The organism is bacterium, from assembly GCA_022616075.1.
Lineage (GTDB): Bacteria > Acidobacteriota > HRBIN11 > JAKEFK01 > JAKEFK01 > JAKEFK01.
On the sequence record JAKEFK010000259.1, the window covers coordinates 1 to 41263 of the forward strand.

34 protein-coding genes and 2 riboswitches are annotated in these 41263 nt (G+C 50.2%); of the genes, 16 read left to right on the forward strand and 18 right to left on the reverse strand.

Annotated elements, in window-relative coordinates; translation table 11 throughout:
• The first annotated feature begins 539 nt into the window (after positions 1-539).
• Complete coding sequence (locus L0156_21390) at positions 540-842, forward strand: hypothetical protein (GenBank protein MCI0605547.1); 303 nt, start codon at positions 540-542, stop codon at positions 840-842.
• A 353-nt stretch (positions 843-1195) separates the two neighbouring features.
• Here the strand turns inward: L0156_21390 and L0156_21395 are convergent, their stop codons facing one another.
• From L0156_21395 to L0156_21455, 13 genes are all read right to left on the reverse strand, one after another.
• A complete protein-coding gene (locus L0156_21395; GenBank protein MCI0605548.1) occupies positions 1196-4093 on the reverse strand; it encodes a hypothetical protein in 2898 nt (965 codons plus the stop codon).
• A gap of 80 nt (positions 4094-4173) precedes the next feature.
• On the reverse strand, positions 4174-5199 hold the full coding sequence (locus L0156_21400) for a replication-relaxation family protein (GenBank protein MCI0605549.1): 1026 nt from the start codon (positions 5197-5199) through the stop codon (positions 4174-4176).
• Positions 5192-5932, reverse strand: a complete 741-nt coding sequence (locus L0156_21405) for a hypothetical protein (GenBank protein MCI0605550.1) — start codon at positions 5930-5932, stop codon at positions 5192-5194. The genes L0156_21400 and L0156_21405 overlap by 8 nt, the downstream gene beginning before the upstream one ends.
• Positions 5929-7986, reverse strand: coding sequence for a DEAD/DEAH box helicase (locus L0156_21410; GenBank protein ID MCI0605551.1), 2058 nt, complete (start codon positions 7984-7986; stop codon positions 5929-5931). The genes L0156_21405 and L0156_21410 overlap by 4 nt, the downstream gene beginning before the upstream one ends.
• On the reverse strand, positions 7977-9383 hold the full coding sequence (locus L0156_21415; protein ID MCI0605552.1) for a CHC2 zinc finger domain-containing protein: 1407 nt from the start codon (positions 9381-9383) through the stop codon (positions 7977-7979). Before L0156_21415 ends, L0156_21410 begins: the two co-directional genes overlap by 10 nt.
• A gap of 112 nt (positions 9384-9495) precedes the next feature.
• A complete protein-coding gene (locus L0156_21420) occupies positions 9496-9699 on the reverse strand; it encodes a hypothetical protein (GenBank protein MCI0605553.1) in 204 nt (67 codons plus the stop codon).
• Positions 9700-9783: 84 nt separating this feature from the next.
• Entirely contained in the window at positions 9784-11700 is a 1917-nt protein-coding gene (locus tag L0156_21425) for a TraM recognition domain-containing protein (protein ID MCI0605554.1), read from the reverse strand.
• Positions 11701-11704: 4 nt separating this feature from the next.
• On the reverse strand, positions 11705-13069 hold the full coding sequence (locus L0156_21430) for a ParB N-terminal domain-containing protein (protein ID MCI0605555.1): 1365 nt from the start codon (positions 13067-13069) through the stop codon (positions 11705-11707).
• Positions 13066-13833 carry a M23 family metallopeptidase gene (locus L0156_21435; GenBank protein ID MCI0605556.1) on the reverse strand — a complete coding sequence of 256 codons (768 nt, stop codon included), beginning with the start codon at positions 13831-13833 and terminating at the stop codon, positions 13066-13068. The genes L0156_21430 and L0156_21435 overlap by 4 nt, the downstream gene beginning before the upstream one ends.
• A 2-nt stretch (positions 13834-13835) precedes the next feature.
• Positions 13836-14924: a DUF1573 domain-containing protein gene (locus L0156_21440; GenBank protein MCI0605557.1), complete on the reverse strand. Its 1089-nt coding sequence runs from the start codon at positions 14922-14924 to the stop codon at positions 13836-13838.
• Positions 14921-16060, reverse strand: a complete 1140-nt coding sequence (locus tag L0156_21445; protein MCI0605558.1) for a hypothetical protein — start codon at positions 16058-16060, stop codon at positions 14921-14923. The genes L0156_21440 and L0156_21445 overlap by 4 nt, the downstream gene beginning before the upstream one ends.
• Positions 16057-16764, reverse strand: a complete 708-nt coding sequence (locus tag L0156_21450; GenBank protein ID MCI0605559.1) for a hypothetical protein — start codon at positions 16762-16764, stop codon at positions 16057-16059. Before L0156_21450 ends, L0156_21445 begins: the two co-directional genes overlap by 4 nt.
• Positions 16761-17438, reverse strand: a complete 678-nt coding sequence (locus L0156_21455) for a hypothetical protein (protein MCI0605560.1) — start codon at positions 17436-17438, stop codon at positions 16761-16763. Before L0156_21455 ends, L0156_21450 begins: the two co-directional genes overlap by 4 nt.
• Before the next feature lie 709 nt (positions 17439-18147).
• Positions 18148-18284, forward strand: a riboswitch (cobalamin riboswitch).
• Positions 18285-18357: 73 nt separating this feature from the next.
• A riboswitch (cobalamin riboswitch) is annotated at positions 18358-18483 on the forward strand.
• A gap of 47 nt (positions 18484-18530) precedes the next feature.
• Here L0156_21455 and L0156_21460 point away from each other — a divergent pair.
• The 14 genes from L0156_21460 to cobD are packed head-to-tail and all read left to right on the forward strand — an operon-like array spanning position 18531 to position 32653.
• A complete protein-coding gene (locus L0156_21460; GenBank protein MCI0605561.1) occupies positions 18531-20387 on the forward strand; it encodes a TonB-dependent receptor in 1857 nt (618 codons plus the stop codon).
• A 12-nt stretch (positions 20388-20399) separates the two neighbouring features.
• Positions 20400-20969, forward strand: coding sequence for a cob(I)yrinic acid a,c-diamide adenosyltransferase (locus tag L0156_21465; GenBank protein ID MCI0605562.1), 570 nt, complete (start codon positions 20400-20402; stop codon positions 20967-20969).
• A gap of 3 nt (positions 20970-20972) precedes the next feature.
• A complete protein-coding gene (locus tag L0156_21470) occupies positions 20973-21833 on the forward strand; it encodes a cobalamin-binding protein (protein ID MCI0605563.1) in 861 nt (286 codons plus the stop codon).
• Positions 21830-22861, forward strand: coding sequence for an iron ABC transporter permease (locus tag L0156_21475; GenBank protein MCI0605564.1), 1032 nt, complete (start codon positions 21830-21832; stop codon positions 22859-22861). The genes L0156_21470 and L0156_21475 overlap by 4 nt, the downstream gene beginning before the upstream one ends.
• Positions 22862-22873: 12 nt before the next feature.
• On the forward strand, positions 22874-23656 hold the full coding sequence (locus tag L0156_21480; GenBank protein MCI0605565.1) for an ABC transporter ATP-binding protein: 783 nt from the start codon (positions 22874-22876) through the stop codon (positions 23654-23656).
• 26 nt (positions 23657-23682) lie between these two features.
• Positions 23683-24630 carry a cobalamin-binding protein gene (locus L0156_21485; GenBank protein MCI0605566.1) on the forward strand — a complete coding sequence of 316 codons (948 nt, stop codon included), beginning with the start codon at positions 23683-23685 and terminating at the stop codon, positions 24628-24630.
• Positions 24627-26009 (forward strand): cobyrinate a,c-diamide synthase, encoded by a 1383-nt coding sequence (locus tag L0156_21490; protein MCI0605567.1) that lies wholly within the window; start codon positions 24627-24629, stop codon positions 26007-26009. Before L0156_21485 ends, L0156_21490 begins: the two co-directional genes overlap by 4 nt.
• Entirely contained in the window at positions 25999-27480 is a 1482-nt protein-coding gene (locus L0156_21495; GenBank protein ID MCI0605568.1) for a cobyric acid synthase, read from the forward strand. Before L0156_21490 ends, L0156_21495 begins: the two co-directional genes overlap by 11 nt.
• Entirely contained in the window at positions 27477-28334 is an 858-nt protein-coding gene (locus L0156_21500) for a sugar phosphate isomerase/epimerase (GenBank protein MCI0605569.1), read from the forward strand. The genes L0156_21495 and L0156_21500 overlap by 4 nt, the downstream gene beginning before the upstream one ends.
• Positions 28307-28819 (forward strand): bifunctional adenosylcobinamide kinase/adenosylcobinamide-phosphate guanylyltransferase, encoded by a 513-nt coding sequence (gene cobU, locus L0156_21505; protein ID MCI0605570.1) that lies wholly within the window; start codon positions 28307-28309, stop codon positions 28817-28819. The genes L0156_21500 and cobU overlap by 28 nt, the downstream gene beginning before the upstream one ends.
• Before the next feature lie 7 nt (positions 28820-28826).
• The gene (gene cobT, locus L0156_21510; GenBank protein ID MCI0605571.1) at positions 28827-29867 is read left to right on the forward strand and encodes a nicotinate-nucleotide--dimethylbenzimidazole phosphoribosyltransferase; all 1041 of its coding nucleotides are present in this window, start codon (positions 28827-28829) and stop codon (positions 29865-29867) included.
• A complete protein-coding gene (gene cobS / locus L0156_21515; protein ID MCI0605572.1) occupies positions 29864-30601 on the forward strand; it encodes an adenosylcobinamide-GDP ribazoletransferase in 738 nt (245 codons plus the stop codon). Before cobT ends, cobS begins: the two co-directional genes overlap by 4 nt.
• Positions 30598-31554, forward strand: a complete 957-nt coding sequence (gene cbiB / locus L0156_21520) for an adenosylcobinamide-phosphate synthase CbiB (GenBank protein MCI0605573.1) — start codon at positions 30598-30600, stop codon at positions 31552-31554. Before cobS ends, cbiB begins: the two co-directional genes overlap by 4 nt.
• Before the next feature lies 1 nt (position 31555).
• Positions 31556-32653: a threonine-phosphate decarboxylase CobD gene (gene cobD, locus L0156_21525; protein ID MCI0605574.1), complete on the forward strand. Its 1098-nt coding sequence runs from the start codon at positions 31556-31558 to the stop codon at positions 32651-32653.
• Between the two features lie 7 nt (positions 32654-32660).
• On the opposite strand, the gene L0156_21530 is transcribed toward cobD, so the two are convergent.
• Positions 32661-33251, reverse strand: a complete 591-nt coding sequence (locus L0156_21530; protein MCI0605575.1) for a TonB-dependent receptor — start codon at positions 33249-33251, stop codon at positions 32661-32663.
• Between the two features lie 545 nt (positions 33252-33796).
• On the opposite strand from L0156_21530, the gene L0156_21535 reads away from it, so the two are divergent.
• On the forward strand, positions 33797-33961 hold the full coding sequence (locus tag L0156_21535; GenBank protein MCI0605576.1) for a hypothetical protein: 165 nt from the start codon (positions 33797-33799) through the stop codon (positions 33959-33961).
• Between the two features lie 52 nt (positions 33962-34013).
• Here the strand turns inward: L0156_21535 and L0156_21540 are convergent, their stop codons facing one another.
• From L0156_21540 to L0156_21555, 4 genes are all read right to left on the reverse strand, one after another.
• The gene (locus L0156_21540; GenBank protein MCI0605577.1) at positions 34014-34418 is read right to left on the reverse strand and encodes a hypothetical protein; all 405 of its coding nucleotides are present in this window, start codon (positions 34416-34418) and stop codon (positions 34014-34016) included.
• Between the two features lie 51 nt (positions 34419-34469).
• Positions 34470-35081: a hypothetical protein gene (locus tag L0156_21545; protein MCI0605578.1), complete on the reverse strand. Its 612-nt coding sequence runs from the start codon at positions 35079-35081 to the stop codon at positions 34470-34472.
• Between the two features lie 594 nt (positions 35082-35675).
• Positions 35676-36677 (reverse strand): type IV secretion system protein, encoded by a 1002-nt coding sequence (locus L0156_21550; GenBank protein ID MCI0605579.1) that lies wholly within the window; start codon positions 36675-36677, stop codon positions 35676-35678.
• On the reverse strand, positions 36670-41151 hold the full coding sequence (locus tag L0156_21555) for a hypothetical protein (protein MCI0605580.1): 4482 nt from the start codon (positions 41149-41151) through the stop codon (positions 36670-36672). Before L0156_21555 ends, L0156_21550 begins: the two co-directional genes overlap by 8 nt.
• Between the last annotated feature and the right edge of the window lie 112 nt (positions 41152-41263).

Sequence of the window (41263 nt, forward strand, 5' to 3'; positions counted from 1 at the left end):
CCTCCTCTCTGCACCCGGTCCAGGGCACAGAGTTTGTTTATTGTTGATCAGAGGAACAATACACCGTCTTTCTTTTTACAGGAAATCTGGGACGTGACCCATCCGACCATCTGAGCGCACTTGTGAAAACATTAGATCCGGAAGCCTACAATCGGCTTTATTCAAAGGGTTGCACAATTACGACCTTACTTTTTCTGGCTGATTGTTTGGTGCTTCTTTGGTTCATATAGAAAACTTCGTCACAGAGTTTATGCGACATTTGCTCCGCCGAGAATTTCGTCTGGATCGTAGAAGTCCTGTGTCACTTTCTTTATGAGTACTGAAATGGATTGTCGCGTTTCCGTTCCGCATTCTTCCGATCGATCTCCAGACAAGACAAACAGAAAGTCGACGCTTCAATGTTTTATATCCTGGCAATCGTTCTTCACTAAAGGTATTCCCCAATGGCCGCTGCAAACGGTCTACGGAGGCAGTTGGGAAGTTGCTTGAGGCTGGCGCACATGTAGACCAAGGAACCAGTCGGGAAAAACTGCGTTGATGTGGATGTCGGGATTGGAAATGCGAATGGAGTGAGGCAGCTGATCTCATCGGGAGCAAATATCAATACGCGAAACAAGGCGGACTGGACTGCATTGATGTATACCGCCCTGTTCAAAAACGAAGAAACAGCCGCGACTGTGGTTGAATTGGGCGCGGATTTGAACGTCCGGAACAGTGATGGAAAGACGCTTTGGAATTTGCAGAAGGGGAAGGTCGCATCGATATTGCTCGGATTATTCGCTCGGGAAGGCCATCAGGTTAGTTGGTCACCAAAAGTACAGAAAGGTAGAAAACTTTCTTGACCCTACAGTCCAGGAGCAAAAATCCTCCTTGCCTTTAAGAATGAATTACAAATGGATCGCATCATTCAAGTTGAAATTCTGTTGGACTTGATCAGTGTACTTCTTGCGAAAAACGTTGCTCTTTCTCATGAAGGTGCCGTCAGGGAATACGTCTTTGCGACACGAGATCTATTACGGAGCGTATGACTATGAAGACATTTTGGAGAAATTGAAACAGATCAGCAAGAACTTGTGTATTGATTCCTGAGAGCCCGCTTCAAGAGACCCGAACATGAGACGCTTCGGCTCTCAGAGGAGATCGGAATATTAAAAGGGTAGAAGGAAGCGCGCGGAGGCGCTTCCTTCCATTCGGCCTACTTCTTCTTTCGACAGAAAGTAGATAGAGCAGGCCAGAGATTGTTGGCACGGATTGCGTTCACCTTCCTTTCGTAATACTCCAACTGGTTTCCGAGGAGTTTCTGGAAGAGCTCTTTTGTTGACCCTTGCTTTTCTCCATCCTTTGTTTTCCAGCGGCATACGGGCGGAAGGCTCAGTGGCTTGCCTTTGCTCCATGCATTCAGAGCAGTGACCGCTTTCCAAGGTGCATCGGCACACTTGAAAGTGGTTCCAATCTCTTGATGAACGGCGAGCCGCAGCTTGTGGTACTTCTCGTGAAACCGCGAAAGATACTTCGCTGCAGTTGTCCTCACCATGAAGCTTGGCCGGTGCCGCGCGATCCAGTGCGCAATCCGATCGTAGGTGGCAATCTGGGCAGCAGTAACTTCAGTGAGCCGCTGCTTGATGCTTGATCCTACTTTCTGGATTTGCTCCGGAGAGGGCGTTTCGTTGTTGGATCTGACAGTGCAGTTTGCAGCTTTACGCTCTTCCTCCAAGTCAGCCAGAAAGAGGCGTTCCGCATTAACCCAGAACTGCAGCTGTGCGGCAATGCTTTTGATTTTCTTGTGAGCCTCAAAAAGCGCGTCAACGCTCTGTCGAATTTTGGCAAAGCGCAAAGCACGCTTTTTTGACCTCGGGCTTCTCTGCGAAATCCATGCATCGATAGGCAGCATCCGCGAAACACGGGATTCCATCTCAGGTAACGTGTGTTTGCATTTTGATTCCACTTCTGCAAGTTGTTTCCTGAGTACGGAGATCCTCTGAGTTGTCTTCGTCAGAAACTCACGTTCATCCACAACAGAATGCTGCAGTACGGGAGTCAGCGGATTCGTCAGAAGATGGACCATTTGATGCAGCTTACCGTGATGCTCCTTTCTTGAGTTGATGTCACAAGCGTCAAGAGGTTTCAGCACGGTTCGCAGGCATTGGTCCATGAGCTCCTGTCCATTTGGATCGTTCGGAATAACCGGCTTGGTTCTTGTAAATTTCTTTGCAAGATCATGGAGCCGATCATTGTTGAACGCGAAACGGTTGAAAGACGCCCACTGTTTTACAGACTGGATGGCATCGAGATCAAGAAGATAACCGATCAAAGCTGGCTTCCCATCTTTGGCCGCATCAAGAATCTTTTTGCGGCCTTCATCGGTACCATCAGCAAAGCGAGCAAGGTTCAATGTATTCTTTGACAGTTCCTGTTCCCTTTGAATCTCCGGAACATATCTCCTAAACTGTCGCGACACATTGAACCAGAATGTAATTCTTGCATCCAACGGACCTTTGCTTTTGTCAAAGGTTTCGTTGAAAGCTTGCTCCAGTCTGGCCAAACGTTTGATCGTCTTCTGCCACGCCTGATTTTCGCCGCCAGGATCCATCTCATTGATCAACTCTCTCATGTTATTGAGCCAGTTGTAGAAGCTGCGGTATGGTGTGTTGCGTACACGTGCGGCAAGCATTTGCACCATGCGCATTGTCTTCAGCTTCTTCTGAGCCGGATCTATCAGCGGTTCATTCAGTTTTTCAGCGTTTTCAGTGTAGACTCTCTCCAGTTTTGCCAGCCGGGCAAGAGTTTTGTGAATCAGCTTCTTGGCCTCCGCTGCCTTCTGGTTGTCAGTAGCACCGAGGCTTTCGAGCTTTTTCACAGCAAGTTCGCGTGCACACCGCATCCATGCTTCGAAGCTTCCGAAGCGGCTCTTGGTGAGCGCTTCTTTTAGTTTCTTCAGCATTCGTAGCGTTGCCAGTTCCTCAAGCCAGTGGGAAAAGTGGAAGGTTGGATCAAGATCAGCTCCGCATTGAAGGCACAATCCCTCCTCTCCTGGAACTTCCTGAAGACTTACTTCGCAAGAAACGCAGATACCGTCATGGCTATCCGGAATGAAGTGAAACCGGCTCCGCTGCCGGTTCTTTTTCAGCTTCAGGCGCCTCGTCTTCTTCGCGGCTTTCTTGAAGTGACGCACAGCATCCTGAAGGTTCGGATGAGCTTCGACAAACTGCTTCCGGAATTCAGGATCCAAAATCTGTTTGAAGATCTCCGGTTCCTGAGTAGGTTGGAGCTTTTCGAACTCCTCCTTAATCTGTTGCAGCATCGTATCCACGTTAGCGCCGCTTGTCTTCCATAGTTCCGATTGATTGAGATCGGCCATCAAGAACTTCGGAGCCTCTCTGCCGTTTTCAGAACACTTCTTTGCAGTGATCATTGAAATCCTCATCTCATCTGCTGCTTCAAGCTCCGATAGTGTGCTGTTCAAATCGGCATACTTCGTCACACCTGCGGTGCTGCTTCTTCTTGAGCTACCGATCGGATTTCCCAGATCAACATGCCGGCAGATCCAGCCATCGTTAACAGGCTTGCTGTCCCAGGACTGCACGAAGTCCCGTTCGGGTTGCGGAAGCTTTGAAAGGATTTCTCCTTTCTGCGCTTCCAGCGGCGCATTGCGGTAATCCTGAATTCTTGCCATCGGCTGGCGCGAAACAACACCTTCGCGGTGGCCTTCCTCCGTGTCTGTATAGACCTTGTGAAAGACCCGCTTTGTTGTCGTTCCATATAGCCGGCGCAATTCCTCATGCTGCATCAGCCGCTCGTGAGAGCGAAAAGACTGTTGCCTGCAATAGGCGGCAATTCCATCGATATCCGCTACTCTGAGCCGGATACCGTAGAAGAGCCGGCAGATTTCCGGATTGATCCGCACTGCTTGATCCGTCATGACCTCCACTTCGTCAGAGAGCCCATAGGCGGCTCCGTATTCGAGCGCCTTTTCCAACGCATCCTGCCGGGTAATTCCAGCAGAAAAGTAGTAGGGTGCACTCTGACTCGGGCGAAACAACGCAGCCTCGAATCGTGACTGGACTGGGTAAATTCGAACAAGTATACTTGTCATTGTCTAAACCTCCTTAAGGTTCACCCCAGGCTCCCGAAAGGAAGCACTGGGTTGAACCCAAGGAGGATAAACAACAACTTTCAACTTGTACGTTCCTCAGCCCACACGTTTCCCGGCAGAATCCCCGTTTCCATTTTCCACATGAGGCTGAAAGGCCTACTGCTTGTTCCTGGTGCTTCCGCACCGTACGTGATCCAGACATCATCGGTAAGCGCATTCGTTTGCGCTGACCAATCCTGGTTCAGATCGTACACGGAGAAAAATACCCAGTCAGCAATGCCTTCAATCTCAGCGAGCCGTCTTACCCGCCTGAAATCGTCTTCGGTACTGCCTACAAACAACACTGCCTCATTGGGTGATCCATGCAGAATCTTTTTATAGTCAAAGAACTTTGCTCGAAGCTCCGACAGGCTTTCTGTTCCCCGGTCTGCTTCGACATAAAAAGTCCATTTCACTCCGCCCAGGTTAAATTTGAAAATCGCATCCGGGATTGGCCGCTCATTCCTTAGTGTTCTCACTTCCCGGTGAACCAGATCCTGTTCTAACTGCAATTCAAGATCGCTGTCCAGATATTTCAGTCCGAGCCGGAACCATGTATACACATCGTTTAAGAAAACAGTATGAGGTAAGGTATTTCGCGCTTTGCTGGTAGCGTGATTTTCCCGTTCAGTGATCTCTTCATCGATCAGTTTTTTCATGTTTTTGATTTCCTGGTCTGAGAGGAATATGCCATCGGCTTCCAGCTTCGCGATTTGATAATTGAGTTCGTACTCCGAATTGATGATGTAAGCCATTCCCTGATTGATTTTCTTCGGTCGATGAGTCAAATATGCATTGATTATTCCCATGCGCTTGCAAAGAATGTCCAGCCTTCTTCTTGCCGGTTTTCTGCTTCCTTTTATGTTGCGGCGCTGAGGGCAGTAGTACCGGTGTCCGGGATGCACACAAGGAAACCACAGACGCTCTATTTGCTCCCGTGTTACGATGCCAAGCCGCTGTGTGTGACGGACAATAGCCTGATCCCGCGGTGTCGCCCATGAATATCCGGGAGGTCCTGGAAAGCTTTCTATTGCGTCCGTATAGAGAAGCCTTTTAGATTTATTCAAGGAATGACTCCTCATTGACTCCCGGTTTTACAGCCGGTTGTGGCTCAGGCCGGAACGATTTGGAAGTCGCAGGAGCAGGAACATTTGTTTTTTCCGAAGGCTGAGAGATTATGGCGCTATTGGTCTCGTGGCGCACAGTCTGCTGAACGGTGATCTCCTGCTTGCTTATTTTTGCGTGAGCCTTCTGCTCGGGCAAAGAAGGCCTCGCTTGCGCCTTTGACTCAACTGACTTTTGAGGCTCTTGGTTTTGCGACTGCTTTGCCGGCTGCTGGCTCTTCTGATTCGTTGAGTTCTTTTGTTTATCGTTGTTGGGTTGTCCGGGTTGTGGCTTGGCAGCGGCAATCTGAATCGATTGTGCAATCCTTCCGAGCTTATCGTGAACATCTCTTATGTTCAGGCTTTCTACTTCGGTCTTAATCTGCCCGGCGACTTCTTGCAGCCCGGTAATGGCCTCAACAATATCAGAAGATACCTGGTCAGAGACATCCTGGAGGGCTTCTCCAAACCTGGTTAGTGAAAGATGTGCCCGCTCCCTGATCAGCTTCAAGGCCGTCACCGTGTAAAACAGGACAATCCCTGAAACCAAAAGATGGATGGCTGTCACTGAAGCACCTAACTTTTGAAGCACAAGAAAAGAATGGCTCTTGTCGTAGGCGCCAATCGTGTAGCCGCAGATCACGGCAATTGCCGCCCAGTAGAACTTTGTGTTTCCAGACTGCGTTTTGTAACTCATGCCGCACCAGCTTTGTTCTTGTCCGCAATTTCGCGGAGCACGTTGATTGCCTTTTCACCGATCCATCCATTTCGGCCTCCTGACCCTTTTATCTTCTCGATGGACTGCCTGATGCCTCGCAGAAAAGGTGTGAACTTTTCTTCTCTGATAGGAAGTATCAGTTGTTCTGCGCGGATCGCATTCACGATGCGTCTTAACCGATAGTAGAGGACTTTTCTTATATCGCCTGATTCATGTTGTCCTTTCAGCTCACGAATGAGTTGCTGGACCTCCGGACTGAGAAACGCTTCTCCAAAACTCTCTGCTTCCTGGAGCAAAGCTTCCGCATCAAGCAGCAATTTCCGTTGTTCCACCAGAATATTTGCGGCGATCAACATCTTTGCTTCGCCACGTTTTTCCTTTTCGGGGTTGAATTCCAATTTGTGCTTCAGGATGTAATTCATTTGTCTTTGCGATACCTCTTTGGTGCACCACTCTGCATTCGTGGAAAGAATCCGGGACTGATCCGCAAAATTCGTTTTCACGAAATCCTCCGAAATTCTCAAGGCGTCTTCTTTACTTAATCCGTCAGCAAGGCTCTGTCTGGGGGAGCCAAGTTTGTGGAAGGATACTTTGAACTGCGAGAGGATATTCTTTTCCAGAACGATGTACTCAGTCGGCGAAATCGGAAGTGTAAAGGTGAGCGGAGCGCTACGCAGCCAGGGCATGCTGGAAAGTTCAATCAGTTCGGTTGCCGGCTCCGGACGCAGAAGGTGTATTTCTTCAATATGTGAAAACATCCGCAGTTGCTCAATGTTCTTGATCTTGTTTACGTCGATCTGCGGATGTTTCTCCCTTGCCGACTCAACTTCTTCAGCGGCGTTCACAATGTCAAGTCCTCCCTGAGTTCCGTCAAAAAACTGCGGCGGTATGCCAAACAGAGAGGGGAGTCCCGACAATTCTAGCTTGGATGAGTTGTGGACTATATCAACAATGATGCAATGCGTCTTTTCTATCTCCGGGCAAGGGCGCATCACTCTCCCAATCATCTGCCTGTATAGCGGTTCACTGCTTGTGGGGCGCGCAAGAATTGCTGCTGTTAGTGTCGGGTTATCGTAGCCTTCGCTGAACAGGTTGACCTGTACGATGACCTCTAACTCTCGATTCCTGAGGGCGCTCAAAGCTGCTTCGCGTTTCCGTTTACCACTCCGGTGATCCAGGGCTACAGCTTTTACTCCCTGTCTGCGGAAGCACTCTGCAACATGGCGGGCATGGGTCCTGTTGACACAGAACACCATTGTGGGCACTCCTTTGCACAACCGCAGATAAGAATCAACGATTAATTGATTGGCTGCGTGAGTGTCGATCGCCTCCGCCAGCTGTTCAGGATCGAAATCGGCGCCATATTCACTTTCGATCAGATCGATGCTTTCAAGATTGATGTCGCTGTGAATCCGGTAGCCAAGCGGGCGTGCGAGATATCCCTGATTGATGAGATCTTCAATCTTCACGTGATAGACGATTTCGTCAAATATCGCGTCAAGCCCCTTTCCGTCTGCACGACACGCAGTGGCCGTCCAGCCTGTGAGAAATCCTTTGAAGTTTGCTGATGTTGGTGTTCCCTTCAGCGCGTTTAAGCCTGCAAGGATTTTCTGAGTAGTAACAGCTACGGCGTGATGGCACTCATCGAGAATGATCAGTCTTGGCCGGCCGGGCTCGTACTTGTCAAGCCGGTCCACAAGACTCATTGCTGACGCAACGATGATCTTTGCATTCGGATCTGCGCGCTTAGACGCCTGCTCGATTGAGGCTTCAATACCGTAGAATCTTTGGAGTGCAGCGGCGGTTTGCTCAACAAGGAGTTTTGAATAAACGACCACTAACCCTTGAACGTTTTGCCGCAACGATTGCTCACTTGTGAAGAGCCTGCTCAGCAGTTCAGCCTGCATCGGCGTTTTTCCACCGCCGGTCGGAATACTGATCAACGCGTACCTGCATCCGCGCCGGAGTGCCGCACTCAATGCTGCATTTCCTTCGTGTTGATAAGGCCTGAGCTGGAGCGGCTCTAACTGCATACGGCCTCCGGCAAGGTTTTCTTGCGGTCCCTTTCGTAAGTGGCAACGGTTGAAGACAGGGTGGCCAGCTTCGACTCATCGCAGAAGAACTTCACAATCAACTGTGCATCGATATGAATCTTCGATGAAAGGAACTCCGCAACTTGCCACTCCTTTGCCGGATTTGCCGCATCTTTAAAGACTCTTGCGAACAAAGCGATCGCAGCGTTTTGAAACCTTTCCATTTCGGGAGGACCGTATTTGATAAGGTAGTTGTAGAGAAAATCCTCGACCCGGTACAGGTTGCCCCGCACAAATTCTTGAATCTTTTCCGGCCCAAAGGTTCGGCAAAGCGCATCAGGATCGACGCTTGTCCGGCCGAGCCGGGAGTACAGTTCTTCGCCGGCGTAGAGGATGCGGCAATCTAAATGCCCTGCGATCGCAACAGGAAGGACCCATTCGGCAAGAGCTCTTAGGCCGGGCGCATCGCTGTCCAGAAAGAAAACAACGCGCTTCGTTACACTTCTGATGCTCTTGACATGAAATTCGCTGAGGCTTGTTCCCATCAATGCGGCAGTGTTTGGAAAACCTGCCTGCGCCATTGATAGCGCATCCATGAATCCTTCAACCAAAATGACAGTCTTCTTTTCTTGCACTGCGCCTTTGGCTTCATCCCATCCGTACAGACAGTGACTCTTCTGAAAAAGCGGCGTTGTGGGACTGTTGGTGTACTTGTAATTCTCTTCTTTGTCATCGATCCTTCTCCCGGAGAATCCGACAATTCGGCCGTCCTTACTGATAGGAAAAATGAGACGTTTGGAGAAGCGGTCTCCGATCTCCCTTGAATCGGGGACGCTGTAAAAAAGCTGGCTTTTTGTAATTAGATCCGCCGTAATCTCTGAAGAGTTCTTGAGGTGCGAAAGCAGATGTGTACCGGTATCGCCGCCGTATCCTATGCGATAACGATTGATTACCTCTGATCCAATGCCACGCTTCGTGATGTAATTCTTAACCGGATGATTCTGTTCTGGGTTCAGCGCGTGTTGTAATGAGTTGTGGTAGTAATTGGCGGCGTATTCATTGATTTTGTAGAGGCCTTCCAGCTCCTCACATGGGGTGCCTTCCGGTACCTCAAACAAATGAGTTCCATATTTATCGTCAATGTACGTCAAGACTTCCTGAAAATCGCTGATTCCGGTTTTCATTTGCACGAACCGGATGACGTCGCCTCCTGCGTTGCAACCGAAGCAGTACCAGAGAGCGTTCCGCCGGGTGATGTAAAGGGAAGGCTCCTTCTCGCTGTGAAACGAACAGATGGCTTTCAGTTTTCCAGGGCCGGCGTTTCTCGGACGCAATTGTCCTTCCGCAACGATAATCTCAATCCGTTTTGCAACATCGATCTCATTTGAGACGCTCATGCGGATGCTCCTATATATAGAGGAAGGAAATTAGTTCCCAAGGGTCCTGCCAATGCTTCTGCCTGGCGCGGATCCCTTTGGATGCAGTCTCCGCACTGTCTTGAAGGTTGGACTATGCTGCTTTTTTCGGTGGAGGAGGTGGTGTCAGGAACCCGGACGGAATTGCTGAAGTCTCGGGTTTTTTGGGTGCTTCCTGGCCAACCTGCAATTTTCGGAAGCAGGGATCGCAAATCCTCCAGTGTTGCTGCAGCGAATTTCGTCTTACCGGTGACAGTTTGCGGCAGTCTCTGCAGATCACATGTGTGATGATGCTCATATGCCCTCTCCATCTTCAAAAACTGCAGATGAAGAATTAAAGATGAAGAGGAGAGGGCGATTATGAAGCCGTATGATTCCATTTTCAGCTCTCGTTGGGAAGTATTTTCCGGATGCGTTTTCGGAAGATTTGATCGTCTTTCCTCTTAACCTCGCGGGGAATTGGAGCCTTTGCCCACAGCAACCTTGGTATGAAGCAGAATCCCTGTCCGTACGATCCGCGGACATCTCCATCCAGGTCATCCTCAAGCAGATCAACCCAGAACTGCCACTCCTGCAAGTTCATGAAGCAGTTTGGGTGGTACTCACGAACTTCAACTTCTCTTTGTAATGTTCCCTCTTTTCTTTTCACAATTCCGTTCCCGTAGCGGCCGGTCTCCTGTATGACACGAATCAGTTTGGTTCGATTCGACCACATCCTGGCTTCGTCGCCGTCTCTTTGCTGCCCGACCAGGTGATGCCTGCAAGCCTGCAAAAGGTTGAGTTGCACATTCCTGGTGTTGTGCCGCTGCAGATCCTCAAGCTGAGCCAAATTTTGCATCGCCAGCACGAACGATATACCGGCTTTTCGATTCTGGTTGAAAAGTTCCATAAAAGCTCCTGGGGCGAAGGCTGCAAATTCGTCAATGAGGCAAATCATGTCATCCCACTCTGAGCTGTCGACCTGGTTCCTGTAGGAGATGATCCCCTGAAGATTTGCCACAATCATTCTGCCCACGTGCGTTTTGTTGAATAGCAGGGAATGCGCCGGAAGCCTGAACACGACACATAACTTTTCTTTGGAGATTTTCTGGAAATTCAGGTCGGGTTTTCTATTGTTGAAAATCCTGTAAAGCGGCTCATGCATAAACGGTTCAAGACCCGCGCAAATGTTGGAAGTCAACTTGGATATATCTGCCTGACTCATCCGCGCGTAGGTGTCTTTCCAGTTTTGCAGTTCAATGGGAGTTCCCCTGTACGCAGCGATGGTTTCCTTCCGGAAGCTTTCATTGTGGATGAAGCGCATCAGATCTTCCGGAACAAAGTCGGCGTCAGGATAGTAGTTGTAGAGAAAGGGAATCATCGCAAGCACGAAACGCGCTTCCTGATGCTGGTAATAGTCCCTGTCGCCCCTTCCATTAGCTTCCAATCCAACCCCACTGCAGATGCGATTGGCGACAACCAGTGGATTATCTGTCGGGTACTTCGAGAACAACCCGAAGGTGGGACAATCTTCTCCCAACAGGTTGATTTCAAAAATATCTGCATCCCTTCCACAAACGTGAGCGGAATGTAACATATTGCTCCAAAATGCCAGATCGCCCGATGGTTCAATGATGACGACGCTCTTTCTCTTAAGCATGTAGCTGAATGCCAGGTTCTCCATGAGATTGGACTTTCCCCAGCCGGGTGAGCCGAATATGATCATGTTCTTTCGCATCCTTTGCATCGTTGTCATCCAGAAATCTCCACGCCGGTCTACAAAGGGCAGAACCGTTCGGAGTGCTCTGGTGGGTAATGATTTTCTTTCTCTGTAGCCCAGGACGACATCATCTGAGTCGCTGTATTCTTCGAGCGAGTAAACGTCCCGGTAAGTATCCATTTCCTCTGGCTCTTTGATGATGTAGTCAGGCGAATGCGGGAAGCGCTTCTTGTTTGATTGTTTGACTTTGAAAATGAAGAATGCAAAGACCAGGAATCCTACTGCAATGGCCGAGACGACTTTCGTGAGTGTCGCCGTTACCGTTCTGAGGTTGGTACGCAGCTGCTCGATTGATTTCCGGGTTTTCGAGGCCCCGGCGGAAGGTGGTAGGGTCTTGGGCTTGGATAGAATTCTCTGATGAGACATTGGACGAGTTGTGGGCGGCGTGTATAACGGATTCGTCTGTTTCCGGCTGACCTTTGTCGACTGGCGATTTCCTTGAAGCGGATTCATGGTTCCCTGCGAATTTGACTGTCCCCAGGCGTCCGCCATCATGGCCATTCCCGCGATCCACAAAAAAATAATCAGTATGCGTTTCATAGCATTACCTCTCTAATGGCGCTTCTTTGAAACGTTGTTCGTTCAGATCCTGGATGATCAGATTTGTGAGCAACTGCTGATGCAAATCAGGGTTTCGCTTCTTGATCAACGGATTCAGTAACCGTTTCTCATAAAACATTTCTTCGTAGGCCGTTATCTCCTCCTGGGGCATATGCGCAATCATTCGCCTGTACAGTTCATCAAAGGAATTCTTGGAGAGATCAGGCGCGCTCTCTGTTCTTCTCGAAGGCTGTATATCGTCTACGACCTCAGCTTCTAAACTACTGAGTTGTTCCTGGACAGCCTCCGGGCCGCTAAGGATCTTCATCCGGATGTCGCGCATAGTGTTTGCGGTGTCAACAAGCGACGACTCGAATATTTCCAGGTCTTCCAAAAATCGTTCGGGATTTTCTGGTTGATAGGCCGCAGGATTGAACTTGCACAAATCATCACGAACCGCCATAAGCCAGTACTGGTAATCATCAACACGCGCCTCCAGATCAATTGTTCCGTTTTTGAATCCAATGCGTTCCTCATCCTGGCTTGCAGAATCTGATTCAATGAAGTTGTCGTCTTCTGATATCTGATTCGGCTCATTGTCCTCAACAACGGAAGCCGACACCTTTTCGTTTGCCAGCGGAGGTAATTCTTTTTTGTTTGTGAACGGGATCGCCGGCTGATCGGACATATGTGGATAGTGCGTGTCCTCTTTTGGCTGTCTGTTGGCGCGCTCTTTCAGCGCCTTTGCCTTCATTGCCGCCCAAACTTCGGCTTGCTTTGATTTTGGTTTGGCGGCGAGCTCAAAAATCTGCGTCTTTTTGAATGGGATGTATCCCAGCTCGTTCAGCGTTTCTTTTGTAAAGGCAAAGTAATCTTCTTTGATTTCATGAGAGATGTCATTTACCAGAAGCGTTCTCTGCACGGTTCGTTCGTGAAGATTCAGAGCTCTCGCAACGTCGGTTGCGAATTTTAAACCGCTCACCTCTCTGAAATGTTCCAGCAGCTCCGCTTCTTCAAATACGTCCAGATCGTTACGGTGGAGATTCTCTGATAGCTCCATCGCTTCCAGGTTTTTGGGTGGGCAAATGATTGCCGGGATCGATTTGCCATACATCAGTCTTCCTTCAGCAGCAAGCTGCCTGCAGGCCTTTAAGCGCCTGCGTCCGGCAATTACTTTGTATTTTTCTCCCACGGGGGTTAACAGGATCGGATTCAAAACGCCTAGTTGAGCAATGTTTTCTGTGAATGATTCCTGATCCGGATAATACTTGCGCGGCTCGTTATCGATGATGGCGCTCAGCGCAATAAGCTGACTCGGTCTTTCTTCGTTCTGATACAAGTCCGCAGCGGCCGCTGTTCGTGCTTTCATTGATTTCCTCCTGGCTTGATTGATTCGTTTGATAACATTGCGAGCATCATGACAAGTGCCTGAGGGTTCACCGGACGTCCGTTCACTCGGAGCTCATAATGAAGGTTGTCTCCGGTTGCCCGTCCTGTTGATCCAACCAAGCCGATGATCTCGCCGGCCTGAACATCCTGGCCTTCGTTTACAAGTGCTTTGGAAAGATGGGCGTAGAATGAAGAGACTCTTTGTGAATGTTGCACTTCTACGCTGATTCCGTATCCTGGCAAACTGCCTGCTTTGACTACTTTTCCTGCAACAGGGCATGGGATTTGTGTCCCCTGTGGCGCCGCAAAGTCGGTGCCGTTATGTCTTTTTAACGCGTTCATTTCAATTGGATCTTTGCGGATTCCATAGCCCGAAGTCTGCGGCGCATCAATCGGGCGGAGCATCGATTGCAAAGGGTCCTTCCCAGACAAGGACGCCAGAAGCTTCTGGAGTTGTTCAAGCTTAGCAGTCTGATCCGGTGCAGGCTTTTTTGTGTATTTTGCCTTCAGACCGAACGGATCATTCCCAAGCCCGAGACGTGTGAGTCCATTCGTAGCAGGATTCGGACACTTTGGCGCGGCTGTTTGTGCTAACGGAGGCTGTTCCCTTTGATACGCATCGCTTATAACGGCCGCTTCCAGTTGACCGCTTTGTGGCGTTTTTTCCGCTTCTCCCCTGTAAAGGGCGTGGCCGATAAATGCGATGGCAACAAGAACGAGAATGCACTTATGACGTTCATCCATTTTTATTTCCCCTTGGAAGAAGGACTCCCAAACTCACTTGCAATAGAGAAAGGGATCTCGATTAAACGCCCATCAGAGGCAACCATCTGTGCGTACTCGACAGTGCTCCCGAGACCGGAAAGGCCCTTATATGGTTTTGCAGTTAATCGAAGCAATGGTCCGAGGTTGCTCGACAGCTTTTCAAGCTTGAAGTCGAAAAGCCCATTCGGCGCCAGAGCGGTGATTTCAGGTGGATCCTTTATTTTCCATCCCCAAAGGAGGACTGCACTATTTTGCTTGCGTGTGATGTAGCGCTGGTTTTCGTAAATGACAAACGGGTCGCTGATCTGATATGTGATCATTAACCGTATCGTTCCTTTCTGATCCCCTTGCGACCAATCCAAAACAATCGCCTTGTCCATGTTTCCTGGTCTGTCGTTGAATGTGTGTATGAAGTACCGGAGTGGTGATGATTCATGCGGAAGCAATTCCATTGGCGCTCTCAGGATTGTGCATCCGCATGAGGCCTTGGCCTGGATTTTTATGGCCGTGTTGGAATTGTTTGTAAGCAAAAAACTATTTTGTAGAGCAGTTCCGCGCAGGATTGTTCCTTCATCCGAGGTGGCGCGATCTACATTCAGAACCTGCGCCGGGCCGGCAAAAACTAATTGTGTAGCAAAGCAAAGGATCGCGGGAATCACCAGTGCCGCGTACCTTCGCGCCTTTACGTGAAGCTTGTCGATATTCAGAGAAACAAACTGTCGCTTGCAAAGAATCAATGCGATTATGCAGCCTGCATTCAGGACAATGATCATCAGAGGGATTGCAGTGTTAACCTGCAGCGTCGCCTCCAGTCTTTTGACTATTGCGAGGTAAAGAGCCGAGTTTAAGACCATCATCGTGCTGAAACCTATCTGAAGACGCCTTGCCCAGTTCTTGCGTTTAATAAGACCCACCAGTGCTGCAATCGCAGCCCCCAGAAGAAGAAGCCGCCAAAGGACCGTTACTGCGTCCACACCAGCGCTGAGTCCCTGAATCAGATAACCGGCAAATGAAAAGATCCCGATTCCGGCGCAGACAGGCCCAAGGATGAACAATCTCTCTTTGCTCATCGCGATACTCCTGTTATCACTACGTAAAACTCGCTTCCCGCATCTGCCGTGCAGTAACGGACTCTTCCGGTTTGCTCGGCGTAGTCTGCTTCGCGCTGGATTTGTCCGGCCAAACGGTCGCGCGCGGCATCTTGAGCCGAATACGCGCCGGTTGATCGTCCGCTGGCAACGGCAGCCAGAGCGTTGAATCCGATCGACAATCCCTTAGAAATCACGTTGGAGCCACCGTGATCTTTGCAGCTTGCCGGCAGCCCTTGGGTTTTCTGTTTGTCAACGATCACGTACTGCCGTCCGTTCTTGCGTGTGCCGTCCGTTTGTTGTTCTTCTGTGAAATTGATGTAGACGCGATCGATGTCAGGCGCAATGCGGGCGCTTCCGTATAGGATGGTTCCGTCATCCAGCTGACCAATTGCCAGAGATCCTCCGTAGCCCGAAGCTTCGAGCTTCGAAATCAGCCTTCCATGAATGAAGGTCTCGGTTCCGGAGTACGAACCCGGACCAGTAAGCGATGCGGATGTTGTGTTGGGATTGCCGCGATCTGATACCTTATGCAGGTAGACGAGCATGCTGGAAGGATCGGGCTCTTCAGCTGCTACGGGAGCTTGCTCCACTTCACGCAGTGCGGGCGTTTCTGATTCCGGTGCTGCCGGAGTCTCTACCCGGGTGTTGTTAATGGGCGGTCCAGTCTCTGCAGCATTCCCGATCTGCAGAGACTGGTTTTTTTGTGAAGTGTCATTTATGAAGTGCTCAACATCGTTTTGACCGGGAACGCGTTCTTCACCAATGATTCCCGATGTTCTTTCTTCCTGTGCTGAACTGGAGCTTGGTTTTGCAGAGATGACTGCCGCCATAAGAATCAGAAAGCACACAATGATTCCAACAGATCTCTTTCGCTTCTTTGGATTCGTCAGGCCCAGCGCATCGCCCAACTGATTCACATGGTTGATCAGCCCAAAGAAACTGTGCTTGCTCTCAAACTTCACCGTTTGCTTGGAAGAAGGAGCATCCGCTGGTGAAGATCCGCCGGCGGAGCTTGGTTCAGTTGAAGGCGCCTTCTTTGTGCGTGGCGCGTCGGGATTTGCGAGAACATAATCTTCAACTTCTTTTGAGAAAATTCTTCGCGTCGTATTCTTCATAGCTTCACCTCTTTGCCCATCACGGAGAATTTCTTCGTGTTCGTGAGCAGATATGTGTCCCAAAAGATTGCCTTCTGACCGATCGAGAATCCGGCCTGTGGCACGTTTGTATGCAGCAGGTAATACGATCCAACTTGGGCCTGCAGGCGGACGTACAGCGGCCCGTTTGAGAAGACAGTTTTTTCTTTGATCTTCAGCTTCTTTTCCCTTCTGATCGTTGATAGAAAGGAGTGCATTCCTTCAACCATGGAATCCCTTTCCTTTTCGAACCGGGCCTGTAATGCTTGCACTTCCTTTCGCTTTGCCGCCTCCAGCGGTGATTCCGCAACAAGAACTTGATGGCGATAATCCTCTCCGTTGATCGCCGTGATCGCGAATTCGAAAGGAATTCCGCCGGTAACGACAAACAGCGTCACCGGCATCAGCAGGACGCTCTGTCCGGATGCGTCGTAAATTTCTTTCCGGGGTGAGATATAGAGAATGTTGCTGCCCTGATCCGCTTCGACAACGAAATATTTGATTGCGCTGGGAGGAATGCGGGTCGACTCAATTGGGCCGGGCATCACGAATGCCGTGACCTTATTGACTGCCAGAGTTACTTCATACGGTCGATCCAGACTGCGGATCGGGACCGTCTCAATGTCAGCAGCAATCGCAAGAGCGGCAACATACAGAAGAAATGCGAATGTCATCATTGTTTTCATTGCAGAATCTGGACCTCCTGCTGTTTATTTGTTTCTTGTTCATTGTTGGCGGCCGGATATGGCTCAGCAACTCTCTGCTTGACGGTGAATGAATCCAGCAGCAAACCGATTGGATGAAGAGTGCTTCGAGGCGTGTTTTTCATATGAGCGGCAATCGTCAAACGTTCGCGGCGAGGAATGTCCTTGCTTCCGGAGGTTTGAACAATTGCTTCGAGCGTTACATCAAAGCCATCGCGTTGTTTGAATGCCTCCATTGAATCTTCGAGAATTTCTACGTTGCAGATGCTATTGTTTGCCCGAAGCTCTCGGAATATGTTCTTGTCTTTAATGGAGCGGAGGATCGATGTTCTTAGCGAAGGCGTCATTTGCTCTTGCGCGATTGCGATGTTGTTTTCGTAGTAGCGGTAGTCCTGTTTCAGGATGAGGCCGAACATTTGCCGCCCAAATCCTTTTGCCACTGGAATCCTGGCTTCATCTTTCCATTCATCCATCGATGCATTGATCTCGATGACCTTTCCATCTTTCGTGATCATCACGGGAATCTCATTGTTCCGCGCACCCAACAGCATGAGTATGGTGAGTAGCTGTGTGACGCCCAGAAGGAAAGCAATGAGCCTCCAGGTCACAAGACTCGAGTTCAATTCTCCAAAACTCTTCGCTGCTCCAAATGCCATTGCGTTTTCTCCTGCTTCTTCTTAGATCAAGAAGTGTGCCAGGATGTTGGATGTGCATTTTGCGGTCAATACTCGACAGAGTGATGGCGAATCGACTGATTCGATTAAGCTCAGGAGTCGAAAAGGTTTCGACGTAACTCAAAAACCTTTCGACCCCTTACCTCTTACGTATTTGGTGGGAGACTCTAGCTGAGTAAGGTACTGCTCAAATTGTTCTCGACATCTGATCGAGCACGAAGCTGAAGTGGTCAACTTGGCTGCTGATTTCAGATATGAGACTTAATGTGTTTCGATCTTGTCAAGAAGATCTGCTTCGGCGATCTGAATAGGTTTTTTCTGTTTTCTACTACATTCTTTCGGAAGAGCAATGTCAACCAAGACGGGGTAGATTGTAAATCGGCTGGGTGAAATTTTGAAGGAGAAGTCTTGGACCACCCAATCGAAAAACGACGTAGTAAGCTTCATCAATGTATTTGTAACCCTCCAATCCTGACAAATAGGAATGAAGTTGGGTTATCCCGTTTATCAGTTGTTGCTTGTAGCTCGAGCTTATGTAAGCTTTCGCCTCTATGCGTTTCCAAATGAGTGTCCTCCTTCATCGTAAGCCGCAAAAGATTTCAACACAGATGAAGCCGCTGTTCATGCGGCTTTTGGTCGGATTTCAAGATTTACACAACGCACACTACTACTACCAAACAAATTTTAAGTTTGACAAACAATAAGAAATTCTGGTATAAGAGCTTGTTCATTTGGGAAAACGGTGTGAATCCGTTGCAGCCCCGCTACTGTGTTTTCATCTCATAGAGATGGATCAGTCAGGAACCAGGAAAGGGCCCATTTTGGGTCGCCTTCGCGGGAAGGAACCTCAAAGCGACCTTCCTCGAAGTTTTTATTCTTTAACAATTTTGGTTTTGCTTTCAAGGGAAAACGGTGCGATTCCGTTGCAGCCCCGCTACTGTAAGCGAAGCGAAATCTGCGAGTAGCCACTGTTCGCCCAGGCGAATGGGAAGGCGCAGAGAGTAGATAGTCGCAAGTCAGGAAACCTTGGGCAAGACTTAGCCGCCCCCTTCCGTGGGGAATGGAGGAAATATCATGCGGCGTTTTTTCACTTTTACCCTCTTTTTCTTTTGTCTCAATTTCGCGGCCGTTTTATCGGCACAAGACGAAAACGAGACACAAGAGCTCGATCAAGAAATCAAATACGACATCAGCGTTACTGCTGACCGCCTCGAAGAATCTTTAAAAGACAAAACGGACTCTATCACAATCATTACACGGGATGAAATTGAGAGACAACAGTGGCGTTACGTAACAGATGCGCTTCGGGAGGTTCCCGGTCTTGCTGTCGTTCAAAGCGGCTCGCCAGGGAAAACAACATCTCTATTCTTACGTGGTGGTAGTTCGGACCAGGTACTGGTCCTGATTGATGGGGTTCAGATCAATGACCCCTTTTTTGGCGGAGTCGATATCGAAGACATTACAACAGACAACATAGAGCGGGTTGAAATCGTCAGAGGCCCGCAAAGTCCGCTCTACGGTAGCGATGCCATTGCAGGGGTAATCAACATCATCACGCGCACGAGTTCACGTGAAACTCAGATGAACGCTTCTTTTGAAGGCGGGACATTTGAGACGTTTCGTGAAAAGGCAGGAGTCTCCGGATCAAAAGAAAAAGCGACTTATGCGCTGACTTATTCGCGCCAGGACTCAAAGGGACAATTCGACAATGATGAATTTCGCCAGAACAATGTTTCGGCAACTGGAGGCTATGCTTTCAGCAACACAACTGAACTTTCTGTAAATGCCCGCGTTCACGATTCCCATATCGGAATTCCCTTCAGTTTTGCCGATACTCCCTCACCCTTTCGGAACCAGGACACGCAGATGACCGTAATTGGAACTTCGCTGCAACATTCCTCGGGAGATTACCTGAACCTGAAAGGTCGTTTCTCATTTACGCATTTGGATTTTCTGTTTGAAGATCCGGAAGATGCTTTTTCCACATTGTCGAAGCACACTTCAAGAACTTTTCAGGCAGGACTCCAAAATGATTTTCAGCTATCAGGTACGGACACTTTGACAATCGGGTACGAGTTTGAGCAACAAGGAATCGACGCCAGCGATGCAGCCGGACCAATTCCCGATTTGGATGATTTTGATACCACAGTAAATGCGATATACGCCCAAAACAAATGGGAAAGCGAAAAGTGGATCTTCACTACAGGATTCAGATTTGATCATCACAGCACCTTCGGTAGCACCGTTAATCCAAGAATCTCTGTTGCGTACAGGCCACGACCGGATTGGAAGATCAGAGGTGGTTTCGGTACGGGTTTTCGCGCTCCAACGGCCGGCGATCTTGCTTTCCCATTTTTTGGCAATCCCGATCTGGATCCTGAAAAAAGCAAGTCATGGGAATTCGGAATCGATCACTATTGGACTGAGCATGCCGTCTTTTCTGCATCCTATTTCAGAAATGACTATGAGGATTTGATCAGTTTTGATCCCAACACATTTATTGCCGGAAATATAGCGAAAGCAAAAAGCCAGGGCCTGGAGCTGTCACAGTCTGCCGATTACGGCAACTGGCATTTCGTGGCCTCGTACACGTTCTTAGATACGGAAGATGAAATAGAAAAACATCAGTTATTCCGTCGTCCGCGTCATACAGGAAGCGCGAGAATCGCTTATGAAACCACCCAATGGGGAACAAGCTTGCGCATATTAGGTGTCGGAAAAAGACTGGAAACCGACTTCAGTACTTTTCCGAGTCAAAACGTTTTTAATCCGGGCTATGTGAAAGTTGACCTGGCAGGCTTCTATCGTTTGAATTCCTGGTTGAAGTTACGCGGTCGCATCGAGAATCTTTTGGATGATGCATACAGCGAAGCGCTGACATTTCCCGCGCCGGGGATCGCCGGCTATGGCGGCGTGGAATTAGGTTTTTAGCAGAGGTGAATCATGAGCATATCCACAAAAAGAGGCGACAGCGGTCAAACGAGTCTTGCCGGCGGACGGAGAGTTTCGAAGGGCAACCTGAGAGTGGAAGGCTACGGAGTGATCGATGAACTTATCTCATCGATCGGCTTTGCTCGCTCTATTTGCAAGGATGCAGAGATCGGTGAGCTGGTAAAAGGCATACAGCGCGAGCTCTTTCTCGTCAGCTCGGCAATTGCTACTTCTCCGGACAAAGAGGTTCCGGAGGTAACTGCCGGCATGGTCGATGCCCTTACAGATCATGTTCATTCTTTTGAAAAAGTAGAAGGAATACTTTCGGATTGGTCCATTCCAGGTGAAGATCCCGCTTCTGCCGCGTTCGATGTTGCAAGAACTGTTTGCCGCCGCGCAGAAAGAAACGTGGTGGGATTAACCGAAGCGGGAGAGAAAATCCAGCCAACGGTTCTGAGCTATTTAAACAGGCTTTCCGATTTACTATGGATCATCGGCAGGTCTATCGAACTGAAATCGGGCGTGAATGCTTCTCTGCGCGGGAAAGATGGCGCAGGCAAGCGATGGTCGCGTGCGTGGTGAGTTATGAATCGTCACCGACGGCTGTTTGTTGCGTCATTTCTGCTGATTTTCTGTATCGCAATTCAAAGCGAAACGGCGACGCAGCGCCTGATTTCGCTTGCTCCCAGCAACACCGAAATCCTGTTCGCGCTCAATGCCGGATCTAATATAGTGGGAGTCGACGATTTCAGCGACTACCCTCTCGGGGCACGCGACATTACGAAGATAGGAGGTTCCAATGGGAAGTACAATTTCGAGCAAATCATCGCGCTCAAGCCGGATCTAATCTTTGCCGCTGAAGTCACTCCGCCGGACGTCATCAAAAAACTTAATGATTTGAAGTTGGCTGTAATCGTGACAAGCGAATCCAGGACAACCTTCGATAATATTTTCTCCGCCATCAGGCTCATGGGTCAGGCCACAGGAAAAACCGGCGAGGCGAAGCGCATCACCGATGCGATGAAGCAAAAACTCGATTCGATCAAAGCAAAAGTTAAGACCGCGAAAACAAAACCGCGTGTTTACTGGGAACTCGACGCGACCGATTCGGCGAAACCCTTTACGGTTGGTCCGGGCAATTTTGTGAATGATGTGATCACATTAGCCGGCGGTGTGAATGTATTTGCCATGGCGAGCAAGGCCTATCCGCAAATCAGCGCCGAGCAGGTCGTGGCCGCAAATCCCGAAGTGATTATCCTCTCTGATGCTGCATATGGGATTACCGTGACTTCCGTTTTGCAAAGACCTGGATGGCAAAAGGTGGACGCCGTGAAGAATGAAAAGGTCTATCCGATCGATGATAGCCTGGTCAGCCGTCCAGGTCCTCGCATCGTGGACGGACTCGAAGCGGCCGCCAGGTTGATTCACCCGGAGGTGTTCCAGTGAGCGCGCACTGGAGCATCACCGCGATTGCCGCGCTGGGCGTCATCGTTATAGCCATTTTGAGTATCGGCATCGGCAGCGTTTCTATCCCGCCGCTTACGGCGATCAAAATCTTGCTATCGCACCTGCCCTTGCTAAATATTAACCCTGTTTGGTCCGATACCTTCCAAGCAATCTTGTTTGACATTCGCCTGCCGCGCGTCGTGCTGATTGCATTGACCGGTGCAGCACTGGCAACTTCAGGCACGGCTTATCAAAGTCTCTTTCGGAATCCACTCGCCGATCCCTATCTCATCGGCGTTGCTGCGGGCGCGAGTCTGGGCGCAACGGTAATCATCGCGATGCAAGTCGCGCATCCCACGGTAATCAATGCGTTTGCTGTACCGTTGGGCGCCTTCATCGGCGCAACGGCAACAGTGGCTTTGGTTTATCAGCTTGGACGCATCGGGCGCGGTGTTCCGACAACGACACTCATCCTGGCAGGAGTTGCGATAGGGTCGCTTGCGGTGGCGCTGAACACTTTTCTTTTTCTTAGCATGGGTGAGCGGACGACGCGCCTGTTTGCGTTTCTGTTGGGGGGCTATGCCGGCAGCGGATGGAATGCCGTGTTTGCCGTGGCATTTTTCGCGATGATTGGATTCGTGATCATGTACATTCATGCGCGCCCGCTGAATATTTTGCTTTTCGACGAAGAGCAGGCGCAACAACTTGGCATCCACGTTGAGCGGGTGAAGGTTATCGTGATCGTTGCCGCGACGCTTACAACTGCGGCAGCGGTTGCGTTCAGCGGCCTGATAGGATTTGTCGGACTGATCGTGCCGCATGCTGCGCGGTTTTTGATCGGTCCCGATCATCGCCGGCTGCTTCCGCTCGCGTCGCTTTTCGGCGCCGGATTTTTGATGCTCGCTGATTTGATCGCACGCACGATTCATGCGCCGGAGGAAGTGCCGCTGGGCATTGTAACCGCGTTCGTAGGAGCTCCGTTCTTTTTGTATATGCTGCGGCGCGCCAAACATGCAGCGTTTTTCTAGATCGGAAGAGAAATGGAAATCACGATCCGAAATATTTCCGCTGCTTACAATGGGCGTGTTGTCCTGAATAGCTTTTGCTTGCGCGCGCAGGCAAGTGAAATCGTCGGGATCATCGGACCAAATGGCGCGGGGAAATCATCGCTCTTGCGAGTGATCAGCGGAACGCTCAGGCCGACGGGCGGAGAAGTTTTGCTCGATGGCGTGAATTTGCTTGCATTGAACACGGTTGATCGCGCGAAAAAAATTGCGGTCGTGCCGCAAAGTTCACGGTTGCCTGAAGCTTTTACGGCTGGCGAAGTTGTGTTGGCGGGGCGGACGCCGCATTTGCCGCTCTTTGGGGCGGAGCGCCCGCGGGATTATCAGATTGCACAGGATTCAATGGCGCGCATAGATGCGGTTTGTTATGCCGAACGTCGCATCGGCGAATTATCCGGCGGCGAACAGCAGCGCGTGCTGATCGCGCGAGCGCTCGCTCAAGAACCGCAAATTCTGCTGCTGGATGAGGCGAGCGCGCATCTCGATCTCAAGCATCAAACTGCGATCTGGAGCTTGGTGCGAAAACTGGCGCGCTCCGGGTTGATCGTGCTGGCTGCGCTGCACGATTTGAATCTTGCCGCGCAGTACGCAGACCGGCTCGCGCTGATGAGGCAGGGCGAGCTGTTGATTTGTGATGAGCCAGCGCGCGTACTGACGCGCGAATGGCTCAAGCGCGCCTACGACGTTTCGGTGGTCGTCAGTTCCCATCCACTATACGGAACGCCCGTGGTTGCGCTTGTGGAGGAACAAAATGAGTGACCAACGCCAAAAAGATAAGGAGGAATATGCGGATTGTTTCACTTCTTCCGAGCGCGACTGAAATCGTAGCTGCGCTGGGTCTGGCCGATCAATTGGTCGCAATTTCGCACGAATGCGATTATCCGCCTGAAGCAGTCGCGGGCAAATACCGCCTTACGCGCAGCGCGCTGCCAAAAGACCTGAGCCAGTATGAATTGGACGCAATCGTTTCGCAGCGCATTCGGGGTGGCGAAAGTCTGTATTTGCTTGACGAAAAATTACTCCAGGAGCTCGCGCCCGATGTCATCTTCACCCAGGAATTGTGCGATGTGTGCGCGGTTTCGTATTCGACCGTCGTTAACGCGGCCTGCAAGCTCTCGACAGATCCGCGGGTCGTTTCCCTTGAGCCAACCAGCATCGAAGGCATCTTCGATACGATTCGTGCTGTCGGTCAGATCGCAGGCCTTTCTGAGCGGGCCGAAGAAACAATCGCGGCCTTGCGGCAGCGTCTGGCGCGTGTACAGAAGAAAACGCAAGACAATTCACCTCGACCGCGCGCTTTTGCCATGGAGTGGCTCGATCCGCCTTACAACGCCGGACACTGGGTTCCGGAAATGTTTTCGATTGCCGGCGCGCAGGAAATTCTGGGTTGCGCGGGCAAGCCATCGGTGCGTCTGACATGGGATCAAATCATCGCATCTCAACCCGAATATATCCTGCTGATGCCGTGCGGTTATTCATTGACAGATATTGTAGACGCGGAAGGTTGTTCTCCGCTTCTGAAATCAATCTCGTTTCCTGATGGATGGTGGGATTTACCGGCTTTGCAAAACGGCAATGTGATTGCCGTGAATGCGAATTCCTATTTCAGTCGCTCGGGTCCCCGCATCGTTGATGGTGTTGAGCTGATCGCAAAAATTTTCCATCCCGAAATTCTTGGCGAACCCGCGAAGACAGATGCGCGGCGAATTACACTCGTTCGGAGCGCCCAATGAAGTCGCCACGCCTGATCATCGCTGCGCCGATGAGCGGAAGCGGCAAAACAACGATCACCACAGGACTGATCGCTGCGCTCCGCGCACGCGGGTTGCGCGTCGCCCCGTTCAAGGTAGGGCCGGATTACATTGACCCAACGTATCATTCGCTCGCAGCCGGATGTTCTGCTCGCAACCTTGACGGCTGGATGCTTCCCGAAGAAGCTGTCGCGCAACTTTTCGCGCGAGCGGCACAAGGCGCAGATATCGCCCTCATCGAAGGCGTTATGGGATTGTTCGACGGATTTTCGGGCAAAGAGGACACAGGCAGCACGGCCCATATGGCGCGAATCCTGAATTCGCCGGTTCTGCTTGTTCTTGATGTAAGCGCGATGGCGCGCAGTGCTGCGGCGATTGTTCAAGGCGTTTGCAGTTTTGATCCGCGCGTGAATATTGCCGGCGTGATTCTCAATCGCGTTGGAAGCGAGAAACACGCACAGATGGTGCGGGAAGCGATTGAATCTTGCACTGGCACACCCGTCCTTGGCTATCTCCAGCAGGATGATGTTTTGACTCTTCCCGAGCGTCATCTCGGCTTGATTCCAGCGATGGAGCCGGGGCGCTGGCGCGAGTGGCTCAATACTGCGCGGGAAAAGATTACTGCCACTGTAAATCTGGAGCGGATATTGGATCTCGCGCGCTCCGCGCCTGAGCTACCGGACTTGATTGAAGATCCATCCGTTGCGGCCGAGCGAAAGACATTGGCAATCATTGCGGTTTCTCGCGATGCCGCCTTCAGTTTTTTCTACGAAGATAACCTGGATTTATTGCGCTCGGCAGGCGCAGAAATCGTATTCTTCAGCCCGTTGGAGGATCGCGCCTTGCCGCGCGACACACAGGCCGTTTATTTTTGCGGCGGTTTTCCCGAGATTTATGCGGCAGACCTTGCCGCAAATATTGCAATGCATGAGGAAATCCGATCCGCATTTGATGCGGGAATGCCGATTTACGCCGAATGCGGCGGCTTGATGTATTTGACCGAAGAGATTCTGGATGCACAGAATCGAGCGCATCCTATGGTTGGTCTTTTGCCTGGCCGTTCGGTGATGACCAGACAATTGATTCTTGGCTATCGCCAGATTCGCGTCCCGGCTGACTCGTGGCTGTGGCGCGCGCAAGAAACAATGCGTGGACACGAATTTCATTATTCCACCTGGGAGAATCATCCGATGGATGTGCCGCCGGCATACGAGCTGCTGCCGAATGCATTTCAAAAAGAATCGCGCTACGAAGGCGCGCGTGTCGGCAGTGTGATTGCGTCGTACGTGCACTTGCATTTTCTCGCCAGGCCCGAGCTGGCGCATCGATTTGTACAGGCGGCCCAAAAACATGCCGGGTAAGACTCTCATGATTCAAGGCACCGCTTCTCACGTTGGGAAAAGCGTGCTGACCGCCGCCATCTGCCGGATACTTCATGAGGACGGCTGGCGAGTTGCTCCTTTTAAAGCTCAAAACATGGCTCTCAACTCTTATGTCACTCCAGAAGGCGGGGAAATTGGAAGGGCGCAAGCCATGCAGGCTTCGGCGTGCAGAATCGAACCGCATGTTGACATGAACCCGATTCTCATGAAACCAAATCATGATACGGAAGCCCAGATCATCTTTCGCGGGCGACCTGTAAAAAATATGTCCGTTGCCGAATACGCTGCTTTTAAGAAGGAGATATTCCCACGGGTGCTGGAAAGCCTGCAACGGTTAAAGCAAGACTATGGAATCGTCGTCATCGAAGGGGCAGGCAGTCCTGCTGAAATCAACTTGAAGGAACAGGACATCGTGAATATGAAAATTGCCGCGGAAGCCGCTGCGCCTGTTGTTCTGGTTGGCGATATCGATCGAGGCGGCGTTTTCGCCTCTTTTGTCGGCACCATGGAGCTGTTGGATCCGGTGGAGCGCGATAACATTGCGGCGTTCTTGATCAACAAGTTCCGCGGAGATGCTTCACTCCTTACATCCGGCATTGATTATCTGAAACAGCGAACAGGAAAACCGGCGCTGGGAGTGATTCCGTTCTGGAAAAGACTTAATCTGCCGGAAGAGGATTCGCTTTCAAAAAAGACTTTTGATCGCGATTCTGAGAAATCGATCCGCGTCCGGGTGATCCTGCTTCCTCATCTTTCCAACTTCACAGACTTCGATGCCTTTCAGCAGGAGCCTGATGTGGCCTTGCGCTATGCGAGCAGCGTGGCTGATTGCGAAAGTGCTGATTTGATCATCCTTCCCGGCAGTAAGTCCACAATAGCGGATCTCGGTTATTTAAGAGATGCGGGTTTTGTAGAATTCCTCAGCAAAAAGCCGCAGGAGACGACCCTGTTGGGCATCTGCGCCGGCTTTCAAATGCTTGGCAGAAAGATTTTCGATCCTCTGAAAGTTGAATCCCTGACTGAAGAAGCAGACGGGATCGGTTTGGTTCCTTCGAGCACTGTTTTTCAACAGGAAAAGGAAACAAGGCAGGTTTCCGGGGACCTGTTTGAAACATCGCTTCCAATGCGCGGCTACGAGATTCATCATGGCTCGGTTCGATTCGAAAGTTCGTACACACCTTTCTTTCTGATACGGGATGGACGCTCGCCAGTGAGATCGGAAGGGTATTCCGATCCGGCCAGGAATATTTATGGATCCAGTATTCACGGGATCTTCGATCAACCCGAATTTCGTAGATGGTTCTTAAACCGGATCCGCAAAAAGAAAGGCTGGGAACCCCTTAACGTACTTTCCATCGATCCGGATCTGGCATATCAGGAATTGGCGGCAATGGTCCGGAAGAACATCGACATGGATCTTTTGTACCGCATCATCGAGAAAAAAATATGAAAGCGTCCATTCAGGAAGCCCGCAAGCTGCTGAGCGCTTTTCATGGAATGAAAGGCAGTTTCCCGTTTCGATTGGGAACTACATCCTATATTTATCAGGGTGAAATCGTTCCCAATGTGGAACTGCTGGGAGACTTTCTGGATGAAGTCCAGCTTTTGCTTTTCGAAGGAGAGAACCATTCGAACATTCGTGATCACTCCACCATCCTTCAATTGAATCAGCTTGCGGAGCAGAAGAACATTTCTTATTCGATTCATCTACCGCTCGATGCCTATCCCGGACATGAAGACGAAACGATTCGCAGAAACTCCGTAGCGATGATCCGGCATATCTACGAAGTGGGTATTGAGCTGCAATGCCGTCGCTTCATTTTTCATTATGCAAGCCGCAACCCGGATGGAAAACCGTTCAACGATTTACGGAATTGGCGGGACCAGCTCTGTAAATCTACAGAAGAGCTACTGGCCTCCGGCATCGATCCACAGTTGCTGTGCGTAGAAAATCTGTCGTATCCGTTTTCATGGGTTGCGGACCTCGTGGAGAACTATGGCTTTGCAACCTGCATCGATATCGGGCATCTGCGCGTGAATCATTTTCCCGTCAAGCGTCATATCAAGAAATATCTCAAAACCACCAGGGTGGTTCATCTGCACGGATTAAAAAATGGCATCGATCACAACGGACTTTCCAGCAAAGACAGGCGAAGCACCAGGCAGTTATTTCAAGTAATGGATGAGCTCGGGTACCGGGAGACGGTCATCTTGGAAGTCTTTCAGCTCGATCATTTGACAGAGAGTCTACAATCCTTCCAAAAATTTTGGCGACAATGGCAAAAGCGGAAATTGTACTCATAACCGGCGGCGCCAGAAGCGGAAAAAGCGCCCAGGCTCTGCGTCTGGCCTCAGCGCGCCCCGGGATCTTCCTTGCAACAGCCGAAGCATTGGATCAGGAAATGAAAGAACGGATCCGCCAGCACCGGTTGGAAAGAAGCGCTGAATGGAAAACGATTGAAGAGCCTGTGTTGCCGGCAAGAATCCTCACGGAGAATCACACGGACACGGTGGTGGTGGACTGCATCACACTCTGGCTGTCGAATCTCCTGATGCGTTCTTATGATCAAGAGCAGATCGAAAGAGAAGTGTCCGTTCTGTGTGAGGCACTTCAGGCCAGAGAAGCTACTACAATTTTAGTAACCAATGAGGTCGGAATGGGAATTGTGCCGGAGCACGCTTCCGGCCGCCTGTTTCGAGATGTGGCCGGCAAGACGAATCAAAGAATTGCGGCGATGGCCCACTGTGTGATCTTCATGGTCAGTGGATTACCACTCTATATAAAGTGAGGTGTGAATGAAAATACCGGAAATCGGGCCTATCGATCCACTGTTTTTCAAGAAAGCTCAGGATCACTGGGACAATTTGATTAAACCTCAAGGGAGTCTGGGGCGACTGGAAGAGATCGTCTCAAGGATCTGCGCGATCACACGAACAGAAATTCCTGACATTGCCAGAAAGAGGCTGCTGGTGTTTGCGGCCGATCATGGAATCGTAAGGGAAGGAGTAAGCGCCTATCCTCAGGATGTCACCGTTCAGATGGTCCGTGGTTTCCTTGCGGGAAAGGCTGCAATCTCGATGCTGGCAAAACAGCACAAAATCGATTTGAAAATTGTCGACATGGGGATCGCTTCCACCATTTCTCACAGAGATCTTATCAGCGTGCATATCAATAACGGGACTCGAAACTTCCTGCGAGAACCCGCAATGACAGTTCAAGAAATGACCGAAGCTTTTCAGGCGGGCATTCGCTTTGCGCAGGAAGCCAAGAGAGACGGGATACAGCTTCTCGCAGGCGGAGATATGGGGATTGGAAATACAGCGGCTGCAAGCGCAATTTATTCTGCGCTTTTCGGTTTGGATCCGGATGTGGTAACGGGAAAAGGGGCGGGTCTGGATGAAAAAGGCAGGGTTCACAAGACTCAGATCATCCGCGAGGCTTTGAAAAAATGGAACATCACTGACAGGGAACCTCTGAAGATCCTTCAACACTTTGGTGGTTTTGAAGTTGCCGCGCTCTCCGGGTTGTACATAGGCGCGGCATCCGAAAGGATTCCCATTGTGATTGACGGTTTCATTTGCAGTTCGGCTGCCGCTATCAGCGTGGCGCTGGCGCCGGTTTCGAAAGAATACATGTTTTTCGGCCACGCTTCGGCGGAGAATGGCTATGGGATTGTCTTGCAGCATCTTGATGTGAAGCCGATTCTGGATCTGGACATGCGTCTTGGAGAAGGCACAGGCGCCGCCCTCGCGTTTGGCATCATTCAATCGGCAGTCGATCTCTTCCGGGAGATGCCTACTTTTGAGCAAGCGGAAGTATCGCGAAAGAAAGAATGAGATCATTCCTGCTCGCCCTTCAGTTTCTTACTGTTTTTCGAATCCATCGAAATCTTAATTTCCGGCCGCAGGATTTTTCATCAAGCCTGCGGTGGTTCTTCGTGACTGGCCTGCTGCTCGGCTTACTTCAATGGCTTCTTGCCTGTGCATTATTGAGGGTTCACTGTCCTCTCGATCTTTTAGCAGTGCTGCTTGTGATTACCGGACTCGTTTCCACAGGAGGATTGCACCTTGACGGTGTAGCCGATACTGCGGATGGCTTTGGCGCGGGAACGGATCGCGAATCAGTGTTGGGGATGATGAAGGATAAGCGGACCGGAGTTTACGGTATTGCCGCCATTTCACTGAGTTTGCTTATGAAGTTTCTTGCCTTTTCACATGTCTTGAATGCGGGAAGTCTCATCATGCTTGCGATGTCTCCAATGTTGAGCCGTGCGCTGATTGCTGCGACCTGCACAACTTTACCGTATGCGCGGCAGGAAGGCACCGGTAAAGCATTTTCGGAAGGTTCCTTTGTGAAACACGCGGTTCCATCGTTATTCCTCTGTGTGATCATCCTGTTCTATTTTCTTGGAAGGTCCGGCGTATATCTATTCGGAATCGTATGTGCTGTGGCTTTGCTTTTCGGCATGTATTGCTATCTGAAAATCCGCGGTTTCACCGGGGACACACTGGGAGCGCAAAATGAAATTGCGGAAATCACAGCACTGTTTTCCGGAGGCTTGATGCATTGAATCCGGCAATTTTTATATCGGCTTATCTGCTGGATCTGATCATTGGGGATCCCGAATGGTTGCCGCATCCGGTTCGGCTGATTGGTTGGATCACGAATAGTGGAGAAAGAATGATCAGGAGAATAGCTCACACCCCGTGGAGTGAGTTCTTTGGAGGTTTACTTCTGACTGTTTCAATCATTACGGTTATGTGGATCAGTACAGCATGGGTTGTGCACTTGCTTGGCCGATGGAACCAAACGGCTAGCTTTCTGGCGTCAATCTATCTGGCTTCTACCACTCTCACGACACACTGTCTCGTTCTGGAGGTCCGCCGTATCTATCGGTTGCTTGAATCGGGGCACATTGAAGGAGCACGCCGTCATCTCTCCCGCATCGTAGGAAGAGACACTGACGACCTTGATGTCCCGGACATCGTTCGTGCCGCGATTGAATCGGCGGCGGAAAGCGCTTCAGATGGAATCGTAGCTCCGATGTTTTATCTTGCTTTGGGTGGCATCCCTGCAGCTTTTGCTTACAAAGTGATCAACACAATGGATTCAATGATCGGACATCAAGACACTCGATACCGGTATTTTGGAAAATTCGCAGCACGAGTGGATGATGCGGTAAATTTCTTTCCCGCGCGGATAACCGCATTTCTGATCACGGCATCAGCATTTCTGTGCAGGTTTGATTGGCAGAACGCGTGGAAGGTATGGCAGCGCGATGCCGGTAAACACGCCAGTCCTAATGCAGGGCGCCCGGAAGCGGCTATGGCCGGAGCACTCGGCGTGCGTTTGGGTGGGCTGAACTTTTACGGTGGTGAAGCTTGCCAGGGAGCATACCTCGGTGAAGCGCGTGTTCCTTTGAACATCGAATCACTCAAGCGATCCATTGTCATTGTCCTGCTGGTTTCACTCCTTTCGTTCATGATGCTGTTGAGCCTTCTTACCTATATATATGGTAGATAATTTGAATCAAGATTCAGCGGTACACGGTGGAGCAGTCCATGAAGCCGCTCGCCGTTGGCGAGTAAGACCGGAAGAAATACTGGACTTCAGCGCAAACATCAATCCGTCGGGACCACAGCCGAGTGTCATCGAAGAACTCCTGAGAGCACCTATCGATATTCGATGGTATCCGGACTCTACCCGGTTGATTGGGATTCTTTCTGAAAAACTTGGCGTACCGGCCGGGAGCATCACTATAGGCAACGGTTCTGCGGCTTTGATTTTTGCAGTGTTGCGCGCACTAAGGCCGAAACGTGCATTGCTGCTGCATCCGGCGTTCGCAGAATATCAACGTGCAGTGAAAGCTGCCGGCGCAAAGATGGATTCTTATTTGTTGCGGGAACAACAATCATTTCAGCCTGATTATGAGGCACTCCATACAATGGTGTGTTCACGCGGCATTGATCTGGTTTTGTTGAACAACCCTCACAATCCTTCCGGCGCTTTGTTGTCTCGTGGCGATATTGAAAACCTGTCTGCGTTGCTGGAGCCTCGCCGGGTATGCCTGGTTGTGGATGAGGCCTTTATCGATTATGCTCCGGAGGCAAGTGTACTTCCAGGCGCCTCAAACTTATCCAACGTCATTGTCATCCGGTCGCTCACGAAATTTTACGCCATACCTGGCCTGCGCGTTGGGTATGCCGTATGTAATCACATTTTTGCTTCCCGGCTGAAGTATCAAATTGAAGGATGGCCCGTTTCGAGTATTGCTTTACGCGCAGCAGCGAAGGCATTGACCGATCTACTATATGAGGAGAGAACCCGGGATCAGAACGAAACTGCCCGCAGAGAATTTGTCGAAGAACTCCGGAAAATTCAGGGCATCACAGTCTTTCCATCCTCGGCAAACTTCCTGTTGGTCAAGTTACGCGGCTCCGGGTCGCATCTCCAGCACTGGCTCGAACGCCATCGAATCCTAATCCGGTGCTGTGACTCTTTCACCGGGCTTAATGACAATTTTATCAGGCTTGCGGTTCGCCTCCCGGAAGAAAACATGCGGTTAGCCGGCTTGATCAAGGAATGGGTTGGTCTGGAAAGCAGGAAGGATTACCAGCGTTAAGCAAGCCTTAAAAATTGGCCGTAAGTCTGAAACGAACTGAGAGTGGCTCAACTGGATGGGTATGAATATCATCTACTCCTGCGAATGGTTCTCCGGGCAGTCTTGACGTGTAGAAGTAATCGACATCACTCGATTTCGAATTCAGCAGATTGAAGATATCTACAAATGTATTCCAGTTCTTGTTGATACGGTAACCGGTAGATAAATTCACAAGAGTCGAGGATTTCGAGCGAACACTGTTGTCTTCAATCAATGGACGTGGACCGAAAAACCGCAGATGAGCTCCAAGAATCAAGCGTCCCCAGAACGAATCAGCGAGCTGTCCACCTTGTCTGGTTGTAAGGATGCCTACTGAATGTTTAAACGGATTGAACTTGATCGGAAGTCCTTCCATCCAAATTCCAGCCGTAAAAACACCTTCTACTGCACCTGGAATCCGGTCGCCGGCCGGATCGACATCGCGGAAACGAGCGCGCGAATAAGCCCAGTTCCATTCGAGAGTCATCCATGGAAACGCCTTGTAATGATTATCCCATTCGAAACCCGTGCGGCGGCTGGGACGACTGGGTTCAGTGATGCCCGCGTCTCCAACAAACAAAAGCTCTGAATCAAAATCGAGCAGCCATAGTGAGAAAGTCGTCTGCCATTTCTTGAATGGAGAACTTCTCAGCCCCCACTCGCCTCCCCTGGATCGGACTAATGGGTCTACAGGTTCTGCTTGCTCACCGGTCAGAGGATCTACATGAATGGTTGTTCCCCGCGCGAAAGGTCCAACGAAAGCTTTACGATTGGATCGCTCTCATTCCTTCGGCTTTCCTAGGAACGATGTTCATCTGCCGGTACAGTGTTGGATTGGGATTGGCGCGCGGCTCAAATCGCCGGTATTGCGTTGAGTACAACTTCTTTAGCCGTGGTTTATGCAGTTCTTGTTGAAACAGGGCTAACCAGGACTGAAATCGGGGAAGATCATCATGGAGGCTTGAATATCTCCCTGCCTTTGCTTTGGGCGGACGCCGGTTTATTCGGGGTTGCTGCTTGCTGTGAAACTAATTACAAAGTTCGTTGGTGTGTTTCCTCCATCGAGGATTTTTCTCCCCCAGAGAAGCAACGTATACAACTTTGTTGATGAGTACCGGATTAACCATGAGAACGATCAGCTCCCTTTTCGGTTATCAGGCTGGAATTATCAATCAGGCTCAATTCTCGGTTCTTGTGGCGGTGGCTGTTGCCAGTGCCACGCTCCGACCTTTCTGGCTCAGCGTTTTTTCCATCCGCATCATGCGTTTGAAGCGTTGGGAAGCGAGGTAGAGCCGGAACTGCTCGAAACACCGAATAATTCCGTAGCCGCCGAGCGTCCATCTCACTGAATCCCAAAGCCAATGCCGGAAACAATTCGAAAGCTCGTCTCGTGCTGATTGCCATTTGGATCGTTTACCAGCGGAATACCGACCGACACGAATGCGGACCACTGTCCCGACATCCCGATTCTCATTCCGGGCGAAACGTAAACAAGGTTGCCACCCGTGTTTTCATCCTCAACACCGGCAATTTTGTGTTTTTGCTGCCACTCACCGTTCAGCTCCAGGATCAGGTCCCAGATAAAATGAGGATGAGATTCATCTTGATGTTTCGCGTCATCATGATGATGGTGACGAAGCTCTTCTTGCCCCTTCCATCCATAAGAGAGGGCAAGGTTGTAGTGAAATAGATCACCCAGTTCCGTATCCTGCGATCCTTCCGTTGTAGCAGTATAAGGAACATTCAAATCCGCGAAGCTCTGGAAAGTTTCTTGGAGAATGCAAGTCCTGCGAGTAGGTCAGTTGAGCCGGAACCGGGCTGATGTTTCTGTTTCAAAGGTAACTCCCTCGGAATCTGTTTCGCCCGTCAGGCCGGATGGAAATTTCAGGCCCGCGAGTAGCGCTCCTTGTAATCCGGATTCCTCGTTTTGCATGAAACGATATTGTCCGAACACTAGCGCATCACCGATGCCTCTTGAGTTCCCATGGTGAATTTCGGCCTCTTCTTGGTTACTCTCTGCACGTCGCTCATGTTCATGATTTTCGATTTCCGCTTCTCGTATATCGTTTCTTGCTACATAAGGGACTCGAAAGCTGAGAGAAAGATCATCCGTTATACCATAGGCCACATTCAGGAAAGTTGTCACGACCGAACTTGTACTATGGATATGCTGATCTTGTTCGGCAAACTCGATGAGCTGATCATCGGTGAACGTCTGGAGATCCAAGTATTCCAGCCGTGAAGAGAAGGACCACTGTCCTTTGTTAAGAGTAATTGCGCCAACCGTGACAATCGGACCCGTTGAATCGGCACCGAAACCTGCTGAAGGATGATCCGCGACGGCCGCCCGCGACACAAAAATAAGAAGAAAGCAAATGCAATAAGCAGAGAAACCCCGAAATACACGCATTATGACACTCCTTTATTAATTTGTTTGACGGCTTCGAAATAGAACTGAATCGACGTTAAGATCGGTGCGGCGTTTTGGGAGGCGGAGTGGTGATATTCGACAACAAAAACTCAGGGAAAAGAATTCCTGCTTGTCGGGGAAATTCGTACACGAATGCTTGACCCGTGTCCAAGACAGGCAAGATAGCGTGAAAGGCGAAAAGGAAATCCTCATCTTTATGATTGCAAACAGCTTTCAAGACGCAAGTATTCTCTTTTGGTGAGTTATGACAGGATGAAGAAGAATGGATATTTTCATTCTTGGGAAGATTTTGTGCAGCTTTATTTCGTATCGGACAGAAATGATCTTTGCACTCTTTGCCGCAGGTTCTTTCGCTCAGGATCCCAAGAGAAGGAGAAACAGAGAGGAAACCCCAGACCAGTAAAAGCAGTAATCCTGTCTTCTTCATGGGCAGTCGTTATTATACTAGTGAATGGCGGGTTTGAAATATATTCTCTGCGGCAGTTCACCTTCCTGCTGAAAACGGTTAACCAACGGCAGCAGCAGAAACCATCCTTCCTGCGGTCTGGGCCAAGATGGAACTGGGCACCAGTATCACTGCCTTGCGAAGCGTTTCGCCTTTCTGAACTCCGGATCGAGCATTCTTTCGGGGCCGACATCACGCATCGCGTTGAAGCTTTCTCCGACAGACCCGCCTTCGATAAGGCCGGCGGCAAGAGATGGAATCCGCGAAAGACAGAAGATCGAAACTGCGGCGATCACAACCGCAAGGATTGTTGCAGAGAACATGCAACTGAGTTGAGTCATTTGATCGTCCTTTAGGAGATTTTGGAGGCTGAATGATTTTGCCAGCAGAGCATAGCAAGTGCTAATGGCGACCATAAATATGGAATAGAGAACTCTGTAGAATGCGACCTCTGCGTATCTGTAAATCCAGCCCCATGCAATATCCTTCGTCGTTGTTAGAATTCCAAAAGGCAGTGCGAGCGGTCCCAAAATGTCCAAAACCAGGAGCAAGATGCTGGTGCCAACGTCCAGCACATAACTGAGGACAGCAACGATGATCGATGTAATCGCAAAAAGGATCATGGTCATGCCTGCGGGCGTGGTCAGCAATGCGAATGCGGCTGTGGCATTGCCAGCAATATTGTTATATCCGGCGGCATCGAGCCCCATAAGCATGACGTACAGGTTTTCAAAGATTGCTTCTGCTCGATTGTTGTTCCCGGTAATGGAGAATGCCAACGAATTTGCTGTATTCCGAATAATGTCACGGAAATTGTTTGTGGCTGTGTAATTGTGAAGAAGTATTAGCACAACCAGAATTCGTAAAAGCAAAGCCTGGTAATCCATGCGACCGCGAAAATGTTCAAAAAACATTGCGATGATGGCAATGCCGATCAAGGGAGGCACGAGGTAAGTTAGACTTGCATCTCGTAACTCTGCCACTTTTGGATCAATCTGGTTTGCCATCAATGTAAGGAGGGACGGCGTTTGTTGAGTGCAATCCTGCTCAGCGGCATCAGTTCTGGATCCCCAAAGCAGTAGAACTGTGAGCGCGATCGCAAACACCAGGAGCGCGTGCTTACTATTCATGCTGCTTATCCTTCTTCGACAGCAGTTTGTTGATGACCTTTTCGACGGATCGTCTTAGTCCTCTATCGCGCTCCAGATCATCTTGTTTGAATGGAGAATCTGATTGCTTCGGTGATTCTTCAGTTTCATTTTGTCGCGAAAGATCTTTGTTCGCTGGAACCTTGATGTTGTGTGGTTTGATGCTGTATTGTTCATCGAATGCCGCGTTGAACCAGACAGTCGATTCGGCGGGATATGCGGAAAAATTATTCGCGGTTTGAGTCGCAACTTCGTGTCCGACTGAGAATCCGTCAAAGTCCCTAGCAATCGCTTTCAAATTCGGCACCCGTCCGCTTCCACCAGGAGCTTCCATACTGTATTTGGGGTGCGCAAGAAGTCTTGCGACATCCTCCGGCGTATCGACTCTTAGCACTCTTGAAGATTCAGATGGAATTAAGATTTGCCAATTGTCTCTGACTAGATCCGGCTTTTCTTTTCGTGCCCATTCCACCCAGTCGCTGCTGTGCTTGCGCGCGTCAAACGTCGATGTTGACATTTGATTGCTAGGCTTAAAATGTATCTCGTCGTTTCCACTTCGGCTCTGATCTTTCTTGTGCGGCGACTCTTGATTCTCAACAATTCTTAGCTGAGGTTCCGGTTTGATTGCTTTCAAGCCGTTTACGTAGTATGTCTCAGGAGGGTGATTCAGATTCAGTTCTCGCGGATCCACCTTCCGGAATCCATGGCCAACAAGTTGGCCGTTGTCTTTTTCGTAACGCCACTCCTTGACGATTCCGCCGAATTTCTCGGAGAAGCGTTTTTCTGCGGCAGCTCTAAGACCGCTGCTTTCAGAAAGAGGCTCTTTGCCATTGTTTGCCTTGTAATCAATTCGTACTTCCGGGTAATTCGTTGCGGGGCTTGCCTGGATGCGATTGAGGCTCCGGTCCAAAGCTTCGACTTGCTTCTGGCTTGCGGAGCGAACCCAGTGTTCCGCTGCTTCATTATTGAGAGATTGAGTAACCGATCGCCTGGGTTCGTGATTTCCTGATCGGTTTTGGTCTCGCTCACGATCGCCAGAAGCGCTCTTCCCTTCATATTTGGTTGAACTGGAGTGTGAGTCGAGGTTATAAGAGCGAGATGACCAGCCGTCGGCTTCAGAATTAGGCGAAGGAAGTGATTGAATCCCCGTTCTGGATTGATCGCCCTTGAATGACGGATTGTTGTTTTTCTGGTTCGAACCTTTCGTTTCTACGACACCGGATGATCCCACTAAATTTTTTGTGGATTCTCTGACAGGGCTCCCTTCATGTGTACTTGCCAAATAAGTGTTATTTTTGTTGACGATCTCATGGCTATCGGCTTGTTCCTTCCCGCTAGAAATGGTTCGCGTTGATTTTCCAACGGAATCTCTTGGGACAGTAGAATCGCTTGATGCATCTCTCTTCGATTCCAATTTACCGGACGTTGGAACGAAGCTTGATCCAATTGTTTTACGGTCATTGATACTTCCATGATGCGAAGTTGGCGGGTCTTTGGGACCCATCGTTTGATTGTTTTTGTCGAATCTCCCACTGCTAACTGAACGAGTGTGATCAGCAGGCAATTCCTTTTCGGTTTTCCCGGCCTTTGAAGGGCCCGTCTTCTCTGAAGCGCCGGATTTTATTGGAGTAGCGCCAGACTCGCGATATTCTTTTGCCGGGGGATCGGACACTTTCTGTGATTTTGAAGAAACAGGTGTGTGATTCCAGCTGAAGGAGTCGCTTTGCGCTTTGTTTTGCATTTGCGAAACTTCAGTCGACTTTTCTGACTTTGGCGAAACGACTCCCGTTGTCGGATTAGCTGATGATGATTGCGTGCCCGGTGCTGTCGTTTTGTTTTTTCGATCGCCGGTGGAAGACTCGTTCGTGCGTGAACCGCGCGAAGATAAGTTTTTGTTTTCCGTTGACCCGGAAGTGCCCGGATTACCTTTTGAGTTATCGGGTACGTAAGATCGCGAATTCGCTGAAATAGAAGCAGGACTTTTAGAACCAGTTGAATTCCCTGAACTGGAAATCGGATTCGGAGATGAGCTCGCATTCTTGGTGAGGCCGACGTCTGATTCATGTTTCTTTTGGAAGTAACCGGCGGAAGCAGGGGAGTTTCCATTGCCCGAACTTTTTGTTGGAGCAGGTAAAGTTGAATCGGAAGTCCGTACTTTCGACACGGCGCCGCTCTGTAACGGAACAGGAACTCCTGCGATCTTTGACCCGTTCGATCCGTCTGCAGTTGAAGTCTTCGGAATGACGGAGCCTCCTACAACATTTGTACTGTTTCCGAACTTGGCTTGGGTTGTGGGACCTGCACTGGGGCCGCCTGTCTTGAAGTTTGACGACTGCGATCCTCCAGAGTTGGTCATTCCTCCGCCGGAACCGGAACTCCTCATGCTTGATCCGCCCTTTCCATTGGGACCACCTGAACCACCGGACCCTGAATTCTTCGGACCGGAACCGCTGCCAGATCCGCCGGATCCGTTCGGGCCTGAACCTTTCGGCCCACCGGTTCCGCCGCCCGGTCCGTCTGAATCAGGTTTAATACCCAAAGACCTGGCGATCGCGTCCGCTTTTTGGGCGTGGATTGCTGCCTCCTTCAAGCTTTCACGTGATGCTGTCAAGGATTCGCGCGCTGCCTTCATATATTCTTGCGCTTTTTGTGCGTCTCCACCTTTGATCGCTGATGCTGCCGCAGCCGTTTTTCGCCTTGCCTCATTCGCCTGAATTCTCGCTGTCTCAGTCGCCCTCTGAGTATTTGCAAGCGCTTTCTGTGCCTCTTGTTTCACTGCGCTATCGGGAGTCTTTGCAAATGCGCTTTGCAACTTGACAGCGTCCTTCTCTATTTGTGAAGCGGCCTTAAGATCCTCTTTCGCTTCTGCGCTTACGGGTTTCGTCACAGATGAGATCGCCGCCACTGCATCTCTCCTGGCGGCACGAGCTTCCGCCAGAGCATCACCATATTTTTCTGATGTGTTCTTCACATCTGTAGGTGAAGCGTTTCCTTGACGCGCCAGGTCCTGAACCCGTTGCAGCTCCTGTTTAGCAGCGATCTCCTCACGCTGTTTGCTGGCGGCGATGTTCTGCTTATCAATCGCGTTCTGAATCAAATTGTTCGGATTCTGTCCGCCGGCGGAAAACTTTATTCCAAGTTCGTTCGCTAAACCTGCCAGCTTACCTCCTTCATCCCGGGCTGCTTTCAGCATGGCGTTCGAAGCCGCGGCCGCTGCAGCCGCTTGATCCAGAGATTTTTTAGCTTCCTTTTCCAGGTGCCCCTGGATTGCAGTTCCTGTTGCCGCCGCATGCTTTGTTGCTTGTTCAGCAAACGCTTTTGCCTTGTCGGCTGCTTCCTGCATGCTCTTCAGTGCCGCAAGGGCCTGATCTTTCAACGGGCTGTCAGGCAGTTTTTGAACGGCAGCGGACAGTGTGGCGAGATCTTGCTTCATTCTTTCAGCCGACTTGATGTTATCGGCTGCTTGCTTCAGCATGGGCGTTGTGATTCGTGCAGCTGCCGCAATCGCGTGGGCTTGCGCAGTATTGTGCTGCCCAATCAGCGTTCCGAGTTTTTCTCCCGCCTTTTGCATCGCCTGCGGAGATGCAAGTCCTGCCGCTGCTTTCTGCTGCATCTGATGATAGTTCTGCCTCTCAGAATCAACTTTCCTGCCTAAGCGATCTGCCTGTTTTTGCTTATCAACAGCGTCCTTTACGCCCCCTGATCCATTGTTGCCGCCTCCGCGCAGGCGCGTGCCTGCTGACGCCGCTGCGCGCCGCGCCACAGACATGGCGCCGTATGCAGCGGCTCCTAACAGGAGAGACACTGTTGTGCCCATTCCGGCAGAGCGACCTTCGACCAGACTTGCACAGATACTTGGGATGCTTGCCAGCATAAAAAGGGCAACGATGCCCACGACAATGGAAAGAAGCATCGCAGTGAAACTACATTGCAGGCCAGTCAGTGTATCCAGGTCTTGATAGTAAGAAGGATCGAATGCAACCTGTCCCAGGCGTTCAAAAATGGTGGCAATCCCAACAATGAAAATTGCATAAACAAGCTTCCACAGACATACTTCGATAAATCTCTGCAGCCATCCCCACGCGATATGTTGGGTGCTCCGGATCAGACCAAAGCAAAGAGCTATGGGTCCAACGAGTCTCAGGATCATCAACAGAATGTCGGCGCCGGCGTCCAGTATGTAGGAGAACAATGCTACTAAAAGAGTAGTCAGAATGAACATGATCGATGTGATGCCGGCCGGACTTACGATGAAGCCAAGGATGTGAGCGGCATCGATCACACCCCCAAGTCCGATGAAGTTCCCGACCCACCGGACAACCTTCTGTCCCTTCGATGATGGCTGAACGGATTCAAGCGCGATATTTCGGTACATGTCAAAGAACGTGTTCCATACAGCCGTCCTTGCATCCATCTGTTGACCGTCTTGTGTCACATACTTAATGGAATCGGCCAATGTGGTTGTCGTGGGTCAAGTCCCATTTTTCCTGTAAAAAGAAGGATGCATCGCTCCTCCAGGTTGTTTGTTAGGCTGCCTTTGTTCCACTCATAATTCTTTCTTTAAGTGA

Bases quoted from the DNA above. Each gene is read 5' to 3' on its own strand.
- L0156_21395 (MCI0605548.1), bottom strand. From the start codon at position 4,093: ATGACAAGTATACTTGTTCGAATTTACCCAGTCCAGTCACGATTCGAG.
- L0156_21405 (MCI0605550.1), bottom strand. From the start codon at position 5,932: ATGAGTTACAAAACGCAGTCTGGAAACACAAAGTTCTACTGGGCGGCA.
- L0156_21410 (MCI0605551.1), bottom strand. From the start codon at position 7,986: ATGCAGTTAGAGCCGCTCCAGCTCAGGCCTTATCAACACGAAGGAAAT.
- L0156_21415 (MCI0605552.1), bottom strand. From the start codon at position 9,383: ATGAGCGTCTCAAATGAGATCGATGTTGCAAAACGGATTGAGATTATC.
- L0156_21420 (MCI0605553.1), bottom strand. From the start codon at position 9,699: ATGAGCATCATCACACATGTGATCTGCAGAGACTGCCGCAAACTGTCA.
- L0156_21425 (MCI0605554.1), bottom strand. From the start codon at position 11,700: ATGAAACGCATACTGATTATTTTTTTGTGGATCGCGGGAATGGCCATG.
- L0156_21430 (MCI0605555.1), bottom strand. From the start codon at position 13,069: ATGAAAGCACGAACAGCGGCCGCTGCGGACTTGTATCAGAACGAAGAA.
- L0156_21435 (MCI0605556.1), bottom strand. From the start codon at position 13,833: ATGGATGAACGTCATAAGTGCATTCTCGTTCTTGTTGCCATCGCATTT.
- L0156_21440 (MCI0605557.1), bottom strand. From the start codon at position 14,924: ATGAGCAAAGAGAGATTGTTCATCCTTGGGCCTGTCTGCGCCGGAATC.
- L0156_21445 (MCI0605558.1), bottom strand. From the start codon at position 16,060: ATGAAGAATACGACGCGAAGAATTTTCTCAAAAGAAGTTGAAGATTAT.
- L0156_21450 (MCI0605559.1), bottom strand. From the start codon at position 16,764: ATGAAAACAATGATGACATTCGCATTTCTTCTGTATGTTGCCGCTCTT.
- L0156_21455 (MCI0605560.1), bottom strand. From the start codon at position 17,438: ATGGCATTTGGAGCAGCGAAGAGTTTTGGAGAATTGAACTCGAGTCTT.
- L0156_21460 (MCI0605561.1), top strand. From the start codon at position 18,531: ATGCGGCGTTTTTTCACTTTTACCCTCTTTTTCTTTTGTCTCAATTTC.
- L0156_21465 (MCI0605562.1), top strand. From the start codon at position 20,400: ATGAGCATATCCACAAAAAGAGGCGACAGCGGTCAAACGAGTCTTGCC.
- L0156_21470 (MCI0605563.1), top strand. From the start codon at position 20,973: ATGAATCGTCACCGACGGCTGTTTGTTGCGTCATTTCTGCTGATTTTC.
- L0156_21480 (MCI0605565.1), top strand. From the start codon at position 22,874: ATGGAAATCACGATCCGAAATATTTCCGCTGCTTACAATGGGCGTGTT.
- L0156_21485 (MCI0605566.1), top strand. From the start codon at position 23,683: ATGCGGATTGTTTCACTTCTTCCGAGCGCGACTGAAATCGTAGCTGCG.
- L0156_21490 (MCI0605567.1), top strand. From the start codon at position 24,627: ATGAAGTCGCCACGCCTGATCATCGCTGCGCCGATGAGCGGAAGCGGC.
- L0156_21495 (MCI0605568.1), top strand. From the start codon at position 25,999: ATGCCGGGTAAGACTCTCATGATTCAAGGCACCGCTTCTCACGTTGGG.
- L0156_21500 (MCI0605569.1), top strand. From the start codon at position 27,477: ATGAAAGCGTCCATTCAGGAAGCCCGCAAGCTGCTGAGCGCTTTTCAT.
- cobU (MCI0605570.1), top strand. From the start codon at position 28,307: ATGGCAAAAGCGGAAATTGTACTCATAACCGGCGGCGCCAGAAGCGGA.
- cobT (MCI0605571.1), top strand. From the start codon at position 28,827: ATGAAAATACCGGAAATCGGGCCTATCGATCCACTGTTTTTCAAGAAA.
- cobS (MCI0605572.1), top strand. From the start codon at position 29,864: ATGAGATCATTCCTGCTCGCCCTTCAGTTTCTTACTGTTTTTCGAATC.
- L0156_21535 (MCI0605576.1), top strand. From the start codon at position 33,797: ATGAGAACGATCAGCTCCCTTTTCGGTTATCAGGCTGGAATTATCAAT.
- L0156_21545 (MCI0605578.1), bottom strand. From the start codon at position 35,081: ATGCGTGTATTTCGGGGTTTCTCTGCTTATTGCATTTGCTTTCTTCTT.
- L0156_21550 (MCI0605579.1), bottom strand. From the start codon at position 36,677: ATGAATAGTAAGCACGCGCTCCTGGTGTTTGCGATCGCGCTCACAGTT.